We start from the raw sequence: 57274 nt of genomic DNA, 5'->3' as shown, positions 1-57274 counted from the left end.
ATTGCCCTCCTTCAAAAACTATGACTATTAGATAAATAGATTCGATAGATTATAACTATGCTAAATGGTTGTTTAGTCGTTTTATCCGAAAGTGTTTAAAGCGTGAGCAAACGCAAAGTGACGGAACAACGCCAGCAGATCATTCGCGACGCCACCTGGCAGCGCTATGCCGAATTCCAGAAGGGGCGAAATCCGCTATACCGGCGGCACGCCGCTCAAACTGACCGGGAATGCAGTGGGTGACGAGTTCTACGATTTCTATCCGTTCAATGACATCGAGACTATCTCCCCTCGCCCGCTGCTATTCATTGCCGGCGCCCAGGCACATTCACGCGAGTTCATTGAAGATACCTACACGCGCGCTGCCGGAGCCTAAAGAGTTGCTCATTATTCCAGATGCCGGACACGTGGATCTTTACGACCGGGTCAATCTCATTCCATTGGCCAAGTTGACCACGTTCTTCAAAAGCAACCTGAAGTACCCTGTTGGACGATTGATTGAGCCAAATCAGATGATTGAACAGTAAACAAAGTCAGCTTGTTGTTTCAAGTCTCCTGCTTTGGAGTCAGGCAATGTCGGCTATTTCATTTTGCTGTTCAGAACCCCAAAAGCCATCTTCGATGAGTCTAACTGGCGATAAAACTGTACGAAGAGCACTTTCCGGACCTTGAACATGACAATCACGGCTATGGTCAATGTGTTGAGCAGATCAAGGGGTTTGCGATGGCCGACTCAAGCAAGAAAATGAGCCTCATGGGGCTCACTACACTGGTGACGGTGAACATGATGGGGTCCGGCATCATCATGTTGCCGACGAGCATGGCCCAACTCGGGGCCGTTTCGTTGCTGTCATGGGTCGTCACTGCCGTCGGTTCCATGGCCATCGCGTACTGCTTTTCCCAGTGCGGCATCTACTGTCTGCGCTCAGGCGGGTTGTCTGCCTACACTGAAGAGGCGCACGCCAAATCAGGCTTCTTTCTCTGTTCGTATCTGTATTTTCTCTCGCTGGGCATCGCCAACGTGGCCGTCGCCATCTCCGCGGTGGGCTACATGACATCGTTCGTGCCTTGGCTGGGCAGTGGCGCCATTCCTCTGTTCATCGGTACGGTTGGCCTGCTCTGGTTGACCACCGCGGCCAATTTCGGTGGCCCCGGTGTCACCGGCAAGATCGGCGCGATTACTGTGTGGGGTGTGATCATCCCGGTGGCTGGCTTGAGCATCATCGGTTGGTTCTGGTTCAAGCCCGATGTGCTGATTGCCGCCTGGAATCCGAACGATCTGCCGATCTCCGACGCGATCGGTAAGGCGATTCCGCTGACCTTGTGGGCGTTCCTCGGCATGGAGTCGGCGGCGCAGGCCTCTGATGCGGTGGAAGATCCCAAGCGCACCGTACCGTTGGCCTGTCTGTTCGGCACGCTGGGTGCGGCAGTGGTCTATGTGCTGTCGACCACGGTCATCCAGGGCATCATACCCAATGCCGAACTGGCCAACTCTTCGGCCCCCTTCGCACTCGTTTATGCACATATGTTCAATCCCACGGTCGGCAACGTCGTCATGGCGCTGGCAGTGATGGCCTGTGTCGGTTCGCTGCTGGGCTGGCAGTTCACCCTGGCGCAAACGGCCAAAATGACCGCTGACCAAGGGATGTTTCCGAAATTGTTCAGCAAGGTCAGCGCACAGGATGCGCCCATTGTCGGCATGCTCGTCTGCGGCGTCTTGCAGACCTTGATGGCGCTGTCGACCATCTCGCCCAATGCCAGCGCCCAGTTCGGAAAGCTCGTCAGCCTGGCAGCGGTGACCAACCTGATCCCCTACGTGACAGCCGCCACCGGCCTGCTGGTCATGATGTACAAAGCTAAAGTCAGTACAAGGATCTACACCCGCAACACGACATTATTGCTGATTGCCGTGGCCTATTCCTTGTACGCCCTTTATGCCTGCGGCAAGGATGCCGTATTCGGTGGCCTCATTGTCCTTACATTCGGTTACCTGCTTTATGGCTTCCTTTCCAAGCGTTTCGTCGAGACATCTCCAGCTGCTCAGACCACAGTCGGCAATCCTTCACTGGATCTTGAAAAGAGCACAGACATCCGTATGCGGGACGCCAGAATATGAACGTGAAACAGACCAAAGCTACCCATTTGCTGGTCGTCTGCCTGCTCACAATGGTGCCGGTACTGGCCGGTGCCAATACCCTTGAACGCGTGCGGGCGAGCAATACCTTCACCCTCGGCTATCTGCCGGACTTCGCACCTTTTAGCGTCCAGGCAGGCGACAAAGCCAGCGGTTATGCGATCGAGCTTTGTCTGAAGGTCGCCGACAAAGTCAAGACCGAGCTGGGTTTGCCCGCGTTACAGGTACGTTACCGCCCCGTCTCCATCAACGACGAGATGAGTGCCGTCAGCTCGGGCGAAATCGACATCCTCTGCACACCGACGCCTCCCACATTGGAGCGTCGCAAGCGTGTGAATTTTTCGGTACCGATCTATACGGCCGGCCTTTCGGCGGTGGTGCGCCAGGAAGCACCAGAAGCGTTGCTCAATGTACTTAACGGCAAAGTAGCCCATACCGGACCGACTTGGCGTGCGACCATCAACCGTGGGCTGTCCAACCAAACCTATGCCGCCACAGCTGGCGGCGTCACCGAGGCATGGATCCGTCAGAAAATGCGATTACTCGGCGTGGTGGCCACCCTAGTCACAGTCGAGAACACTGAAGCAGGCCTCAAACTGGTCGCCGAAGGCAAAGCCGATGCCTTCTTCGCCGAGCGCATGATGCTGAAAAATCTCCTCGCCAATAACCATTCCGCAGGAAATCTGGTCCTTCTGGATCGAGTTTTTGAGTACTCGCCGACTGCAATGGCGGTGGATCGAAACGATGAAGATTTTCGTTTGCTGGTTGACACCGCGCTGAGTGAAATGTATCGATCGGGCGAGATCGAGCAGGCATACGGCACCTACCTGGAAGGCATTACCGACACGGACAAAAAGCTGTTCAAGGTCTATGCGATACCGTAGAGACGACAAAAAAGCCCGGCCTGCCGACGGTAGCCTCTCGAAAGATCGCTATCGCCGGCAGGCCGGGCTCCTAAAGCAGAATACTGCTTAGATGTTCCGCATCAACAGCACTTCGGTCCCGCCTTGCTGCCGTAACGAGCCTCCTGACGTTCCCGAAAGAACACCTCGTAGCTCATCAGCGGTTTGTCCGGATGTTTGGTTTGCATGTGCTCAACGTAAGTGTCGTAGTCAGGCATGCCAACCATCAAGCGCGCGGCCTGACCGAGGTATTTACCAAGGCGACTCAGGTCATTGAACATGGGCACCCTCCTCCATCAAGCATCTGGCAGCGCCTGGAATGGTGCTTCTTTATCCGTACGCTCTTTGGTGCCCCAGGCGGCTATACCGACCTTGAGCGCAAAGAACAGGATGCTGAACACCACCAGCAAAAACAGCACGGTCAGCGTTGCATTGGTGTAAGCGTTGTAGATCACGTGCTGCATCTGCTCGATGCTCTTGGCCGGGGCCAGGACCTGACCGTTGGCCAGCGCATCGCTGTATTTCTTCGCCAGCGCCAGGAAGCCGATGGCCGGGTTGGCATCGAACAGCTTGATGAAACCGGCGGTGGTGGTGCAGATCAGCAGCCACACCGCTGGCAGCATGGTCACCCACACGTAGCGTTGGCGTTTCATTTTGATCAGCACCACGGTCGCGAGCATCAGCGCGATACCCGCCAGCATCTGGTTGGAGATGCCGAACAGCGGCCACAAGGTGTTGATCCCGCCCAGCGGGTCGATCACGCCTTGGTACAGCAGGTAACCCCACATCGCCACACAACCGGCGGTGGCGATCAGGTTGGCGGTCCAGGACTCGGTGCGCTTGAGCGCCGGAACGAACGAGCCGAGCAAATCCTGCAGCATGAAACGCCCGGCACGGGTACCGGCATCCACCGCAGTCAGGATGAACAGCGCTTCGAACAGGATCGCGAAGTGGTACCAGAATGCCATGGTGTTTTCACCCGGCAGAAGTTGGTGCAGGATTTGTGCGATACCGACCGCCAGGGTCGGCGCACCGCCGGCACGGGCCAGGATGGTGGTTTCACCGATGTCCTTGGCCACTGTTTGCAGAGCCTCCGGGGTAATCGCGAAGCCCCAACTGCTGACCGTCTGAGCCACCGAAACAGCATCGGAGCCTACAAGGGCCGCCGGGCTGTTCATCGCAAAGTACACGCCTGGCTCGATCACCGACGCAGCCACCATGGCCATGATGGCGACGAAGGATTCCATCAGCATGCCGCCATAACCGATGTAACGGGCATGGCCTTCACTGGCGAGCAGCTTCGGCGTGGTGCCGGAAGCAATCAGTGCGTGGAAGCCGGACACCGCGCCACAGGCAATGGTGATGAACAGGAATGGGAACAGACCGCCTTTCCATACCGGTCCGGTGCCGTCGATGAACTGGGTCAATGCCGGCATCTTCAGCTCGGGCATGGTAATCAGAATGCCGATCGCCAGCGCAACGATGGTGCCGATCTTCAGAAACGTTGACAGGTAATCGCGAGGAGCGAGGATCAGCCACACCGGCAACACTGCGGCGACGAAACCGTAACCGATCAGCATCCAGGTGATCTGGATTCCGGTGAAGGTAAAGGCTTTGGCCCAGACCGGATCAGCGGCAATCTGCCCGCCCAGCCAGATCGAACCCAGCAGCAATGCCACGCCGATTACCGAGATTTCACCAATGCGACCCGGGCGGATGTAGCGCATGTAGATGCCCATGAACATCGCGATCGGGATGGTCGCCATCACCGTGAAAATCCCCCACGGGCTTTCGGCCAGGGCTTTGACCACGATCAGCGCCAGCACCGCGAGGATGATGATCATGATCAGGAAGCAGCCAAACAGCGCGATGGTCCCGGGGATGCGGCCCATTTCTTCACGGACCATGTCGCCCAGGGAACGGCCGTTGCGGCGGGTGGACAGGAACAGGACCATGAAGTCCTGAACCGCACCGGCCAGCACCACCCCGGCAATCAGCCACAGCGTACCGGGCAGGTAGCCCATCTGCGCCGCCAGGACCGGGCCGACCAGCGGCCCCGCGCCAGCGATGGCTGCGAAGTGGTGACCGAACAGCACGTGTTTGTTGGTCGGTACGTAGTCCAGACCATCGTTATTGAGTACGGCGGGAGTGGCTCGATTGGGATCGAGTTGCATCACCTTGGTGGCGATGAACAGGCTGTAATAGCGGTAGGCAACGAGATAGATAGCGACTGCTGCGACTACGATCCAGAGGGCGTTGATGGCTTCGCCGCGGCGCAGGGCCACGACACTCAGCGCAAACGCTCCCAGGACAGCCACGGCAAACCAGGCGAGGTGTTTAGCCAGACGGGGCATAGCGTGTCTCCTGCCGACAGCCAGTGGCTGCGGCGGTAATTTTTATAATTGTGTCCGCTGTGCGGAGCGGGCCCAATATCCGCCCATGCTGTCGACAAATAAATCCGCGTTACTACGTACGTGGCGTCTACGTAGTTCTACGTAGACGCCACTGATCTGTCTGTTGAAATGCAACACCTGTGGGAGCGGGCTTGCCCCAATGTCAGTCAGTTAAGCGCAATTCCTGTAGGAGCGAGCTTGCTCGCGAAGACGGAAGTACAGTCAACATTGATGTCGCCTGATAAACCGCTTTCGCGAGCAAGCTCGCTCCTACAGGGTTCCGTGCCTTAACTGACTGGAATTGGAGCTTGCCCGCGATAGCGGTTTATCAGTCAACGATGATTGAATGTACTGGCCTCTTCGCGGGCAAGCCCGCTCCCACAGGTTTTGCATTTCATCACAACCGCAGGCGCGTATCTTTGGCATATGATGCCGGGCCTTCGCCTTCCCTCGGTCTGGCCAGGAGTAGAGATGCAGCTCAAACACAAAATCGTCGCGCTCGGGATTCTGCCGCTGGTGTTGGCGATCGCGGTCATCTGCGCGCTGGTGATTTCCCTGAACCGTCAACTGGGGGATCAGCAGGCGCAATTGATCGAAGACAGCATTCTGGCGAGCAAACGTGCAGAGTTGAAAAATTACGTCGAAATGGCGCAAAGCCTGATCGCGCCGTTGTACGACAACGGCCGGGGTGACGAGCGCGCACAGCAACAAGTGCTGGAAGAACTGCGCAAGCTCAGCTTCGGCATCAATGGCTATTTCTTCGTTTACGACCGCGAGGGTCGCAGTCTGATGCACGCGCGCCAGTCAGAGCTGGTGGGCCAGTACCTATGGGACATGACAGACCCTCACGGTTTGCCAGTGATCCAGGCGTTACTCAAAAGTGCCCAGTCCGGCGAAGGCTTTCAACGTTACGCCTGGAACAAACCTTCTTCCGGCCAGGTGACCGACAAGCTTGCCTACGTGGTGATGCTGGACCGTTGGGGCTGGATGCTCGGCACTGGCATCTACCTTGAAGACGTTGAACGCGCCACCCAGCAAGCGCGTGCCGAGGTAGCTCAGGGCATCCGCAAAACCATGCTGGCGATTGCCGTGGTGGCCCTCGTGGCGGTGTTATTTGTGTTCGCCAGTGGCATGACGCTGAACGTCAGCGAACATCGCCTGGCCGACAAAAAACTCCAGCGCCTGACCCAGCGTATCGTCAGCCTGCAGGAGGAAGAACGATCCCGGGTTTCCCGAGAGCTGCACGACGGAATCAGCCAGCTACTGGTGTCTATCAAGTTTCAGTTCGAACTGGCCAGCCATGTGCTGGAGAATGGGCAAGACAAGGGATTGGGCATTTTAAGAGACGCCACGCAGCGCCTCGGGGATGCCATTGGCGAAGTTCGCAGCCTCTCCCACGACCTGCGTTCGTCGCTGCTCGACACCCTTGGCCTGCCAGCGGCAATCGGTCAACTCGCCGCAGAATTCGAGCAACGCAGCGGTCTTGTCGTGACTTTCAACGATAACGAATTCGACTGCCATCTGGTCGATGGCGCCGCCGTCTCGTTGTTTCGCATCGTGCAAGAAGGCCTGACCAATGTCGAACGCCACGCACAAGCAAAACACGTCATCATTACCCTGCACGGTTCTGAAAAGTCCGTACGGTTGACGGTGGTCGATGACGGTATCGGTTTCAACGTCGCCCAGGTCGAACGTCGTCACGCTGGCATTGGCCTGCGCAATATCCGTGAGCGTGTCGAGCATTTTGGCGGTCGATTCGACCTGACATCGATGCCGGGAAGAAGTGAGCTCGACGTGCTGTTGCCAATGAAGTTACCCAGTACAGAACGCTGACTCACCCCATAACAATTAGAGTGAATGCCTGCGATGAACCTGCCCTACCCGATCCGCGTCGCCCTGGTCGACGATCACTCCCTGGTCCGTGACGGGATCAAATCGTTGCTGGCGGTCATGGCGCCGCTGGAAGTGGTGGGAGAAGCCGAGAATGGCGCCGATGCCATTGAAATGGTCGGCCGCTGCCAGCCGGATTTGTTGCTGGTCGACATCAGCCTTAAGGACATCAACGGCCTCGAGCTGACCCGGTTGTTACGCAGTCAGTACCCCTCGCTCAAAGTGCTGGTGCTGAGCATGTACGACAACTATGAATACGTGAGTGAGTCCGTGCGCTCGGGTGCCAGCGGCTATGTGCTGAAGAACGCCCCTTCACGGGAAATCATTGCGGCGATCGAAGCCATTGTCAGTGGTGGAACGTTCTACAGTGCCGAAATCGCTCAACGGCTCATCGCCGATAAAAGTACCGACAATGAGCTTACGCCGCGTGAAAGTCAGGTGCTGTACAAGATGGCCCAAGGTCTGAACAACAAGGAAATGGCTCGCGAACTGGATATCAGTGTCCGGACGGTAGAAACCCATCGCCTGAGCATCCGTCGCAAGCTCAACATCGACAAACCCGCCGCCCTTGTAAAGTATGCGATCGATCACGGGATCATTTCGCGTTAAAAGCGATTTACACCGTACTCGTATTAACGACGCGTGCCGTGCGAATAAACAAGGCGCGTACCTTGTCCCAGAAATTCCCGCCCAACACGAAAAAGCTGCCGATCAACATGGCATCGCCCAGCGCCTGGAGTTGCCAGAGGTTCGGTCTCAGCCCCGGCCAAAGAGTGTCTACGTAAGGTTCGAGAAATGCCGAGATCAGCGGCAGGCAAAACATCACGAGGCCAATTCTATGCCGAGCCGGGCCTACTTCCACGTCTGCCGCCGGTGCCAGCGTGGAAACGTAACCAAACACGCTGCGCTTGAGTTGCTGAAAGCCGGATTTGCCCATGACGGCAATGACGAGGATCAACAGAATCTTGTTACTGATAAACAAAACGCCTGTCAGTGCCGCGATCTTTGAGCCTGGCACATCCGCTGCGGCAGCGAGCGGTACCATCAGCCAGGATCCCAGCATCAAGCAGATAATCGCGATACCCACTTTGAAACGCCATCCGGCGGAGCTGGGTGCAGTATTGTCCTGGGGGTTACTCATGATGTTCTTAACCTTCTCTTTTAACAGCAATTAATAACACGTCAGAAGCGTAGCATCTGGTCGATCCCAGATCATTTTTTCCTTACCGTTTATTTGTCCGACTGTACTAACCTAAGCGAAACCAAATCCTGTAGGAGCGAGGCTTGCCCGCGAAGAATGCACCGCAGCTTTTCAGGTATTACGCGTCATCGTTCTTCGCGGGCAAGCCTCGCTTTGCCCAGGCATTCAATATTAGGGACGCTCGGATGACGTTTTCACAAGATCTACTATCAGTGCACCGATGCTGACGCGCTCGGGTCGGTTGCTTCTGCTGGTCGCCCTTGGCCTTGGCGGCTGTGTCCGTCTGGGGCCGGATTTTCAGTCCCCCGGCGAGGCCTGGACAAAACACTGGAGCAGCCCCGCGCTTGAACAGGCCAGCCAACGAAGCTTGAATCCCGACATTCGCCAGTGGTGGCAAGTGTTCGCCGACCCGGTCCTCGACGCGTTGATCGCCGAATCGGATGCGCACAATTCAGACCTGAAAATTGCCGGCCTTCGCCTCATGGAAGCCCGTGCCCGATTGGGTATTGCGCAAAGCGGACGCTATCCGCAGCTGCAACAGGCCAGCGCCGACAGCCTGTACTTCAACCGTAAGCAGTCCGGTGGCAACAATCCGCAAGACAGCCACTTCTGGCAACACAGCGCAGGCTTTGACGTCGGTTGGGAGCTGGATTTCTGGGGGCGTTTCAGTCGGGCTATCGAATCGTCCGACGCCAGTTACTTCGCGGCACAAGCCAATTATGAAGACGTGCTGGTGCTGCTGCGTGCTCAGGTCGCCGACACCTACTTCTCGCTGCGCACCACCGAAGCGCGTTTGCGCGTCGCCCGCGAAAACGCCGAGCAGCAGAAGCGCAACTTTGAGATCACCGAAAAACTGTTCAACAGTGGCCAGACCGCCGAACTCGACTTGCAACAAGCCAAGACCCAATACCTGGGCACCTTGAGCAGCATTCCGGACCTTGAGGCGCAAGTGCTGCGCACCCGAAACGCGTTGGCCGTGCTGACCGGCCAACCGCCCAGCGCTCTGCCCCAATTGCTCGAAAATCAGGGACTGATCCCGCTGGTGGACCGAGCCGTGCTGCAAGACGTACCGGCCAATCTGTTGTTGCGTCGCCCGGACGTGCGCGCCGCCGAGCTCAATGTCGCCGCCCAGTCGGCACTGATCGGTGTGGCGGAAACCGACTTCTATCCGTCGCTGACCTTGCTGGGCAGCATCGTCTGGACCACCGACACGTTGAGCGGCACCTCCAACAGCCTGGACCTGATCGGTGGCCCCAGTCTGCGCTGGAACCTGTTTGACCATGGCCAGATCAGCAACAACGTGCGTGTGCAGGATGCGCGGTTGCAGCAGTTGATAGAGGTTTATCGCGACAAAGTCCGCCAGGCTGCACGGGAGGCCGATGATGCCGCCAGCAGTCTGATCAAATCACTGGAGCGCGAACGCATCCTGGGTGAAGCACAGGTCGCGGCCAAACGTTCGTTGAGCCTGGCCAGCACCCAATACCGGGAAGGTTACTCGGACTTCCAGCGCGTGCTGGATGCTCAACGCGCATTGCTCGAGCAGCAGGACAATTACCTGCTCAGCCGCAGCAATGCCGTGAGCAACCTGATCGCCCTGTACAAAGCCCTTGGCGGCGGGTGGTATAGCGCCCAGCCGACAGTCGATCAAAATACTCGCCAGCAAATGGAACAACGTACCGACTGGGGCAACCTGCTGACTGAACCGCCCCCTTCGCAAGCCTCCTATCCCATGCCAGAAGGTCAAAGCCGATGACTGAACCCTCGCCGCCAGTCACTGAAGCGCCCTCCCCCACGGCGCCCGAACCTGCTGCCGATCCCGCGAAAAAAGGCATCAAATGGGTGATGCTGCTGATCGTCCTGAGCCTGGCCTGGTACTTGTTGGCTGACCGTTTCACGCCTTATACGCAACAGGCTCGGGTGGGCGCCTTTGTCATTCCGGTGGCCGCCGAAGTGGCCGGCCGCGTGACCCGTGTGAACGTGCGCAACAATCAGGACGTCAAGGCAGGCGAAGTCCTTTTCGAGGTGGACCCGCAGCCGTACCAGATTGCCGTCGACCGCGCGCGCGCGGACCTCGAATCGACACGCCGCCAGATCGGTGCCAGCACTGCCGGTATTGCTTCGGCTCAAGCCAATTTGCGCGCCGCCCAGGCCAATGAACTCAAGGCGCGGCAGGACAATCAGCGTCTTGAAGGCTTGTACCGCGAAGACCCCGGCACCATTTCCGTGCGTCTGCTCGAAGTCTCTCGAGCCAGCCGTGAACAGGCCGTCAGTCAGGTCGCCGCGGCCCGTGCCGAAGTCCAGCGGGCACGGGAGCAGGAAGGGGGTAGCGAGGATGACAACGCGCTGTTGCGTAGCGCCGCCACGGCGTTGTCAAAAGCCGAACTGGATTTGTCCAACACGCAGATACGCGCACGGTCGGCGGGGCTGATCACCGATCTGCGCACCGATGTCGGACAGTTCGCCACTGCCGGCAGTCCGGTCATGACTCTTATTGCCATCCATGATGTGTGGATCAGCGCGGACATGACCGAAAACAACCTCGGCCTGGTCGAGGTCGACACCCCTGTTTCGATCGTTCTGGATGCATTGCCGGGGAAGGTTTTCGAAGGCCGTGTGCGCAGTGTCGGTTACGGTGTCAGCGTCGGTCAGAGCACTGCGCCCGGCAGCCTCCCCAGTGTGCAGAACAGCCGCGATTGGCTGCGCCCGGCCCAGCGTTTTCCGGTGATTATCGAGTTTTCCGAGGATTCAAGGAAAACGCTGTTCGCGAGTCGCGCCATCCGTGCCGGTGGGCAGGCTGAAGTCATGGCGTTCCCTACCGAAGACAATCCGCTGAACCTGCTTGGGCGTTTATTTGTGGGACTCATGAGCTGGCTGAGCTATGCCTACTAAAGAAGTGCCTACAAAAGGCGTGCCTATTAAGGGCGTGCCGGCTAAGCGCTCGCCCCGGGTTCAGCGCGCGCTGCGTCTGGCCACAGGCACGGCGCTGTGCCTGGCCATCAGCTTCGGCCTGGGGTTGCCGATCCCGTTTCTCGCGCCGGTGCTCGCCGTGTTGCTGTTGGCCACGCTCAATCGGCCTCTGCCCTTCAGGGCCGGACTGATACTTGCTTTGGTCGCCATGCTGACCACCGGCATCGGCTTGTTGCTGATCCCTGTCCTGCGTTACTACCCCTTCAGTGGCGTGCTGCTGATCGGTGTCAGTCTGTTCCTGGCCTTTGGTTTTGGGCTGCGTGGCGGTAACACCTTGATCATGACCTTTCTGATCATTGGCCTGACCATGATTTCCTCGGCCGGCGTCGCCGAGTTCGATCTGGCATTGATGGTCATCGGTGCCTTGGTCAAGGGTTTGATCCTTGTCGTCATCGTCTTGGCGTTTAGTCACTGGCTGTTTCCCGATCCGCCCAATGCACCCTCGCCACCCGCGGCCGCCGCTCTACCGGCGCCGGAGGTGAGCCGGGTCGCGCTACGTGCCACCCTGATCGTGCTACCCGCGTTTCTGCTGGCGTTGATTGACCCGACCTATCTGCCGATCATTTTGAAAGCGGTCAGTCTTGGCCAGCAGAGTTCGACGACAACGGCGCGCAACGCTGCTCATGAACTGCTCGGTTCGACCTTCATGGGCGGGCTGTTGGCCGTTGCGTTCTGGTGCGCGCTCAGCCTGTTTGTGCACCTGTGGATGTTCTTTTTGTGGATGCTCCTGTTCGGCTTGCTGTTGGCACGCAAGCTCTATGCGCTGAGCCCGACCCGACAAACCCCGGGGTTCTGGCTCAACACGCTGATCACGCTGATTATTCTGCTGGGCCAGTCGGTTCAGGACAGCGTCGCCGGGAAGGACGTCTATACCGCTTTCGCCGTGCGCATGGGATTGTTTATCGCCCTCACGCTCTATGCCTGCCTGATGGTTTATCTACTCGATCAACGGCAACGTCGTCCAGGTGTCAGTCAAGCCGATCACTGACACTCACTGTGTTTTCGGGCGAGCGTTTGACTGGGAAGTTCCTGGAACAAGGCTCGATAGCTGCTGGAAAATCGCCCCAAATGCCAGAATGACCAATCCATCGCCACTTGCGCGACCGTTGTTTCTCCGGCCGTTCGCCTGAGCAATTCACGACGCGCGCTGTTGAGCCGACGCAAGCGCAACCAATGCGTGGGGGTCATTGCGGTATACGCCTTGAACGCATGCTGTAACTGACGCAGCGAAACCCCGGCCACTTGGGACAGCTCCAGCAAATTGAGGGTTTCTTCCGGTGTGTCGGCAGCCCATTCGGCGACGCGCTTCATGATCGTTCGCTCGTCCGCCCGGCGCTGCAAGCCTGCGCGATCAAGGCACACGCAGGCGTTATCGAGGATGTACAAACAGTCCTCTAATAACTGCTGGGTCAACGCCTCTTTGCTCGGCGGATCCAGCGTCTGCGCCAGCCGCGTCAACGTCCCGCTCAACCAGCGGCTGAACAGCGCGTTCTGCCCTGAGTTGAGCGGCGACATGAACAAGCCTTCGAGCCGCGCCACGTCCAGGCGATGCCGTTGAACGAATTGCGGACCGAACACCACGGCGATTTCCTGGTAGTTCTCCGGGGTGATCCAGATGTTGCGGCTCTCACCGTTCAGCACGTACAGCGAGTTGTCGTTGCGATCGAAACAGAACGCTAGCGCGCCCTCGGGGGCACTGAAATTCTGCTCGACGCGGGTGTTCATCTGCTCCTCGTAAATCTCTACGCCTTGCAGGTCCAGATAGCGCACCCGCCCGGCGAAATGTCCCGGGGACATCTGCTGATAGTGCTGCACCCAACCCGGTGTGGCGCGGATTTGCTCGGCCACGTCGGCGGTGTTGAAGGCTTGAACCTGTAACGGATTGCACGCTGTCATGGGGCGCCTTACGCACTCTTTTGGTGCGCTTTGTGCTGTTTAAAGTGGATAGATGGAACGGCAAGGCTCACCCAAGATAGTCGTCAACGCGCCACAGGGGAAGTGTCCGGAGGATGAAGCCGCCCTCCCCGGCGTTAATCAAACCAACAACGAGGTCTTTATGAATGTCCCTTTCGATCAGCTGTTAACGTGGCTGAAAGATCACAAGATTACCGAGGTCGAGTGTGTGGTCAGCGACTTGACCGGTATCGCTCGCGGCAAGATTGCACCCACCAACAAGTTCCTGCATGAGCGAGGCATGCGCCTGCCGGAAAGTGTGCTGTTGCAAACGGTAACCGGGGACTTTGTCGACGACGACATCTACTACGACCTGCTCGATCCAGCCGACATCGACATGGTCTGCAAGCCCGTTTCCGACGCGGTTTACGTCATTCCATGGGCCATCGAGCCGACCGCCATCGTGATCCACGACACGTTCGACAAGTTCGGCAATCCGATCGAACTGTCGCCACGCAACGTGCTGAAGAAAGTGCTGCAGCTCTACACCGACAAAGGCTGGCAGCCGATTGTCGCGCCGGAAATGGAGTTTTACCTGACCCAGCGTTGCGAAGACCCGGACCTGCCGCTCAAGGCACCATTGGGGCGTTCGGGCCGTGCGGAAAGCGGTCGTCAGTCGTTTTCCATCGACGCCGCCAACGAGTTCGATCCTCTGTTCGAAGACGTTTACGACTGGTGCGAACTCCAGGGCCTGGACCTCGACACGCTGATCCACGAAGACGGCCCGGCACAGATGGAAATCAACTTCCGTCACGGCGATGCGCTCGATCTGGCGGACCAGATCACTGTGTTCAAACGCACCCTGCGCGAAGCGGCACTCAAGCACAACGTCACCGCGACCTTCATGGCCAAACCCATCGGTGACGAACCAGGCAGTGCCATGCATATCCATCAAAGCGTGGTGGACATCGCCACCGGCCAGCCGATTTTTGCCGATGCCGACGGGCAGATGAGCGAACTGTTCCTGCACCACATCGGCGGCCTGCAAAAGTACATTCCCAAAGTGCTGCCGATGTTCGCGCCCAACGTCAATTCGTTCCGCCGCTTCCTGCCCGACACTTCGGCCCCGGTCAACGTCGAATGGGGCGAAGAAAACCGCACCGTCGGCCTGCGCGTGCCGACCTCCAGCCCGGACGCCATGCGCGTGGAAAACCGCTTGCCGGGCGCCGATGCCAACCCTTATCTGGCGATCGCCGCGAGCCTGTTGTGCGGTTATCTGGGCATGGTCGAAAAGGTCGAGCCGAGCGCCGCCGTGCAGGGGCGTGCCTACGAGCGACGCAATCTGCGCTTGCCGATCACCATCGAGGACGCACTGACGCGCATGGAAGAGTGCGAAACCATCGAGCGCTATCTGGGCAGCAAATTCGTGCGGGGTTACGTCGCAGTCAAACGCGCCGAACACGAAAACTTCAAGCGCGTGATCAGCTCCTGGGAGCGGGAGTTCCTGTTGCTTAGTGTCTAGCACTTGATCGTTCCCATGCTCTGCGTGGGAACGCAGCCCGGGACGCTCTGCGTCCCAGAAGCGGACGCGGAGCGTCCGTTGAGGCATTCCCACGCAGAGCGTGGGAACGATCAACATCAAAACAATTAAAAGAGGTGTCGATATGTGTCTATTGAAATCCGTGGTTCCGGTCGCCCTGGCGTTGCTGTTCAGCGCCACTGCACAAGCTCAGCCAAGTGTGAACGTCTACAACTGGACCGATTACATCGGCGAGACCACCCTCGCCGACTTCCAGGCGAAAACCGGGATCAAGGTGATCTACGACGTGTTCGATTCCAACGAAACCCTGGAGGGCAAACTGCTCGCCGGCCGCACGGGTTATGACGTTGTGGTGCCCTCCAACCATTTCCTCGCACGTCAGGTGAAGGCCGGCGCGTTCCTGAAACTGGATCGCTCGCAGTTGCCCAACTGGAAAAGCCTCGACCCGAAACTGCTGGCCTTGCTGGAAAAAAACGATCCAGGTAATGAACATTCGGTGCCATACCTGTGGGGCACCAACGGTATTGGCTACAACGTCGACAAGGTCAAGCAGGTGCTGGGCATCGATCGCATCGATTCCTGGGCGGTGTTTTTCGAACCCGAAAATTTGAAGAAGCTCAGTCAGTGCGGCGTATCGATGATGGATTCGGCGGATGAAGTGTTCCCGGCGGTCCTGAATTACATGGGCATGGACCCGCTCAGCGAAAATCCCGAGGACTTTAAAAAGGCCGAAGCCAAACTGATGACCCTCCGGCCTTACATTACCTATTTCCATTCGTCCAAGTACGTGTCGGACCTGGCCAATGGCGACATTTGCGTTGCGTTCGGCTATTCGGGCGATGTGTTCCAGGCCGCGAACCGGGCCAAGGAAGCGAAGAATGGCGTGAACATCGCTTACTCGATTCCCAAGGAAGGCAGCAATCTCTGGTTCGACCTGCTGGCGATTCCTGCCGACGCCAACAACCCGAAAGAGGCAAATGCCTTCATCAATTACCTGCTGGACCCGCAAGTGATCGCCAAGGTCAGCGCCTCGGTCGGTTACGCCAATCCGAACCCGGCGGCCAAGCCATACATGGACCCGGAGCTGGTCAATAATCCAGAGGTCTATCCTCCTCAGGAAGTCCTCGACAAACTCTACATTTCAACTACCCCGCCTCAGGCGATCATGCGGCTGATGACCCGGTCCTGGAGCAAAGTGAAGTCCAACCAATGAACCAGTATGACAACGAACACGCTCATTCCTATTACGCCGCATCGGCCAAGGGCATGACACCCTACCCCACGCTGGACGCCGATCTTGAGGCCGATGTCTGCGTGGTGGGCGGCGGCTTTACCGGGGTCAACACCGCGATCGAACTGGCGCAGCGCGGGCTTTCAGTGATTCTGCTGGAAGGCCGGCGAATCGGCTGGGGCGCCAGCGGGCGCAATGGCGGGCAGTTGATTCGCGGCATTGGTCATGATGTTGAAGGTTTTGCCCGTTATGTCGGTCAGGAAGGCGTGCGCTATTTGGAGCGTGCAGGTATCGAATCGGTGGAGCTGGTGGGCAATCGTATCCGTGAGCATGGAATCGATTGCGACCTGCGCTGGGGCTTCTGCGAACTGGCCAACACCCCGGCGCAATTTGCCGCGTTCAAATTTGAACTGCAAAGCCTCGCCGCGTTGGGTTACGCCCATGAAACACGACTTGTCGGCCCCGGACAGATCCGCGCGCAGGTGGTGGCCTCCGATGCCTATGCCGGTGGCCTGATCGACATGGGCTCGGGTCACTTGCATCCGCTCAATCTGGTGCTCGGCGAAGCGCGCGTGGCCGAATCCCTTGGGGTGCGAATATTCGAACAAAGCCCGGCGCTGGAGTTGATTCACGGCAGCACGGTGCAGGTTCGCTGCGCCGGCGGCACGGTGCGCGCCGGCAGTCTGGTGCTGGGGTGTAATGCGCATCTGGAAGAACTCGAACCACGCCTGAGCGGCAAGGTGCTACCGGCGGGCAGTTACATCATCGCCACTGAACCTTTGGCACCTGAGGTTGCCGCACAATTGATCCCGCAGAACCTGGCGCTGTGCGACCAGAAAGTCGGCCTCGATTACTATCGGCTCTCGGCGGATCGACGCTTGCTGTTCGGCGGTGCCTGCCATTATTCCGGGCGCGATCCGTCGGACATCGAAGCCTACATGCGGCCAAAAATGCTCAACGTCTTCCCGCAGTTGGCGCAGGTACGCATCGACTATCAATGGGGCGGCATGATCGGCATCACGGCCAACCGTTTTCCCCAGGCCGGGCGTTTGAGCCAGTACCCGAACGTGTTCTACGCCCAGGGTTATTCCGGTCATGGCCTGAATGTCACCCACTGGTGCGCACGGTTACTCGCCGAAGCGATTCATGCCGGGCACAGCAAGGGGCTGGACGTTTTCAGCGCCGTGCCACACATGACCTTTCCGGGTGGAAAAGTTCTGCGCTCACCGCTATTGGCCCTCGGTATGTTCTGGTATCGTCTGCGGGAATTGCTCGGCTGAAGGAAGGGCTGTGGCAACAATGGGCGGCGTGCCGGTAACTGATGGGTTGAATGTCATGCCGTCTTCGCGAGCAAGCCCGCTCCCACATTTGACCGAGTTCTCTCAGAGGAATGCGGTCAAATGTGGGAGCGGGCTTGCTCGCGAAGAACGATGACGCGGTCGATCAGACTTATGCCCCCATCCCGTTGATCTGTCTTTTAATTTGCTCATTCGCAAGTCACCTCTATATTGAGGGTGTGCTCTGATTTTCCTGTCTCCTGGCGAGTGCGGCCGATGGCTACGACTGACCAACTGATCATTTGCGAGCACTGCGACTGCGTGTATGAAAAAGTCACGCTCGCCAAACATCAAAAAGCCCTGTGCACCTGCTGCGGCGGCGTGCTCCAGCGCTATAGCGGACTGTCGGTGGAGCAGCGTCTGGCGTTGGCTTTCACGGCAATGATGCTGTGGATTTTCGCCAACTTCTATCCCGTCATGAGCATCAGCATGAAGGGCCTGAAAAACAGTGCGACGCTGTGGGATTCGGTGTTGGCATTGAGCCAGGGGCCGATCACCTTTATCGCGTTGGTGGCGGCGATCTCCATCATCCTCGCCCCGCTTTTTCAGCTTGTGTTGCTGATCTGGGTCTTGAGCTTCGCCCTCGGACATCGACGCTCGCCCGGTTTCAAACTGTGCATGCGCTGGCTGGAAGCCCTCAGGCCCTGGAGCATGCTTGAAGTCTGTCTGCTGGGCGCAATGGTCGCGGTGTTCAAACTTGCAGGGTTACTGGATGTCATCCCCGGCATCGGCCTGTTTGCCTTGGCCGTTCTCAGCCTGCTGTTGATTCGCATCGCCGGACGCGATGTGCGCGAACTGTGGAACATTTTATGAGCACGCCACCGCTCGCCAGCGAACTCAACCTGTGCCTGTGCCACAGCTGCGGCCTGGCCTGCGACCTAACCGACAACCCTCATGAATGTGAACGCTGTGGCGCGCCACTGCATGCCCGTAAAGCCGATTCATTGACCCGCACATGGGCCTATCTGCTGGCCGCATTGGTGTTTTACATCCCGGCCAATCTGTTGCCGGTCATGAACACCAGCCTGTTCGGCAGTGGCTCCGACAGCACCATCATGGGCGGTGTGCTGGAATTCTGGGAACATGGTGCGTGGGACATTGCCTTGATCATTTTCATCGCCAGTATTGCGGTGCCGGGCATCAAGTTCGTTGCCCTCTCTTTGCTGCTGATCACGGTGCAACGCGGCAGCCTTTGGGCGCGCAAGGAGCGTTCGAAGCTTTACCGATTCGTCGAGCTGATCGGCTACTGGTCGATGCTCGATGTCATTGTTGTCGCGCTGGTCGCCGCACTGGTCAAATTCCAGGCTCTGGGCGATATTCAACCGCGCCTGGGCATTCTGTTTTTTGGTCTGGTGGTGGTATTCACCATGCTGTCGGCAATGAGTTTCGATCCGCGATTGATTTGGGATAAAGAGCCGGATAAGGCGCGGGAAAAACCACAACGAGGAGCTCACGGATGAAGTCGCAAGCCACTGATGGGCCGCAAGCCCCTGGCCAGGCCAGTATCAAGACCCGTCGCTTCAGCGTTTCGCTGGTGTGGATCGTGCCGATCGTTGCGGTTCTGGTGGGGATCTCCCTGGTGATACACAGCGTGATGCAGGAAGGTCCGACCATCACGGTCACCTTCAAGACCGGCAGCGGCCTCACGGCCAACAAGACCGAGGTCAAGTATCGCAACGTGGTCATCGGCCATGTCTCGGAAGTAAAGCTGAGCAACGACCAGAAAAGCGTCAACGCCACGATCAAACTCGACAAACAGGCTGAGAGCTTTACCCGCGAAGATTCGCAATTCTGGGTCGTGCGCCCGCGCATTGGTGCTGGCGGCGTCTCGGGCATCGATACGCTGCTGTCGGGTGACTACATTGGCGCCGACATCGGTCAGGCCAATGCCCGTTCCAAACACTTCATCGGTCTGGAAAACCCGCCGCCCATTACCTATGGCGAGCCGGGTAAGCGCTTCATGCTGCACACTCAGGACCTCGGCTCGCTGGATATTGGCTCCCCCCTCTACTACCGCAAGATTCCGGTCGGGCAAGTGGTGGCGTATGCACTGGATGCCGATGGCAAAGGGGTGAACATTGAAGTCTTCGTGCATTCGCCCAATGACGTCTTTGTCACGGAGAACACCCGGTTCTGGAATGCCAGTGGTATCGATGTGAGCGTGGGTGCCAACGGTTTTGCGGTGAGTACCGAGTCCTTGTCGTCCTTGTTGGTGGGCGGCATCGCGTTTCGCGCACCGGAATACAGCCCCAACGATCAGCCAGCCAGCGAGAATAAAGCCTTCGACCTGTTCGTCGATCAGCAAACGGCCCTCGCTCCCCCCCACGGTAAAGGGCAGTACTTGAGCCTGCGCTTCGATCAGGCCTTGCGCGGGCTCAAGATCGATGCGCCGGTGGAGTTCCTCGGCGTGGAATTCGGCAAAGTCGTATCGATCAATCTGGATTTCGACGCGAAAAAACGCAGTTTTCCACTCAATGTCGGCATCATGATCTACCCGCAACGCCTCGGCCAGGCTCATTTAAAAATGCTCGAGGCCTTGAAACATAATCCTGAAGACGAAGCCGCAAGCATAAAGCTGATGGGCAGCTTCATCGAAAACGGCCTGCGGGCTCAGGCCCGCAGCGGCAATCTGCTGACCGGTCAGCTTTACATCGCGCTGGACTTCTACCCCAAAGCGGAGAAAGTCGTGTTCGATCCGACCGCCCGCCCCGTCAGTGTGCCCACCATACCTGGCAGCCTCGAGCAGTTGCAGGAAAAACTCGAAGGCATGGTCAACAAGATCAATCAGCTGCCCATTGAACGCATTGCCGGCAACCTCGACAGCAACCTCGTCGAGTTGCGCAAGGGCCTCGTACAGTTCAACGCCAGGACCCTGCCCGGCGTGCAAACCACCCTGGCGGAGGTCAGCAAGACTTTGCAATCGGCCAGCTCGACCCTCGCTGACGATTCGCCGCAACGGGAACAGCTGAACGACACCCTGACCGAACTCGGACGCATGTCGCGCTCGTTGCGGGAGCTCTCGGATTATCTGGGCCGGAACCCGGAATCGCTGATTCGCGGCCGTCCCGACAATGCCGCGCCGATAGACTTGCAGCCGCCACCGCGCAACTGATCACAGGAGCAACACCCATGGCTTTTTCGCTAAAGATCACGCTGGTAACCGCATTATTGTTGCTCACCGCGTGCAGCAGCGACCCTATTCGGTTCCACACCCTGACCCCGGCCCAACCGGGCGTCGCCAGCAGCAGCGGCGCGGAAATTCAGATCGAAGCGATCACCGTGCCGCCCCAGGTCGACCGCCCGCAGATCGTCATTCGCCAGGGCAACGCCGGCCTCGCAATCCTCGAAACCGAATGGTGGGGCGCGAGTCTGGTGGACGAACTACGCAGCGCCCTGGTCGATCAACTGGTCAACAATAACCTGCAACGCAAAGTGTCGTTGCGTCTGGACATTCAGCGCTTTGATTCGATTCCCGGCCAATATGCGTTGATCGATGTCAGATGGCGCCTGCGCAGTCTCGGCAATGGCGATGCAGCAATGGTCACTTGTCGCAGCACGTTGCAGACCGTTTCCGGCGCGAGCATTGATGACTTGGTGATCGCTCATCAAAACAATCTGAAACGCCTGGCGGCCGCCATCAGCCAAGCTGCAACCGGAGCGTCACGGGGCTGTCCGGCAGCAACATAGCGACAGCGGCATCGGCATCCTCAAAGGTCGAAACGATCAACCGCCCGCCGACGTTCGTTATCGTCGCGCACATCGTAATTGGCGGTGGTCTGGATGTTGCTGTGGTGGGCCAGTTTCTGCGCGATCGACAGGTCATGCTCTTCAATCACTCGGGTGATGAACGAGCGCCGGAAATCGTGCGGCATGATTTTTACCCCCACCTGTGCGCCGCGTTGCCGGGCAATGTAGTAGATCGCATGCTTGGTGATGCGCTCGCGGGTGATATGGCTGCCACGGCGGATGCGGTTGAACAGGAATGGGTCGTCTGTTTCACCCTCCTTTAATTGCGAACGCCGCAACTCCAGCCACGCGTCCAGTTTGGCGAAAGCCCAGGCTGGCGCGTACTTGATCAGCTGTTTGTTGCCCTTGGCGGTGACGCACAGGCTGCGCTCGGTGAAATCCACCTGGGCCAGGTCCAGGTTCACCGATTCCGATTTGCGCATCCCCGAACCGTACAGAATCCCGATGATGGCCGCGTCCCGCAGCCCTTGTGGCCGTGGATCGGCCGCGCATACCTCCATCAGATCGCGGATCAAAGTGCGCTTGAGGTTGCGTCCCTGGGACAGCCGCGTGCCGGCAATGCCTTTGACCGAGCGCATTTTCAGCAAGTGCTCCTGGCTGATCAGGCTCATGCGCCACGCTTCGTTCATCACTCCGCGCACCGCATTAACGTAGAGCGACGAGGTGTTCGGCGCGTAGCCGTCTTCGCGCAAGGTCGCCACCAGCGCAACGACATCCTCGGGCTGCAGTTGATGCCAGGGAATCTCTTCGATGTTCATGTCTTCGAAGTCCAAACGGTCGGCGGCGTCCTGCAACACATAACGCATGGTCAACTGGCTGGACGGCGCCAGACGCGCCAGATACAGGGTCAACGGGTTGGCTTTTGAAACGAGGGATTCAGTAGCAGGTAAGTCAATCAATGAAACGGGCCTTGAAATGAATAAATACGCAGGCTCCCGTCATCCTTTGAGCCCGCCGGGCCGTAACGCTGCCGACCATGGACTGGAAAGTCAATGGTGGCTTCTTGGGTTGTCGGCGAAACCAGGCATCACCAGTACCGAACGTCTGCTTGACTGGAAACAACACGATAGACGAATTGAAACATGGCCTGGCCTATCCTGACTCAGCAACCGCGGCTGCTCGAAGTCCACCAGCGACTGCCCAAGGATGGCAAACGTTATGAACAAGGCAATCCGATGATGCTGATTTTGCCTCAGGAGGCATCATGAGCCTGCTGCTCGTATTGGCTGCCTGCCTGCTGACCTGCCTGGGCCAGATCGCCCAGAAATACGCCGTGGAAAGTTGGCGCGGCAAGGCGTCGACCTGGGGCGAAAAACTGCGCTCGCCGTGGCTGTGGTTGGCACTCGCCGCTCTGGGATTGGGCTTGCTGGTCTGGCTGCTGGTGTTGCAGCGCCTCGAAGTCGGCGTCGCCTATCCCATGCTCAGCCTGAATTTCGTATTGATCACACTGGTCGCCCGCTTCGTCTTTCACGAAACCATCGACCGCCGGCACTGGCTGGGCGTGGCGCTGGTGATCGCCGGTGTGGCGTTGCTGGGGCAACACGCATGAGCCTGCATCGCGGACTCGCCTTCGCCCTGATCAGCGTATTGCTGGGCAGCGCCGCCCAGTTGGGCATGCGCTGGAGCATGACCCGCTTGCCGCATCCCGAACAATTGATATCCGCCTTGAGTAACGGCAGCGTCGATGTGTCCGCCATGGCCGTCGTGCTGGCCGCCATTCTCGCCTATGCCGTGTCGATGCTCACCTGGCTCGCCGCCCTGCGGGATCTGCCGCTGGGTCGGGCCTATTCGCTGCTGAGCATCAGCTATGCGCTGGTGTACGTGCTGGCCGCCAGCCTGCCGCTGTTCAACGAAACCTTCAGCCTTTCGAAAACCCTGGGGGTGGCGCTGGTCATCCTCGGAGTCATCACGATCAATTCTCGACCTGCTCACGCGCCCCCTCTCAGGAGAGCTCCATGAAAATCAGTGTATTTGGCAGCGGTTATGTTGGCCTGGTGCAAGCTGCCGTCCTGGCTGAAGTCGGCCACGACGTGGTGTGCATGGACATTGACGAGAACAAAGTCGCGTTGCTGCAACAGGGCCACGTCAGCATCTTCGAACCGGGGCTGGCCAGCCTGGTGCGCGAAAGCCTGGAAGCCAGACGGCTGCAGTTCACCACAGACGAAAAATTCGCGGTGCAACATGGCCAGGTGTTGTTCATCGCCGTCGGCACGCCTTCGCGGGATGATGGTTCGGCGGACCTGAAATACGTGCTGTCGGTGGGTGAAGCAGTGGCGCGTCACCGGGAACAACCGGTGATTCTGGTGGAGAAATCCACGGTGCCGGTGGGCACGGGCGATACCTTGCGCGCGCATATCGAAAAGTGCCTGCTCAAGGTCGGTCGGCTGTTGCAGTTCGATATTGTCTCCAACCCCGAGTTTCTCAAGGAAGGTTCGGCCGTGGCCGATTGTCGGCGCCCGGACCGCATCGTCATTGGCTGTGAACGCGATGACGTGCGTGACGTGATGCGCGACCTTTACTCTCCGTTCAACCGCAACCATGACCGAATCATGTTCATGGACCTGCGCAGCGCCGAGCTGACCAAATATGCCGCCAATTGCATGCTGGCGACCAAGATCAGTTTCATCAACCAGATCGCCGAGCTGGCCGAACATTTGGGCGCCGATATCGAATCGGTGCGGCTGGGCATTGGTGCCGATTCGCGCATCGGTTACCACTTCATCTATCCCGGCTGCGGTTACGGTGGCTCGTGCTTCCCCAAGGACATGCGCGCGCTGATTCACAGTGCCGAACAGGCCCATTGCTCCAGCGACCTGCTGCAAGCGGTGGAAGCCATCAACCAGCGGCAGAAACACAAACTGTTCCAACGCATCAACGCCTTCTACCAAGGCGATTTGCGCGGCAGGACCTTCGCCGTGTGGGGCCTGGCCTTCAAGCCTAACACCGACGACATGCGCGATGCGCCGAGCCGGGTGCTGCTGGAATCGCTATGGGCTGCCGGGGCCCATGTGCGAGCGTTCGACCCGGAAGCGATGCAGGAAACCCAACACCTTTACCCCGACGAATCGAAACTGATGCTCATGGGCACGCCGGAATCGGTGCTCGCGGGGGCCGACGCGCTGATCATCTGCACCGAATGGCAGCAGTTCAAGGCGCCGGACTTCAACCTGATCCAGCAACGTTTGAAGGCACCGGTGATCTTCGACGGGCGCAACTTGTACGACGCCGAGCGCCTGGCCCGCAACGGCTTCCTGTACTTCCCGATGGGCCGCGGTGAATCGCGCAACCTGCCGATTCCCCATCAGCAATGGCCAGCGGCCTCGGTCGTGGCGTGAACAAATCGTGTTGGTCATCGGCGGGTGACTGCAAAAATAATGCATTGAAGCTGCATTAATATGAATTTGTCAGCATAACGATTGATCGGCACACTGTGCGCCGTTCCTCCCCCAATAGTTGGAACTACTTCAAGGGCTTTCTGGGTATTCCAGCTAAGCCTTTTTTTTGCCTCGATTTTATATGGACCGTTTGCCTCATGCTTGCTCGCTGGTTACCTGCCGCTATCAATACCCGCCCTTCAGAATGGAGCCGCGCCGCGATCGGCATGGCCCTGGGGACGATGTTTAGCGTCTGGCTCTGCAGTCAGGTATTCGGCATGGAAGTGGCGCAGCACCTGATCGGCCCGCTGGGGGCATCCGCGGTATTGCTGTTTGCTGTGTCCTCAGGCGCCCTCGCCCAGCCGTGGTCGATTCTTGGCGGTTATTTGAGTGCCGGGGTGGTCTCGTTGCTGGTCGCTCACGTACTCGGACGCACCCTCGGCAGCGCCTGCCTCGCGGCGGGCATGGCGCTGATTCTGATGTGCTGGCTGCGTTGCCTGCACCCGCCGGCCGGGGCGTTGGCGTTGCTGTTGGTGTTGGCAGACCCGGCGACCATTGCCCTGGACTGGAAAGCCCTCGGCCCGGTGATGCTCAGTGGCTCGACAATGCTGCTCAGCGCACTGGCGTACAACAATTTGACGCGCATTCGTTACCCCAAACGTCCCGCTGAACCGGCACCGATGATGCCCCTCCCCGACAGCCAGGCGATCACTGCCGCGGATCTTAAACTGGCCCTCGCCGACATGGAGGCCTTCTACGACGTCACCCCCGAAGACCTTGAGCAACTGATCCATGCCAGTGAGTTGCATGCCAAGCGGCGTAGCATCGGGGATGTATTTTCCAGTAAGGGTTGAAGATCAAAAGAAAGATCCTTTGATCTTGCCATAAGGTAAAAATGCAAACAGCACCTGCACGTATCCCGGTTGTACATCACAATTTTGCACTGATACGATCCAGCATCGCTCGCGCGCGAGCTTCTCTATAAAGAACAATAAAAGCAGGGAGTTAGTGATGACTGCTCAGGTTTCATCCCCGGCAACACAGCCCATGGATGCCACGCAAAACGAAGTGTTGGCCGAGGTTCGCAATCACATCGGTCACCTGACCCTCAATCGTCCCGCCGGCCTCAACGCCATTACCCTGGAAATGGTCCGCAGCCTGCAACAGCAGCTCGATGCCTGGGCACAGAATCCGCAGGTTCATGCGGTAGTCTTGCGCGGTGCCGGTGAGAAAGCGTTCTGTGCCGGCGGCGATATCCGTTCGCTGTACGACAGTTTCAAAAGTGGCGACACCCTGCACGAAGACTTCTTCGTCGAGGAGTACGCCCTTGACCTCGCCCTCCATCACTATCGCAAACCGGTCCTGGCCTTGATGGACGGCTTTGTCCTGGGCGGTGGCATGGGGCTGGTGCAAGGCGCCGATTTGCGCGTGGTCACCGAGCGCAGCCGTCTGGCGATGCCGGAAGTGGCCATCGGTTATTTCCCGGACGTTGGCGGCAGCTATTTCCTGCCGCGCATTCCCGGTGAACTGGGTATTTATCTCGGCGTCACTGGCGTGCAGATTCGCGCCGCCGATGCGCTCTATTGCGGCCTTGCTGACTGGTACCTGGAAAGCGAAAAGCTGGGCACGCTGGACGAGCAACTCGATCATCTCGAATGGCACGACACGCCGCTCAAGGATCTGCAAGGCCTGCTGGCGAAACTCGCCGTTCAGCAACTGCCCGATGCGCCACTGATCGCATTGCGCCCGGCCATCGATCACTTCTTCGCGCTGCCCGACGTGCCGGGTATGGTGGAGCAAATGCGCGAAGTGACGGTTGCCGATAGTCACGAATGGGCGAAAACCACGGCGGATCTGCTGGAAAGCCGTTCACCGCTGGCCATGGGCGTGACCCTGGAAATGCTGCGACGCGGTCGGCACCTGAGCCTGGAACAGTGCTTCGCCCTCGAACTGCATCTGGATCGCCAGTGGTTCGAACGCGGCGACCTGATCGAAGGCGTGCGCGCCTTGCTGATCGACAAAGACAAGAACCCGCGCTGGAACCCGCCGACCTTGCAAGCGCTGGACGCCGAGCACGTGGCGAGTTTTTTCACCGGGTTCGACCCAAGCTGGAGCTGAGCCATGCACGATATCGAATTGAGCGAAGAGCAAGTGATGATCCGCGATATGGCCCGGGATTTTGCCCGTGGCGAAATCGCGCCCCACGCACAAGCCTGGGAAAAGGCCGGCTGGATCGATGACGGTCTGGTGGCGAAGATGGGTGAACTGGGTCTGCTGGGCATGGTGGTGCCCGAGGAATGGGGCGGCACTTATGTCGACTACGTTGCCTACGCCTTGGCGGTGGAAGAGATTTCCGCCGGTGACGGCGCCACCGGTGCGCTGATGAGCATCCACAATTCCGTGGGCTGCGGGCCGGTGCTCAACTACGGCACCGAAGAACAGAAACAGCAATGGTTGCCGGACCTCGCCAGCGGCCAGGCCATCGGCTGCTTTTGCCTCACCGAACCCCAGGCCGGTTCCGAGGCCCACAACTTGCGCACCCGCGCCGAACTGCGCGATGGCCAATGGGTGATCAACGGCGCCAAACAATTCGTCAGCAACGGCAGGCGAGCGAAACTGGCGATCGTCTTCGCCGTGACCGATCCGGAGTTGGGCAAGCGCGGCATCTCGGCGTTCCTGGTGCCGACCGAAACCGCGGGTTTCATCGTCGACCGCAGTGAACACAAGATGGGGATTCGTGCTTCCGATACCTGCGCCGTCACCCTGAACAATTGCACGATTCCCGAGGCCAATCTGCTGGGTGAACGCGGCAAAGGCCTGGCCATCGCCCTCTCCAACCTCGAAGGCGGCCGCATCGGCATCGCCGCGCAAGCCTTGGGCATCGCCCGGGCAGCATTTGAAGCGGCGCTGGCTTACGCGCGGGATCGGGTGCAGTTCGACAAGCCGATCATCGAGCACCAGAGCATCGCCAATATGCTGGCCGACATGCACACCCGGCTGAACGCCGCGCGTTTGCTGATCCTGCACGCCGCGCGGTTGCGCAGTGCCGGCAAGCCGTGTCTGTCGGAGGCTTCACAGGCCAAGCTGTTTGCCTCGGAAATGGCCGAGAAGGTCTGCTCGTCGGCGATACAGATTCATGGCGGGTATGGGTATCTGGAAGACTACCCGGTGGAGCGTTACTACCGGGATGCGCGGATCACGCAGATTTATGAAGGGTCGAGCGAGATACAGCGGATGGTGATTGCCCGGGAGCTCAAGCACTACTTGGTCTAGAGAGTCGCCGCAGACACGATCGTTCCCACGCTCTGCGTGGGAATGCAGCCCGGGACGCTCCGCGTCCCATCAAAAGCCGAACGCGGAGCGTCCGTTGAGGCATTCCCACGCAGAGCGTGGGAACGATCAGAGTGGGTTACTTGCCGACGAACTCCGCCTCACGCTTGGCAATAAACGCCGCCATCCCTTCCTTTTGATCCTGCGTGGCAAACGCCGCATGGAACACCCGGCGCTCGAATCGAACGCCTTCCGACAGGCTGACTTCAAAGGCGCGGTTGACACTTTCCTTGACCATCATCGCAATCGGCAGCGACTTCTTGGCAATCAGCGCTGCGACTTTCAGCGCTTCTTCCAATAGCTCATCCGCCGGCACGATGCGCGCCACAATGCCGCAACGCTCCGCTTCCACCGCATCGATCAAACGCCCACTCAGGCACATTTCCATGGCCTTGGCCTTGCCCACCGCGCGGGTCAGGCGCTGGGTGCCGCCCATGCCCGGCAATACGCCAAGATTGATTTCCGGTTGACCGAATTTGGCATTGTCGCCCGCCAGAATAAAGTCGCACATCAACGCCAGTTCACAACCACCGCCCAAGGCAAAACCGTTGACCGCGGCAATGATCGGCTTGCGGCGGTTGGCCACGCGATCGCTGTCACTGAACAAGTCATCGAGGTAGATCTGCGGGTAGGTCAGTTCGGCCATTTCCTTGATGTCGGCACCGGCGGCGAAGGCTTTTTTCGAGCCGGTCAGCACGATGCAACCGATGTTCGAATCGGCTTCCAGGCCATCGAGGGCATGATTCAGTTCACTGACAATTTGCGCATTCAACGCATTCAGCGCCTGCGGACGGTTGAGGGTAATCAGGCCAACGCGACCGTGGGTTTCCAGCAAAATCGTTTCGTAGTTCATAGGTGGATTCCTTCTCAAAGATTGCGCGAAATGACCATGCGCTGAATGTCGCTGGTGCCTTCATAGATCTGGCAAACCCGCACGTCGCGGTAGATCCGCTCCAGCGGGAAGTCGTTCAGGTAACCGTAACCGCCCAGGGTTTGCAACGCCGAGGAGCAGACCTTCTCGGCCATTTCCGAAGCGAATAGCTTGGCCATGGACGCTTCCACCAGCGCCGGTTTGCCGCTGTCACGCAACGCCGCCGCGTAATGCACCATCTGCCGGGCCACGGCGATCTGGGTTGCCATGTCCGCTAGCCGAAAGGCTACCGCCTGATGTTCGATGATCGGTTTGCCGAAGCTCTCGCGTTCACGAGCATAGTCGCGGGCCGCTTCAAACGCGGCGCGGGCCATGCCCACCGATTGCGAGGCGATGCCGACACGGCCGCCTTCAAGGTTGGCCAGGGCGATCTTGTAGCCTTCGCCCTCCTCACCCAGTCGGTTGGCCACCGGGACTTTCACATCCTCGAAGAGGATCTGGCAGGTATCGGAGGCGTGCTGGCCAAGCTTGTCTTCGACTCGCGCGACTTTATAGCCCGGCGAATCGGTGGGCACGATCAGCGCAGTGATCCCACGCTTACCCGCATTTGGGTCTGTCATCGCGAACACGATCACAATTCCGGCGTTCTGCCCGGAGGTGATGAACTGCTTGCAGCCGTTGAGCACGTAGTGATCGCCGTCCAGCCGAGCACGGGTTTTCAGGCTGCTGGCATCGGAGCCGGCTTGCGGTTCGGTCAGGGCAAACGCACCGAGCATCGCACCGCTGGCGAGTGACTTGAGGAAGCGCTCTTTCTGATCGTCATTGCCGAACTTGAGGATCGGCACACAACCCACCGAGTTGTGCACGCTCATGATGGTCGAGCAGGCACCGTCGCCGGCAGCAATTTCTTCCAGGGCCATGGCATAGGCCAGGTAACCGGTGTCGCAACCGCCCCACTGCTCCGGCACCAGCATGCCGAAGAAGCCCAAGTCGGCCATCTCGCTGATGGCTTCCTTGGGGAAGCGATGTTCGCGGTCCCATTCGGCGGCGAACGGTTTCAGCCGTTCCTGGGCAAACTGCCGGGCCGCATCGCTGATCTGAAGTTGTTCGTCATTGGGAATCATGCCAAGTCCTTAAAATTCAAGTTGAAACACAAGACCTGTGGGAGCGGGCTTGCTCGCGAAGAGGCCGTGTCAGTCGACATCAATGTTGAATGACATACCGCCTTCGCGAGCAAGCCCGCTCCCACAGGGATTGGCGTCAGCCCTTAGTACAGGCATTCCACAGCCATGGCCGTGGCTTCGCCGCCGCCGATGCAGATCGCTGCAACGCCGCGCTTCAGGCCTTTCTGGCGCAAGGCCGAGAGCAAGGTCACGAGGATCCGCGCGCCAGATGCACCAATTGGGTGGCCCAAAGCGCAGGCCCCCCCGTGGACGTTGATCTTCTCGTGAGGGATTTCCAGTTTGGTCATGGTCACCAGGCTGACCACGGCAAAAGCTTCGTTGACTTCGAATAACTCGACTTCGTCCAGCGACCAGCCGGTTTTCTTCATCAGCTTCTTGATCGCGCCCACCGGTGCCACCGGAAACAGCCCCGGGGTGTCGGCAAAGGCAGCGTGACCATGAATCACTGCCAGCGGCTTCAGGCCTTGTTTCTCGGCTTCGGAACGGCGCATCAGCACCAGTGCCGCCGCGCCATCGGAGATCGAACTGGAGTTCGCCGCAGTCACAGTGCCACCATCGCGGAACGCCGGTTTCAGCGAGACGATCTTGTCCAGTTTGGCTTTCGGCGGTTGTTCATCGTGGCTGATCAGCACCTGCTCTTTGCCGACCATCACCTGCACAGGCACGATCTCGGCGTTGAAACTGCCGTCCTTGATCGCCTGTTGCGCGCGGGTGGTGGAAGCAATCGCAAACGCGTCCTGATCTTCGCGACTGAAGCCGTTGGTTTCAGCGCAATCCTCAGCGAAAGTGCCCATCAGGCGACCCTTGTCGTAAGCGTCTTCCAGGCCGTCGAGGAACATGTGATCGAGCACCCGGCCATGGCCCATGCGGTAACCGCTGCGAGCGCGGTCCAGCAGGAATGGCGCATTGGACATGCTTTCCATGCCGCCGGCGACGATCACGTCGGCACTGCCGGCGATCAGCATGTCGTGAGCCAGAATCGTGGCTTCCATGCCCGAGCCGCACATCTTGTTCAGCGTCGTGCAACGGGTCGATTTATCCAGCCCGGCGCCCAGTGCGGCTTGCCGCGCCGGGGCCTGGCCGAGACCGGCGGAGAGTACGCAGCCGAACAGCACTTCTTCCACGGATTCAGGGGCGACACCGGCGCGTTCGACGGCAGCACAAATCGCTGCGGCGCCCAATTGCGGCGCGGTCAGGCTTTTCAGTTCACCCTGGAAACCGCCCATCGGGGTACGGACGGCGCTGACGATAACGATTGGATCGTTGGTGATAGTCATGACAAATCCTCCTTATTTGGCGGCCATGCGCAAGGCACCGTCGAGACGGATCACCTCGCCGTTGAGCATGCTGTTTTCCATGATATGCCTGACCAGCGCGGCGTACTCGCTCGGCTTGCCCAGGCGCGGTGGAAACGGTACGCCAGCGGCCAAGGACTCGCGCACTTCAGGGGTCATGCCGGCCATCATCGGCGTTTCGAAAATGCCCGGGGCGATGGTCATCACGCGGATGCCGAAGCGCGCCAGTTCACGGGCGGCGGGCAAGGTCAGGCTGGCAATCGCGCCTTTTGAAGCCGCATACGCAGCCTGGCCGATCTGGCCGTCGAAGGCTGCGGCCGACGCGGTGTTGATGATCACGCCACGCTCACCGTCTTCGTCGGCTTCGGTTTCGGCAATCGCCGCCGCCGCCAGGCGCAACATGTTGAAACTGCCGATCAGGTTGACGTTGATCACCTGGCTAAAACTGTCCAGCGCATGGGGGCCGTTCTTGCCGAGGATTTTCTCGCCACGCACGATGCCGGCGCAGTTCACCAGCCCATGCAGCGCGCCGAATGCTTTGACCGCTGCTTGCACAGCAGTCTCGGCAGCCGCTTCGTTGCTGATATCGGCCACCACGCTTTGCGCGCCGAGACGTGCAGCCTGCGCCGCGACGGCTTCGGCGTTCATGTCCACCAGCATCACTTTGGCGCCAGCCGCCACCAGCATTTCAGCGGTGGCGGCACCGAGGCCGGACGCGCCGCCGGTGACGAGAAAAACCTTGTTTTCGATCTGCATCATTGTTTCCTTGGATTCAAGCTGAAACGTTCTTCGCGGCGGCCTCTTGAGCCTTGGCGATTTCCTGGTTGCGCAAGATAAAGCGCTGCAATTTGCCGCTTGGGGTTTTCGGCAATTCGCTGACAAATTCGATTTCACGGGGGTACGCGTGCGCCGCCAGACGCTTGCGCACGTGTTGGCGCAGCTCTTCTGCCAACTCTGGCGCGGCGCGGTATTGCGGGCTGAGTACGACGAAGGCTTTCACCAGCTCGGTGCGTTCCGGGTCGGGTTTGCCGATTACCGCCGCTTCGACCACTGCCGGGTGTTCGATCAGCGCGCTTTCCACGTCGAACGGGCCAACGCGATAACCGGACGTGGTGATCACGTCGTCGCTGCGGCCGACGAAGCTGATGCTGCCGTCCGGGTTCCACTCGACGGTGTCGCCGCTCAGGTAATAGTTGCCGACGAAGGCCTTGGTCGGTGCGCCTTCGTAGCCGCCGAACCAGCACATCGGCGACTGGGTACGGTCGATAGCCAGAATGCCCGGCTGGCCGACGCCCAGTTCTTTGTATTCGTCATCGAGTACCACGATGCGGTGGCCCGGCGAGGCGAAACCCGCAGCGCCGACGTGTACCGGATGATCGAGGCCGTGGTGATTGCACAGAACCATGCCCAGTTCGGTCTGGCCGTAATGGTCGTGGATCACCACGTCGAGATTATCGGCGAACCAGCGAATCACTTCCGGGTTCAGTGGCTCACCGGCGCTGCTGACGATGCGCAACTTGCCCTTGATCGAACGGGCAAACTCGTCGCCACCGGCAATCAGCAAGCGATACGCTGTGGGTGAACCGGTGAGGTTGGTGATCCCGTATTTGTTGATCACCCGGCAGGTGCTTTCGAGGGTGAACGGGCCATCGTAAAAGGTGATCGGATGCCCCATCGCCATCGGCCCGGTGACGCCGAAATAGATGCCATAGGCCCAGCCCGGATCGGCGACGTTCCAGAACGCGTCTTCAGGACGCAAATCCACCGCGTCACGGGTGTAATTCTGGAACGCGACGATCGCCTTGAGCGGCACTGACAGCGCTTTCGACGGGCCGGTGGTGCCCGAGGTGAACATCAACAGGAACGGGTCTTCGCCGCTCAGCAATACCGGTTCGCACTTGGGGGAATAATTGGCCACTTCGGCCCAGAAACTGAAGTCGCCACGCACGATGCCTTGGCCCTTGGCGCCGCCAACGGTGACGATGGTCGGGCAGTCGGCCACTTCAGCGAGTTTCGGGCGATTGACCGCGTCGGTGACCACCACTTTGGCACCGGAGCTGTTGAGGCGATGTTCGATGGCTTTCGGGCCGAAGGCGGTAAACAGCGGCTGATAGACCGCGCCGATGCGCCAGGTGGCGAACACGGTGATCAATAATTCGATGTTGCGTGGCAAGAGGCCGGCGACTTTATCGCCCTTCTTCACGCCCTGGGCCAGCAGGAAATTGGCAAACCGCGCGGCTTTGTCCTGCAAGTCGCTGAAGGTGTAGGTCGCGCTGGCGCCGTCGCGGCCTTCCCAGAACAGCGCGATGCGCCCCGGCAAGGCATGCCGGTCGCAACACTCGACGCAGGCGTTCAGCGCGCTCAACGACCCTGTGAGCGCGGCATCGACGGTGTGCTGATAATTGAACTGTGACGTGGCAGACAAGTAATCGCGCATTGCCAGAATCCCTCTGTATTTTTATTAGGTTGGGGGGAACCGTAACTAACAGGGAAATACTCGCTCTGCGCGGGGAGCGGGACAATGGTCAAAGCTATCAAGTTGCGTGACTGGTTTGGCCAAGGTTCAAGGGATGTGGCGCCTGGGCGGACGCCTTCGCGGGCAAGCCTCGCTCCTACAGGTCCGGATCATCATCGCCCTTGTAGGAGCGAGGCTTGCCCGCGAAAGCGCCAGACCAATCAACACACAATCCGGATCAACTCGCCTCGTTAAGAATCAAACTCCGATAATGCCCCGGATTAGACCCCGACCACTTGCGAAACGCCTTGTAGAACGAACTCGCATCGGAAAACCCCAAACGTGTAGCGATTTCAGCAAAGCTGATGGCCGGTTCGGCCAGCCAGACGATGGCCAATTCCTTGCGCACACTGTCCTTGAGCCCCTGATACGTCTGGCCCTCTTCAGCCAGGCGTCGACGCAGGGTCGAGGCTGACATGCACAGCCGCTGCGCCAACGCCTCGGTTTCCGGCCAATGTTCAGCGGGCAGTTGCCGTAAGTCATGCTTGATCCGGCTGGCCAGGCTCTCCGGATCGCGGTATTTCACCAAAATGTTCGCTGGCGCATGGGCGAGGAATCGCTTGAGTTCTTCAGGGCTGCGCTTGATCGGCAAATCCAGGCAATCGGCCGAGAAAATCATTCGCGTGCGCGGCCGGTCGAACCGCAGGTTCTCGGAGAACATCACCCGATAGTCATCGCAAAAATCCGGCTGCGCGCAACGCAACTCAATGGCCAGGATCGGAATCCGCCGCCCCGCCAGCCAGCAGGCCACGCCGTGCACGATCATCCAGTAAGTGAAGTAGGTGAAGGCGCGACGCGGGTCATCATCGTTCTCCAGCAAGACGATTTCCGCCAGGCTTTGCTGGCGAACCAGTTGCGCAGGCATGCGTTCGAGCATCAACGACAGAAAGCTCAGGCCTGAGATCAGCCCGGCGGCCAGGCTCGGCTGAGCCATCGAACAGCGACAGAGAAACGCCAGGCTGCCGGACTTGAGCTTGCGCGGGTCCATGCCAAAAAACTCATCGTCGCCGCGCCGGGCCAGCAAGCGCCACAGCCTTGCATAAGCAGTGGCCGGAACACGGGCGTCGGTGGTCTCCAGCAACGCCGGATCGATACCGACCTTGTGCAACACCTCTTCGGTGGCAGCGCCAGGGGCGCAACTTTGCAACAGCGCTTCACGCACCAGTTGAATGGCGATGGTGTCTTTTTCCGACATTGACCGGGCGAGCCTTGTTGTTTGAGTGGTGGGCATATTAGCGCAGCGGCGAGCGGGCTTGCCCGCGAAAGCAGTGGATCAGCCGACAGATGTATCGAATGTGACGCCGTCATCGCGGGAAAGCCCGCTCCCAAAGGGGATGGACGCGTTGGCCGACGGTTTGAACAAAGACGTGAAAGACCTGCAAACCCGCGTCGTCGGCCTGACCTTCCCGCCCGAGAAAGTCGTCGGCGGTGCTGCCGCGTTGCTTGAAGAAGTGGCGGCCACCAAGATCTCCGGCGAGGAAGATCGCTACAGCCATACCGACCGCTATGACTTCCAGGGCAACATCGTTGAACTAATAGTTGACGCACTGAAGTGACGCCCTCGCGGAGATTGCCCGCGAAGGCGTTTTTTCATGGGGTAGGCTTTTGCTGCTGACCGCTTGTTAGCCGGCCGCTAGCGAATGCCGGTCAGCGCTGCGGTCTGAAATCATCAAGCGCAGGCCCAAAAGGAATGCCGTTCATATCAAGTTGATACCATTTTCCGCTGACGTCAACGGCGGTTACGGTGGAGTTCCGACTCATTCCCCTGATGAGTTTTTCGGTATTCATCCGCTTGGAAAATTTTGCAGCAGCAGCGCCGCTGGCTGGCCCTCCCAGGAAACACCGAAGCTGATCTACACCCGTTTGCAGACGAGCGATGCCATTGTCAGTCAATTTGAATATGCCACTCGCCAAGGAGTTACCGACGCGTCTTACCCCTCTCACCCCCCCACCAGCAGATCGCCGAACCCGCTTAGTGGATTGATCGCGGACACGACAGTAGAAACAGTGGTTTGCAATGCATCAAAGGCTTTGAGTCTGACGGGCACAGCAGATTTCAATAACCCAACAACTTTACCGGCTCCACGAACCAAACCATTCAGGCCAGCCACCACATCTGTATAACATCCAAATGCGCCATTGATGAGCCCCATGCGAGTTCCCGAAATCAAGTCTTGTATACAACCGACAAAGGGAATGAGTTTCAGCAGATAGTCACCTATGCTGTCCAGCGTCGCCTGTTTTTCCTCCCGACTGGTTGACCCTTTTGCCTGCTTTAACAGAGACTCTCTTTGCCCCAGTAAAAAATTGTCAACGATCACACTGTTGACGATTCGAGAAATTTTGTCCGAAAAATAGATATTGGGTACGTAGCTCGTTTGATTATCACTTGCCTGTAAAGGCGTGCCGGGAAAGTCACTGCCAAGCTTTTCGATTATCAATTTGGAGGAACTCACATTCGCCCTGAGTTGGGAGCCGGTTGAGTAGGCCTGGAAATCAAATGGCAGATCCGTTCCACGTTGCACGGGGGCATTGACCGCCGGGCCACTACTGACTTTGGCCTTTTCGGTTTTCATTTTTCCATTGAGCGGTAGTACATCCGGCAGGTCGGTGCGTTTGATGATTTTCATCTGTCCTGGAAAAAGCTCAAAATAACTGACGGACGTCTGGTACTCACAACGTATCAATGTACCGTGTTTCCCACGGTAAGCGGCTTGCATCTCCGGCGTTTCATTTTCCTTCAAACGTCCTGTTTCTTCACGGAGAGTAAACAACTCTACCTTTCCCAGCTCCAGGCGTTGGCGGTCCTCCAACGGCAAAGTGGATATCAGCAGTTTGGATGGAGCGATAAATGCTTCCTTGAACTCTTCGAAATAGGCGTCCACGGAGGCTGTTACAATCGGAGTCAGATCGGGTAATTTCCGGATTGCGCGGTCTAACTCTGGATGTTTCCAACCCTTGCGGGAATCGAACCAATCACCTTCCTTTAAATCGCCTGCCATGTATATCTCGATCAGGCCATGATCTCTCCCTGTTGATGCTTTCAAATTCCAATCTTCAGAAAGACTGGTTGACCAGAGTTTCTTGGCCTCTATCTCACCAACACTAAGCCCCGGAAAAACTTTGCGAAGTTCAATAATAGCCAACTCTCTTCGTGTTCGCAGCGGCTGAGTACAGGCTTTGAATGCCCGGCTGAGCTCGGCTCTTTGTTGGGCATATCTATTCGCCGAGTTCGTATAATCCTCAAGCGAATAGTTCGACTCCGTGGATTGGCGAATCACTCCGTTCATTACTCCCCATCCAACCAAGATATCAACGCCGAGGACTTGAAATAAAAGTCGAGTCTCTGTCGTTACTGGCTCCAGCATAGAAAGTTCATTGAGTTGTCCCGGGGTCATAGATCTCGAACAACCGGGGCTCTTCATTTCAGCGACAGCAGCCCCCAAACGCTGACTCATCCAGTTGGAACTACCCATTAAAATGTTTTCGCCTTTATTATGCACAAGAAATTCAGGTGCTATATCGGCGAGGAATATATGAGCGACCAAAGGTGCCGACAGCGCACTGACTCCCTTATTAATCAGGTGTCGCTCAATGTCTTCACGTACGGCGCCCATACCACGCCCCAGATTGCTCGGCTGGTAGATCTCATAACCAGCTATTGTACCGGACTTGCCTGAAGCGACAGGATCTACACCGAGTTTGATTGCCGCAAGTAACAATTGTTGATAATGTTGTTTCGTGGGTGTTTGCCCTTCCGAGGATCCATACCAATTAAGTTTCGTGAGCAATTGACTTCCCCATGTGTCGGATTGCGCCGCGCCCAATAATGCGCCCAACAGCACATCGGCGTTGTCGCGCCGCCCTTCGACCGACATCTCCTTTAGCAGTCCGCCTACCACCTGATCAATAATTGACCCGCCCTCGCTTAAAAACTCTTTGGATGCTTCAATGATTTTGGTTTTATCGTTCTGAGAAAGTGTTACCGTTGCCGGACTGCCCCTCAATAAGTCGGCGGCATAATTGCCCAAGGCTGGTGACGGAGGGAAAGGTGTTTTCAGCCATTGAATGATGTTGCGTACGTCTTCTGCATTTTTCGGCAAATCAAAACCCTTGAAGCGCAGGACTTGTTGCAGGTTGTAGGATTCACTGTTGTACAGAACATGTCCGATCTCCTTCACCATTGGTATCAACTTGTTGAGCTTTTCTTTCAAAATGGGCTGATCGCTGACAAAGTCAGTCAGGTCACGCCATGTCCATCCGTTCATATAAGTAAAGCATTGGAGTTTGTTTTCAAAAATTCTGTAGCGGTTCTCAAAGCAATTAAAGTTATTAGCTTTACCAAGCTCGATCATCGCCGGCAATTCGAGCAATTCTTTGAGATGGCGACGTGCTTCCTGACTTTTTCGCGCCAGCGGCGAGGTGCCGGCAATGTCAGCATACTGATCAGACAATGTAACGGACGCATTATTGGCCATGCCACTTACGCTTTGTTCCAGATCAAGAGCCAGGCGCTCACGTTCTTCGGCCTCCCCGATAGCCTGCTTCACCGTTTCAAGGTTCTCCTGCAATCGGGCCCTGTTGAACTCCGGCCAGCCCTGCGATTTCAGTTGAGCGGCACATCTTTCTGCTCCCTCTTCAGAGAGTGGCGGCGTGACACCGTAAAACTGGAGCAACACGTCACGCGCAAGTTCATTCGAGGCTTCATTCATATAACCCAAACCGACATCGCCGGGATCGAGTACGTTTCTGGCGTCGAGCAGTTGAGCGGAGACCTGCCACCACCCGGAGTCATCCCATAGGGTAAATTTTTCCTGGGTGCTCTCGCCGCCATGGGTGACCTCGTGGGTAACAAAGTCCGAATGAATACGCAGTGTTGTGAGGTTCATGCCTTTAATTTCGAACCACGCAAGCAACTTGGAATCGTCCAGTGCCTGTTTGTAAAGTTCGAGCGGTTCATGGATCGATGTTCCTGCAGGAATCGCCAGCGGACCGTTCTGGTTGGAATCGAGCATTTCAATGACATTCGATTGCAAGTCGCTATCAGCTTTCAATGGGGTATCCAAGTCGATCAAGGCGTCCAGCACATACTCGGCGGCACGTGGTTTGCGTTCCGATCGTTCGTTCGTTGTGGCTTCATCATGAACATAAATGTCTAGACTGTGCTCAACTGTTTCCTCAATCAGCTGTTTATAGCTCATGCCCAGATGTGCAGATACAGGCTGCTGTAACAAGTAATCTACATCCGTCACCAAATGTGGATCCTGATGAGGATTTTCATAGGTGGAGTTTGCGATCCGCTCCCTGACGGCTCGGGAAACTTCCGGCAATGTGCCCAGAAGTAATTCCACGTCCTCGGTGATGTGTTTTCGCAGCTGCGGATTCGTCTCCTCGGCAAAGTGCGCATCGATCGGGAGTGTCTGAACATTGTCGGGAAACCAGCGGTTGTAGAACTCGTTGACCACGGCATACAGGGCAGCCATCGCAATGGTAGCCGTCGCATGCGGGTGTTGCTGAACGGTCGACATGCCCATCGACGCCAGGTAACCGGCTGCGACCTGTAGCCAAGTCCCCAACTGATTTCCCATCGCCCGCCACGTATCGTCCTCATCCGATTCGTTCGTCACCGTTATTACCGTATCGGCATAAGGACTATCGACGTTGCCAAATGATGAAGCCGGAGTTTGGCGAAGTGGAGTTCGTACGCTGACTGACTCGGCGAAGTTTCTGATATCCGCTAGCAACCTCATGGGATCAGGGGCATCTATGGCGCCCTCCACGGGACGATAACCAGTGATTGCCTGCGTCATAAACGTGTCGAGCTCGGCAACCTGCTCGGCCATGCGGACGACCGCAGAAGCCCTCTCGGAATAAACCGGCTCGTGGACCGGCCTGTCACGGGTTGGCGCTGTTAGCGGTTCAACCTGGCGACCGGCGTTCGATGGCTGTTCAAGCGTTACGTTCGTCTGCGCTCGAGACACGATAGTCTGCTGCGAATCGGCTTTTTGTTCTTTGACGGGATGGGTGGGCTTTGCATAGGCAATCAGGGATTTACCCAGTGAAGGTATCCCGCAGGTATCTAACGCATTCACTATAAACACCAGCCTCGCGGCAATGTTTTTTGGCCAACGCGGACCGCTGATAACGACCTCTTCATGGAAATCGGATTTGCGTTCGATTTCAGCGAGCAATGACAGCAAGCCGGGAGTATTTTCCCATTCGGCCCATGGATATTGTTCGGGCGCGGCAGGGAATAATTGCAGGTCGTTCTTTTCGCTGGACTGGCTGGCCGACTGAGCTGCTTTAGAGGTAATACTCTTTCGCAACGTCTCGATATCTCTGCGTAATGCTGTTGGTAGAAGGTTTTCACCGGAGACGTTGCACAGTTTGAGAAACTGGCCCAATGCGTGTTCTGCTTGCCCCGGAGACGGCCGGATAACAAGCATTTCTTCCAGCTTGTGCAATGTCTGATCAAGCTCGAACCCGGATGCATCAATATGGATGTGGCTTTGCATGAGAGCCTTTTTAAGGCCAGCCCATTCAGCGTTCGCCAACAATTCGCCCGTCGCGATTTTTTTCTGCTCTTCATCAAACGATCACTTCAATCGGGACTGAATATACTCCAGAACGTTATGGCCAGAGGGGGCCTCGGGAAATTTGAATGTTCCACCGAACGCAACGGGCCAGTCCTGCGGTGGGAGATGAGAAACCACATCCACGATGTTGCGCAGTTGATCTGCGCTCAGATCATCAGTCAGCGGTATCGATCGCATCATCGCTTCGCCGATTAGTGAACTCAGCGCTTTGCCTGTTGTACTTTCTTGCAGGAAACCGGTCTGGACAATCTTGCGCATTTGCTGCGCGGTTAACTGCTGGGTACTTAGATGATCCACCACCTCTTTCCAGCTTGCATCGAGGGTTTGTTGATTACTTATAACGTCCGAGTCGAAGCTGTCGCGCTCGACATACGTCGGCCCTGCCCTATTGTCCTTAACGCTGGACACCCCGGATGGCGGGTGCTGAAAGTGCTGACTATTGTTTTGAGCGTGCGAGACCTTCTGCGCCAAAAGATCAGGTGCAGGCTCGAAAGACGCCGAGGTGGTCGGTGCTGCTGTCCAGGTACGGTTTGTAGTGGGAAATGGGACGGTCATGCGAAGTCCTTTTGGCAAAAGACCCGCAGCTTAAGAAGCGCACGTAAAAGAAACTTGCAAAAAAAGCTCCCCCCGGAGGCAGGGGGCAAGCCTTATAAAATGCGATAGAGCAACCGTTCTATCCGCACCCTGCTCACGCGCTTGAGAAACCTGGCCACCCCCGCCGGGTAATCCGGCAGCGTTTCCAGATCCTGATACCGCTTAATGCGGCTGGTATGCCGGAAAATCTCTGCCAGCTCATTGTCACGCGGCTCCAGCAACTCACCTTTCGGATCATCGATCAGCAACGCATTTTCCAGGTCCAGACGAAACGCTCGAGGATTGAGGTTGTTGCCGGTCAGCAAGGTGTAGCGCTGATCGATCCACATGCCTTTGAGGTGATAGGTGTTGTCGCCATCCTTCCACAGATGCAGGTTCAATTTGCCACTGTCGATGTTGCGCTGATGGCGCTTGGCGAAGCGGCGCAAGCTGATTTCGTAAAGGTAGGGCAACGCCGCGATCACCTTGAACGGTTCGGTGGGCGGAATGTAGAAGTCGTTGGCGGTTTTGTCGCCGATGATGATGTCGATCTTCACGCCGCGGGCCAGGGCACGGTTGATTTCCCGGGTCACGGCCAATGGCAGGTTGAAGTACGGCGTGCAGATGGTCAGCTGATGCTGGGCACTGGCGATCAGCTCGCAGATCACCCGACTCAGCGGGTTGTTCTTGCCCACACCGAGCAGTGGGCTGACGGATAAACCGCCCTTCTCCGTGCTGCCCGCCGTGGTGTCGTACGCCGCGTGCTTGAGGCGGCTGCGCAAATCGCCGATGTCGTTACGCAGGCTGCGGGTGGTCGGCAGGTTTGGCAGGTCGAGGCGATGCACCGCTTTTGAGGCGATCAGACCGTGCTGGATCAGATGCTGCATCGAGTCGGCCAGCGCATGATTCTGCAGCAGGTGATAACGGTCGAAGCGGTACTTGTCGAATTTGTGCAGGTAAACGTTGTTCAGGCTCGCGCCGCTATAGAGCACGCAATCGTCGATCACGAAGCCCTTCAAATGCAGCACGCCGAACAGCTCGCGGGTCTGCACCGGCACGCCGTACACCGGCACTTCGCTTTCATGGGTGCGGGTCGTCTCCTGATACCAGGCCGCGTTGCCCGGCTGCTTGCCGGCACCGATCAAACCGCGCTGGGCGCGCAGCCAGTCCACGACCACCACCACGTCCAGTTCCGGGCGCGCCAGTTTGGCCGCGTGCAGGGCATCAAGAATTTCCTGGCCGGCCTCGTCCTGTTGCAGATACAGCGCAACGATATAGATGCGCTGGGTGGCGCTGGCGATTTTTTCCAGCAGGCAACGACGGAACTCGGCGGCGCCAGAGAGGATGGTGACGGCATCGGCGGTCAGCGGAAAACTGCGCAGTTTAGGCAGCAGAGAGCGTTTGAAAAGCGACGGCATAGGGCTCGCAAAGGGTCGAATCCGAAGAGCCTGAGAGCTTACACCATGGATGGGTTTGGGTCTTGTTACTGTCTGTAATGGCCTCTTCGCGGGCAAGCCTCGCTCCTACGGTTGATTGCATTCCCCTGTAGGAGCGAGGCTTGCCCGCGAAGGCAATCTCACAGCCACCACAAATAACTCCTTGACCAAGGAGAACGATCATTCTACTGTTCACCACATGAACGAAATCACTAGCAACGACACACGCGATATCATTCTGGATGTCACCGAAAAGTTGATCTACAAAAGTGGCATCGCTGCCACCGGCATGGACCTTCTGGTGAAAACCGCCGGCGTTTCCAGAAAAAGTATTTACCGCTACTTCGCCAATAAGGAAGCGCTCACCGTCGCGGCCCTGCAACGCCGAGATGAGCGTTGGATGCATTGGTACCGGACGGAGGTCGGCAAGGCTGAAACCCCGACCGAGCGGCTGCTCAACTTGTTTACCGTGCTCAAGACCTGGTTCGCCTCGGAAGGTTTCCGCGGTTGCGCATTCATCAATACCAGCGGCGAAACCGGCGACGCGCAAGACCCGGTTCGCCTGATCGCCAAAGACCACAAACAGAAGCTGCTCGACTACGTGCGCGAGCTCTGTACCGAACATGGCGCACAAGACCCGGAGACGCTGGCCCGACAGCTGCTGATCCTGATCGACGGTGCCATTACCGTAGCGCTTGTGATGGGTGATCACAGTGCCTCCGATAATGCGCAATGCATGGCGCGAAAGTTATTGGACCTGTAACACTTTTGATAATCCCGACAATTTGCTTGAACGTTAATTTGATAGGGAGACTTTATATGTCTACTGCCGAAGTTCGTCCGCCATTACCGCCGTTTACCCGTGAATCGGCCATCGAAAAAGTTCGCCTGGCCGAAGACGGCTGGAACTCCCGCGACCCGGAACGGGTGTCCCTGGCTTACACCCTGGATACCCAGTGGCGTAACCGTGCCGAGTTCGCTCACAACCGCGAAGAAGCGAAAAATTTTCTGATCCGTAAATGGGCCAAGGAACTGGACTACCGGTTAATCAAGGAGCTGTGGGCTCATGGCGACAACCGCATCGCCGTACGGTATGCCTATGAATGGCATGACGACTCGGGTAACTGGTTCCGCTCCTACGGCAACGAGAACTGGGAGTTCGATGAAAATGGCTTGATGTTCAATCGATACGCTTGCATCAACGACATGCCGATCAAGGAAAACGACCGCAAGTTCCATTGGCCGCTGGGCCGCAGACCGGATGATCACCCAAGCCTGTCCGACCTGGGACTGTAACGTCACCTCACACCCGATGATCGTTCCCACGCTCTGCGTGGGAATGCATCCCGTGACGCTCCGCGTCACATCCGAAGCGGACGCGGAGCGTCCATGGCGGCATTCCCACGCAGAGCGTGGGAACGATCGGCTGTAACAGGATAACTTTATAGGTAACATACCGGCCTTCCCCGCAGCCCCTCTTCTGCGCCCTGCCGAATTAAGCCCATTCCATGCCTTTCGAACTCAGCGTTGACCTCACCACCTTGGCCGTTCTGGCCCTCGTCGCATTCATTGCCGGTTTCATCGACGCCATCGCTGGCGGTGGTGGTCTGCTGACCACTCCGGCGCTGCTGACCGCTGGCCTGCCGCCGCATCTGGTGCTGGGCACCAACAAACTCAGTTCGACCTTCGGCTCGGCCACTGCCAGTTTCACTTTCTACCGACGCAAGTTGTTCCATCCTCGGCAATGGACGCACGCCATCGTCGGCACGTTGGTCGGCGCACTCACTGGCGCGGTGGTCGCGCATTACTTGCCAGCGGAATGGCTGAACAAAATGCTGCCGGTGATCGTTTTCGCCTGCGGCCTGTACCTGTTATTCGGCGGCACACCGAAGGCGCCGCTGGACAGCGACGCACCGATCAAGAAAAAGTGGCAATCGACCCAAGGCTTCAGCCTCGGCTTCTACGATGGCGTGGCCGGCCCGGGAACGGGAGCGTTCTGGACCGTCAGCAGCCTGCTGCTCTACCCCATCGACCTGGTCAAGGCCAGCGGCGTGGCGCGCAGCATGAACTTTGTCAGCAACATCGCGGCGCTGTCGGTGTTCATATTTTCCGGGCAAGTGGACTGGATCATCGGCCTGAGCATGGGCCTGTCGGTGATGGTCGGCGCCTTCTTCGGTGCGCGCACCGCCATCAGTGGCGGTGCGAAATTCATTCGCCCGGTATTCATCACCGTGGTGCTCGGCTTGACCGTCCGGTTAGCCTGGCAGCACTGGTTCAGCGTGGCCTAAGCGCCGCGCCACATAGACGTCGATCAGGTAACGGGCAATCGAGCGTGACGCCGGCAACGGCGGCAGCTCGTGCACGTTGAACCACTGGGCGTCTTCGATCTCGTCTTCCTGACAGACGATCTCGCCCCCGTCATACTCGGCATGAAAACCGAGCATCATCGAATGCGGGAACGGCCAGCATTGACTGCCCATGTACTGGATATTCTTGACCTCGATCCGCACCTCTTCGCGGACTTCGCGAATCAGGCAGTCTTCGGCCGATTCACCCGGCTCGGCAAACCCTGCCAACGTGCTGTAAACCCCCGTGACAAATCGCGGCGAACGGGCCAGCAGAATCTCGTCGCCACGGGTCACCAGCACGATCATGCTCGGTGAAATGCGCGGATAGTGGCGTAGATCACAGGGTTCGCAATACATAGCCCGCTCCCGCGACACCTGGCTCATCACCTGCCCGCAATTGCCGCAAAAACGGTGCTCACGGGCCCAGGTACCGATTTGTGCGGCGTAGCCGAGCACCTTGTAGACGGTGTGATCGCCGTCAAGCATGAACGCTCGCAGGCCTTTCCAGTTGCAGCCCGGCACTTCGCTGTGACTGCGCAGCTCCAGCAAGTAGACCGGTTCGCCATCCAGGTGACCGATGCCGTGCTCGGCGAGAATCGACAGGTCCTGACGCTTGAGCCATTCGCGTGGAAACAGCGCGCCATTGTCATCGAACAAAAAACCTTCGGGGCTGCGCGCCACGGCCCAGCCGCCGGGTTGATCGGTGTCCAGTACTGCAGTGGTCCAGCGTGAAATCATGGTTAATCAGTCCAGAAATTCGGGTTTCTGTTTGCTCATATGGGCGGCCATGGCCACGCGCAGATCGGTGGATTGGAGCATGGCGGCGTTCCAGGTGGCGACGTATTCGAGGCCGTCGTCGATGCGATGGTCGCGCATGTAGCTGATCATCTCTTTGGTCCCGGTGACGGCAATCGGCGACTTGCCGGCGATCTCGCGGGCAATGCCCATCACGCCTTCAAGCAGGCTGGCGGTGTCGCTGTAAACGCGATTGACCAGGCCGATGCTGCGCGCTTCATCGGCGCCGAAGGTGCGACCAGTGTAAGCCAGTTCACGCAGCATGCCGTCACCGATTATCCGTGGCAAGCGTTGCAAAGTGCCCACATCGGCGGCCATGCCGATGTCGATTTCCTTGATGGAAAATTGCGCGTCCTCGGCGGCGTAACGCATGTCGCAGGCCGAAATCAGGTCGATGGCGCCGCCCAGGCAATAACCCTGAATGGCCGCGAGCACCGGTTTGCGGCAATTGTCGACGGCATTGAATGACGCTTGCAGGTTCAGGATTTTCCGGCGCAACAAGCGCGCATTGCGGCCGACATCCTTGCCCAGCTCATTGGCCACACCGGCCAGCATCATCAGGTCGATGCCGGAAGAAAAATGCTTGCCGGCGCCGCTGAGGACCACTACGCGCACTTCGTCGGTGTCATCGATCCACTGGAAAATCTCGATGATCTCGCTCCAGAACGCGGTGTTCATCGAGTTGATTTTTTCCGGACGGTTGATCTGCACATGGGCGATGTTATCGGCCAGTTCGACGCTGAAGGCGGTGTATTGAGACATGGCAGTGATCCTTTACCGGGCAGAATATGAGGCCCGAACTATAACAAGGCATTAGTGTCGGCAGTAAGGCAGCGGCTGTTATTTATCAGACAGGCCTGCAACCCCGAATTTCACCAAATCCTGCGCTCTCGGAAACTCTACTCCCGGCCCCGTCAGCACGGTGTACCGGACTTTGTCGCCGACGAGAAAATAATCATCACCCTCCGCCGTCAAATTGAGCCCGATGCGGATCGCCAGCCGCGAACAGCCATTGTCGGGAATCACCAGGGCAAACTTAGTCGACGTTGCATCGACCCAGATTTTCCGAATGGCGTTGATCGTGCCTTTGCCTGTTCTTTTTTTTATTGGCGCTTCCATCTCTATCCTCCAGTCATCGGTGTGTGGTGCGACAACTTGACTGCGCTGGGACAATGAAACGCCAAAATGGCAACAGTGACTACTATCAGGTTTGACAGTTTTGCGCGATGTCAGACCGGCGTCGGCAACCACAACCGAAACCGCGCCCCGCCCAACGGTGATGGTTGCGCAGTGAGTATGCCGCCCTGCGCTTCCAGCGCCCGGCGGCTGATCGCCAGGCCCAACCCAAACCCACCCGTGGCGCGATCGCGGCTACGATCCAGCCGATAAAACGGTTCGAATATCCGCTCCCGCTCTTCCTGCGGAATGCCGATGCCATCGTCATCCACCCAGATCTCACAACCCTTCGGGCACACCTGTACGCCAATCTGAATCCGTTTTTCGCAATACCGCATAGCGTTACGCAACAGGTTCTGGATCGCCCGGGCGGTCAGTCGCGGATCCAGCGAGAAGCGTTCGAGCTGGCCGTGGAGCAGCACGTCGATGACGATTTCCGGGGATTCCAGTTCTTCGTCGACGCTGCCCAGAATGCTGTCGATGAATTCATCCAGCGACACGTCGACCTGCTCCGGCAACTGCCCCGGGTTTTGCAGGCGGCTGTAAGACAGCAGTTCCAGCACCAATTCATCCAGCTCGCGAATGTGTGCGACCAAGCCTTGCAGACGTTGGCGACTGGTGGCCGGCAAGTCGTCGGACAGCGCCAGGGCCAGGCCAAAATCCAGCCGCGTCAGTGGCGTGCGCAGTTCGTGGGACACGGCGTTGAGCAGATCCCTTTGCTGGTTGAGCAGGTTTTCGATATCACCGGCCATGGTATCGAAGACGTTGGCCAGGCTGCCAATGTTGGAGCTGGGAGAAATCTGCGTGCGCTCGCTCAAGTGGCCCTTGCCGAAGCGTTCGGCGGTGCCTTTGAGGCGTTCCAGATCGCGCCAGTGGGGGCGCAACCACAGCAATAGACAGGCGAGCATGGTCGCGCCAATCAACACGTTGATGCTCCAGTACAACCAACTGACGTCCGTCGGGTCCGGCGGCACGACCATCTCCACCACCATTTGCTCGTTCAGCGGCGCCACCGCCAGGGTACGCCAGCCCCAGTCACCGATACGCACAACGTTCTCACCGCGCTGCAAGCGTTCACGTTCATCCCGGGTAAATTCCGGGTCGTCGTTGCGGGTCAGCACGATGTGCAGCGGCTGGAATTCCTTGTCCATCTCGGCCGCCAATGCCGGCCACTGCTCCGAGGGCACGGCGCTAAACTGTTTGGCGATCAGCGTTTGCAAACCTCGGGAGTAATCGAGGTTGTAGGTCACAAAGCGCTCATGGAAGACCTTGATCACCAGATCCGGCACCAGATAAATCGCCGCGCTGAACGAGACGATGGTCACCAGATAGAGACGAAACAGAATTCTGAACATGGATTCAGCATTCCCACTCAGAGCGGCTGAACAGGTAACCCTTGCCCCACACGGTTTTGATCTTGCGCGCTTCACCGGCATGGTCGTCGAACTTGCGCCGCAGCTTGGAAATGGCCACGTCCACCGAGCGGTCGGTGCCGTTGAATTCAATCCCGCGCAGGCGTTGCAGAATCTGGTCGCGGCTCAGCACTTCGCCGGCATGCCGGGCCAGCACGACCAACAGGTTGTATTCGCCGCTGGACAATTCCACCGGTTGCTCGCGCCAGCTAACGGTGCGTTCGGACAGGTCGATGCACAGGTTGCCCATGATGATGCGGTCGTTGGCCGTCTGCGGCTCACTGAGGCTGCTGCGCCGCAACAAAGTCCGCACCCGCGCCAGCAACACCCGTGGTTCGCAGGGTTTGGTGACGTAATCGTCAGCGCCCATTTCCAGGCCCAGCACTTGATCGTGGCTGTCGTCGCGGGCGGTGAGCATCAGGATCGGCAGCGCCGCCGAATCGGCGCGCAGCAGGCGGCAGACTTGCATGCCGTCAAGACCGGGCAGCATCAGGTCGAGGATCACCAGGTCCGGCGGGCTTTGCCGCGCCCGTTCGCGCACATGGTCGCCACGGCTGATCACGTTGACGCTATAGCCGTTGCGTTCCAGGTAGCTGGCGATCAGTTCGGCGAGGGCGGTGTCGTCTTCGACTAGGAGGATGTTGGGCATGGGGTGTTTCCAGAAAGTGCTGTGGCGATTGTTCCGTTAGCGCAACCCCTGTAGGAGCGAGCTTGCTCGCGAAGACGCCAGTACAGTCAACATTGATGTCGCCTGACATACCGCTTTCGCGAGCAAGCTCGCTCCTACAAGGTTCCGAGGCTTGCCCGCGAAGGCGGCCTAACTGTCGCAATAAATTTCAAGCTGCGAAGGATATACGCCCTCACCCGCCCACGAGCAAAACCCTTACACAATTTCACACAGCGCCTACAAAGCTTCACCCCTACCCTCGTCGGCTCCCCGTAGGATGCGGGAGGTCATTATTGGGGGATTTACATGTCAAAGAATCTGCTTGCCACGCTCAGTCTGATCGCACTGGCGTTGACGCTGAGCGCTTGCGACCAGTCTTCGACTGCCGAAGATCAGGCGCCGCTGGCTACCGTGCGGATCGAAACCATCGAAGCCCGGCCCCTGTCGATCAGCAGCGAATTGAGCGGGCGGATCGCCGCGCCGCGCATCGCCGAAGTACGTGCCCGAGTTGCCGGCGTGGTGTTGCAGCGGGCCTTCCGTGAAGGCAGCGACGTAAAAAAAGGCGACGTTCTCTTCCGCATCGACCCGGCCCCGTTCAAGGCTGACCTCGACAGCGCCGAAGCGGCGCTGCGCAAGGCCGAAGCCAATGCCTTCCAGGCGAAACTGCAGGAACAACGCTACGCCCAGTTGATCGATGACAAGGCCATCAGCGCTCAGGATTACGACAACGCCCGGGCCAATTCCCGGCAGACCGCTGCCGATGTCGCGGCCAACAAAGCCGCCGTGGACCGGGCGAAACTGAACCTGGGTTACGCCACCGTCACCGCGCCGATTTCCGGGCGCATCGGCCGAGCGCTGGTGACCGAAGGCGCGCTGGTCGGGCAGAACGAAACCACCCCTTTGGCATTGATTCAGCAGTTGAACCCGATCCACGCGGACCTGACGCAATCGACCCGTGAACTCAATGACCTGCGCCGCGCGTTCCGTTCCGGCCAGTTGAAGGAAGTAGGCCAAGGTCAGGCCAAAGCCACATTGATTCAGGACGACGGCAGTCTCTACCCGCTGCCGGGCAAGCTGCTGTTCACCGACATCACCGTCGACCCCGGCACCGGCCAGATCATCCTGCGCAGCGAGTTTCCCAACCCGGACCTCGACTTGCTGGCGGGCAGCTTCGTTCGCGTGCGTCTGGAGCAAGCGTTCAATCAGCAAGGTATCAGCGTGCCGCAACGGGCCATCCAGCGTGACAGCGCCGGCATTGCCCAAGTGCTATTGCTCGACGCCGAGCAGCGAGTCGGCCAACAACCGGTCGAACTGGGCGCGGTGCAGAACGATCGCTGGATCGTCACCCACGGCCTCAAGCCCGGCGACCGCATCGTCACTGAAGGCCTGCAACATGCGCGCCCCGGTGAAACAGTCCAGATAGACGACACCCCTCTTCCACTTGCCCAGGTTTCTGGTCAGTAAGCAGGACGCTTTTTTATGCCGCAGTTCTTTATCGACCGCCCGGTATTCGCCTGGGTGGTCGCCCTGTTCATCCTGCTGGCCGGTGCGCTGTCCATTACGCAGTTGCCGGTGGCGCAGTACCCGAACGTTGCACCGCCGAAAGTAGAAATCTACGCCACTTACCCCGGCGCCTCGGCGCAGACCGTGGACGAAAGCGTGGTCAGCCTGATCGAGGAAGAGCTCAACGGCGCCGACCACCTGTTGTATTTCGAATCCCAGAGCAGCCTCGGCAGCGCCACCATCACCGCGACGTTCCAGCCCGGCACTGACCCGGAAATGGCACAGGTCGATGTACAAAACCGCCTCAAAGTGGTTGAGTCGCGCTTGCCGCAAGCGGTGACCCAGCAGGGCTTGCAGGTTGAGAAAGTCTCCGCCGGTTTCTTGCTGCTGATCACCCTCACCTCCAGGGATGGCAAGCTCGACGACGTGGCGCTCAGCGATTACCTGGCGCGCAACGTGATGAACGAAATCAAGCGTCTGGACGGCGTCGGCAAGGCCCAGCTGTACGGTGCCGAACGGGCGATGCGGATCTGGATCGATCCGCAGAAGCTGATTGGTTTCAACCTGACCCCGGCCGATGTCAACGCCGCCATCGTTGCGCAGAATGCTCAGGTTTCTGCGGGCAGCATCGGTGACTTGCCGGCCCGCACCACTCAGGAAATCACCGCGACCATTCTGGTCAAAGGCCAGCTGTCGACGCCTGAAGAATTCGCCGACATCGTGCTCAAGGCCAACCCTGATGGCTCCACGGTACGCATCGGCGATGTGGCGCGGGTCGAAATCGGCAGTCAGGAATACCAGTTCTCCACGCGACTGAACGGCAAACCGTCGACCGCCGTCAGCGTGCAACTGTCGCCGGGCGCCAATGCCCTTAGCACCGCGACCCTCGTGCGGGCAAAAATGGATGAACTGGCGCGCTACTTCCCGGCCGGTGTGGAATACAAGATTCCATACGACACCTCGCCCTTCGTCAAAGTCTCGATCACCAAAGTGGTCTACACCCTCGTCGAAGCGATGGTGCTGGTGTTTGCGGTGATGTTCCTGTTCCTGCAAAACATCCGCTACACGCTGATTCCGACGCTGGTGGTGCCGGTGGCGCTGATGGGTACCTTCGCGACCATGCTGGCGCTGGGTTTGTGGCGTCAGGTTATCAGGCTCGACCCTCACCAGATCGTTGAAGTAGTCGATCACCTCGCCCGATGAGCTGCATCCGCGCCAGTTGGGCCAGAATTCATCGCCTAATTCTATTCCTGGATAGTTGATGTACGTTTCCAGACGGTCGTCGCCTAACACCACCAGATCAATGGTGTTGCTGGCTCCCAGGCTGGGAACATCCGGTTGGGGTAGTGCAATTGCCATGAGGTGGACTCCCTTTTTGAGTCTGAAACTCGTTTAACCGACAACTGAGCGCGCCGGGTTCGCTGCGCTTTCAAACACGTTGTCTTTCCTCGATGGCTAGTTTTTACGCCTTGATTAGCGCTTTGCCTACTATCAGAACTGATAGGTTACGTGGCATGGAACGGCTGTTATTGTTTTCACATAACACCCTGCATTGATCGCCGAACACAGCTGAACATCATGTGAAGTAGGTCTTTTTTATATGGGCTGCAGCCTTCTGCAGTTCAGTCTGTTATAGGCAGACCTGGTGGATACCTCCTGTGTCATATAGCGATTTCTGCTTTCATCGACAACGAGGTTTATTCCATGACAGCCACCAGTTCCGTGACCATGGCCGTCATGGGGGGACATCAACTTACCCTTGAAAGGAAAAGCGTTGGATGGACAGCCTATAAATTGCACGAAATAGATCCCATGCAAGGGCCGAAGTTGCACCTTGATTTGGAATTGCATGAAGTGCCGGGCATTATCGACGAGGATGGGCGGGTCAGACTTGATCTGAGCGTAAGCGATAATTTTGAATTGACATTCGGTACTTCAGATCATGAGAAAGCGGTAGGTGGTGACTTTTTCAAGCATTTATTCAATCAATTGCCGGATGAACAACGTATTTATACCCTGGGCGTCATTCAGCCTGGAAACAGCCCGTTGATGGCGCCGAAATCGTTTGAGTTGCGTACTCAGCCGAGCGGCCCTCTGGCCCCTAACGCGGAATCTGAAACATATGGCGAGGGTGCCATTCTTGCCTTCGTGCGGACCATGGTTCGCCTGGGCGGGGATTATCCGGGGGAAGGCTACAGGTATCTGATTCCTGATGATGTTGGCAAAGATTACTCGGCCACTGTGTTGTTTGATCGCAGGCGAGTGGCGGGGATGGTGTTGCTGGATGAAATGGAAAATTTGTTTGAAAGTGAGTTTGATTATGAGTTTGACGACGAGGGTGAGTTGGTAAGCGCTACTGCAAAGTCAGGGAAGTTGGTGATTCCTGAAATATCCGGCTCGGACAACTTGCTTGGGTCTAAAATAGAGTGGAAAACCGATCCAATGGTGATTCCATTAGTTGATCCTCATACACTGACTCTCGGTATTTCGAGGGACAAACTGACTATTGACTGGAACTCGGATGCCAAAACGCACCTGATAATGCGCACAGAGGGTCAAGAGCCTTTCGAGACGGATTTGGCGATTATTATGAATACGCATGCTGAATACGAATTCGTGGAAAGTGATGATGGGGAAGTAGTGCTAAAGAGAACCGTATTTAGCCTTAGTCCGAAGGTATCACCCGTAGAAACGGAAATGAAATCTGATTTTTGGATAGGAATTTTATTATTGTTTTTGGGCGTGGCATTGTATCCTGCGTATCTTATTTTTAGAGTTACGAAGAGCATAGAGTTGGCATTCAGAGAGCAATTCCAAGCCGAAACATCAATTAACGACTACTTGCAAGAAGTCATTAAACTAAACTTCGGTCAAGCCATTCAAGGCGAAGAAGTTTACGCCCCCCACGACATCGGCTTTTTCGGCCGTATCAATCCCACCCAAACGTCATTCGTGATCAGCCCACTGGAACCGCTGTTGCAAAAAGGCGGCACGCAACAGTTCACCACTGACCCGGTGAAACCCCTGTACGGCACCGTGGGAGAGCCGCCAATGGGTACAAATGAATTGTCTCCCCGACCGTCGAGCGGCGTGCCCAGTTTGATGCGCACACCAATGCCAGGAATATTGGTTTGCAAAATCTTCCCGGTGACATCTTCGCCATTGATCGGGTCCAGCGTGCCCGGAAATATCGGGGCCGTCGCACGGGCATCGAACATCAGATATTGAGAGCCATCATTGGTGCATTCCGCCGCCACACCTGGATTGCTGGAGGTGGACTGCGTCAGATCAACCGCGCCGATGACGGTGCCGGCGCGAGCGTCCCGCGGGACATATAACGTACCCAGGTTGCGTTGATAGTTCTTCATCGTGGGGCCGCCGGCGGGTGTAAGCCATCGCCAAGGCAAATCCCGGGCCACGTAAATCATTGGTTTGAACTTCGGGAGGATTGATCGAAACCGTATATAGGCCGGTGCGCGGATCAACGCCATTTTTCAGAGCACTCATGAAGTTAAATGCGTTGGAAGACAGCCCTCTCAATACGCAGGACAGTGGCTATGGCTATGGCTGGGACATACAGTTGTCGCAATACGCCTTGGGCAATCAGATTCTTTCATTGAGTACCGGAGAAACCTTCAAGGTCACCGGAAGCGACAGCGCCAGCGGGCAGTTGACGATGAAGGAGAAGAAGCTCGACAGCTTCCATTTCTATCAAGACAGCGACACCCGTTACCGAGTCATGCACAAGTCCGGCATGGTCGAAATTCTTGAAGTCCACGGCAGCGCCCAGAACAGAGTGGCCCTGCCCGTGGAGATTCATTCACCCACCGGGCACAAATTGACACTCGGCTACAAGCCATTCAGCGGATCGCATCAGATTCTGGATTGGGTCAAGGATGACTCGGGCGAGACCTTGCTCACGGTCAAGCGTGAAAGCACCTTTGTCGAAGTGCTGATGCAGCCTTTTGCCGGGCCGGAGGGTGACCCATAGGCTTTCAATGCACACATAGACGTAGTTGCCAATGTACTGGTAGAGATTGTCGAGGCCATTATCAGCCCAGGATAGGGTCAGGCCACCACCCAGGAAGTTCTTTTCGCTTTCTCCGGGGACTTCGCTTTTGTAGGTGTAACGCACATCGATCGACGGTTGCTCGAACCCCGGATGGCTGAGGTGGCGGGTGACCCGGGGCAGGGGCTTGCGAACGCTGCTGGCCGGGAACTGATGGCCCAGGTCCTGATAGAACATTTCCTCGCGCCCGCCGCTCGGGGTTTCCACCGCTGACATGCACAAGTGATCGTTGACGAGTCGGTAATCGAAGTGCCAGGCCGCCGGTTCGTCAGTCGGCAGGTCGATTCGGGTGACGTACTTGCTCGAGGACGCCAGGGTCATGACGAAACGTGCCAACGGGTCAACAACATAGCGTTCGCGACGCAAATCCGGCTCAACAGCCTGTCTAACCGGGTGACCCTGGTGAAAACCGGTCCGCTGGCACAAGGTGTCCATACGCTCAATGGCAGCGAATTGTTCAGCGGCCACTTTCCGGATTTGGGCAAGGTGTTCGGTTATGGATTGACCGGCACCATCATCACCGCCCAATGCAGCGTAGGCGCCAATCCGGTCAGCGCCGACCCGGTGTTGCTCGGCGAGTGGGACAAGGCTGACTTCACTCATCCGGGCTATGCCACGGCAGCGGTGCCTTTCAGTATTACGTTAAGTTCCTGCGAAACCGATTCTGGCGGCCGTCCCGTTGCGACGGCCCATATTCAGCTCGATGGGGTAAAGGGGTCCGTTCCCGTAGGGCCGATATCCAACGGCGTATTCAGCCTGACAACCGACTCCACGGCCCAAGGGGTCGGCATTCAGATACTCAAGGCCGATGGCGTCACGCCCGTGGAGTTGCGGACTCAAGTGCCCCTGGTCGCGATTTCGTCCGGCACCACCGTTCTGGATTTCAAAGCGCGTTTCTACCAGACCGAGCCTGCCAGTGCGGTTCGCGCTGGCCTGGCCAAAGGTGCATTGAACTTCACCGTGACCTATCAATAAGCCTCGCAATATCAACAAGCGGGTTAGCCATGAACTGGAAACCCGCTCCTGCGAACTGCTCAATCCACCAGGGTTGGTGTCAGTGTCGGAAATGGCTGCCAGGTCAACTTGCCATCGAAACTTACCCTGACCCGCACTTCAAACGCTGTAGCGATCTTCAAACGTTGCAGATCGGCCTTGGAAATTCGTCCCACGTCAATGACCGGTGCAACTTGCGGAACCGGGGACTCCGTGAGCACCGGAATGTCGAGCTGTGAGCCACTGCTGCTGACCCCTCTTACCGTAATGGTGAGGAACTGCTCCGTGCCCATGAAAGTCCAGCTCCCAAGCTTAAAATTGGCATAAGCTCATGTGTTTACCAGCTGTAACGGGCGCCTACGTTGACACCCCAAGGTTGTTCGATTTTGTCGCCATTGCTGTAATCAAGATCCACATGCATCGAAACCTTGTCGGTCACGGCCAACGCTACACCTGCACCGAGCTCGCCACGGGAACCGGACAGATCGGTTTTAAAACCGATGTTGTTGACATCAACGTCAGAATTGTTGGCAAATTCGTGCACATAAGCAGCGCGCAGGTAAGGTTGTACCGTTTTGCCTTCGGCCCACTTGAAGTTGCGCCCGACAGTGGCGCCCACTTTGCCGAGCAAGGAGTGGGCACGATCGCCATCGGCAGACAGACCGTTGTCCAGGTCATAACTGGCGCCGTCGATGATCAGGCCGGACAGTTGTGCGTACGGTTCGACAAAGTAATCATCAGGCAGCTTGATATGCCGGCCGAACTCCAGCGACGCGCCCGCGCCATTATTGTTGTAGTCGCCCTTGGCTTTTTTCCCGTCGCTGAGTTGCACATCGGATTCGTTCTGGAACCGGTTGTACTTCACGACGCCGTCGAAGTAGTAACCGCTCTGCGCATCCAGCCATGTGGTGTAAGCCCCCAGATAGTAACTGTCGACTTCACCGGTGGTGCCACGACTCATGTCCAGGTCCGATTTGCTGTAACCGGCCAGCACACCGACCAGCCATTGCCCGTCACCCATCGGCAGCGGTGCATCGGCGCCGAAAGACAGGCCTTGCTGGGTTTGCTTGTAGGCAACGCCGGCGCTTTCGCTCACATCGAATTTATTGCCATAGGCACGAATCCAGCCTCCGGCCTTACCCTGGTCCATGCGCACTTCACCCATGCGTGTGCGCAGGGTACTGAGTTCGCCGTACCAGACAGTCGGCGCGGCGTTGAACAGTGCCAGCACCGATTGGGTGCCCGGGCTGATGACCCGGCTGGCGGCGTCCAGGACCCAGTCATTATTACCCTGCTTGATCAGGTCGTAAGAAAAAGCTCCCAGATTCACGGCGCCGCCCTCAAGGGCGAAGGTCGCGTCGCCCGAACCGATATGGACTACGGGCGTCGCGCCTGCGCCCACCGGCTCTGTGCCTTGGCTGTCGAGCGCAATCGTATGGTTGCCGCTGGCATTTCCCGTCACCGTCAGGGTGTCGACCTGGCCGTTGGTAAAATCGTTGTGCATGTGAAACGTACCGCCCTCGCCCGAGAGCGTGTCCACGGACAATTTGAAGTACTGCCCCGGATTGCCAAACTGGACAGCACCTCCGTTCAACGTCAGGTCCTGCACTTGGCCATCACCTACCATCACCCAGCGGGCATCGTTGTTGACTGCCAGATTCTGAACGTTTTCCAGGCGCCCGGTCAGGGTTGAGGAATGGTCGAGCAGGACGTCGGCACTGGCGCCATTTGACACGATGACGTCACCTATAAGATGGCTGTTGTCGACGTTGAAGTTGGCCGAAGCACCGTTGATGACCTCCAGCAGCGTACCGTTGCCGCCCTTCAGCGTGGAGCCATTGTTGACCTGAATATTGACCCGCTCGGCGTTGGTCTGAGTCTGACCATTAACAATGATGGCCG

General features: G+C 58.0%; 47 protein-coding genes and 6 pseudogenes (1 of these 53 only partly in view). 31 read left to right on the top strand and 22 right to left on the bottom strand.

Annotated elements, in window-relative coordinates; genetic code table 11:
• Positions 1-108 precede the first annotated feature (108 nt).
• The 3 genes and pseudogenes from MEB48_RS01005 to MEB48_RS00995 form a co-directional block, all read left to right on the top strand.
• A pseudogene (locus tag MEB48_RS01005) lies at positions 109-527 on the top strand (alpha/beta hydrolase); the annotation flags it as partial.
• A gap of 197 nt (positions 528-724) precedes the next feature.
• The gene (gene potE, locus MEB48_RS01000) at positions 725-2116 is read left to right on the top strand and encodes a putrescine-ornithine antiporter (protein ID WP_237881026.1); all 1392 of its coding nucleotides are present in this window, start codon (positions 725-727) and stop codon (positions 2114-2116) included.
• A complete protein-coding gene (locus tag MEB48_RS00995; protein ID WP_237881024.1) occupies positions 2113-3018 on the top strand; it encodes an amino acid ABC transporter substrate-binding protein in 906 nt (301 codons plus the stop codon). Before potE ends, MEB48_RS00995 begins: the two co-directional genes overlap by 4 nt.
• A gap of 101 nt (positions 3019-3119) precedes the next feature.
• On the opposite strand, the gene MEB48_RS00990 is transcribed toward MEB48_RS00995, so the two are convergent.
• Positions 3120-3317 carry a YbdD/YjiX family protein gene (locus MEB48_RS00990; RefSeq protein WP_008069978.1) on the bottom strand — a complete coding sequence of 66 codons (198 nt, stop codon included), beginning with the start codon at positions 3315-3317 and terminating at the stop codon, positions 3120-3122.
• A 15-nt stretch (positions 3318-3332) separates the two neighbouring features.
• Complete coding sequence (locus MEB48_RS00985) at positions 3333-5390, bottom strand: carbon starvation CstA family protein (RefSeq protein WP_237881022.1); 2058 nt, start codon at positions 5388-5390, stop codon at positions 3333-3335.
• A 510-nt stretch (positions 5391-5900) separates the two neighbouring features.
• On the opposite strand from MEB48_RS00985, the gene MEB48_RS00980 reads away from it, so the two are divergent.
• Both MEB48_RS00980 and MEB48_RS00975 read left to right on the top strand, forming a co-directional pair.
• Positions 5901-7262: a cache domain-containing protein gene (locus MEB48_RS00980; protein ID WP_237881020.1), complete on the top strand. Its 1362-nt coding sequence runs from the start codon at positions 5901-5903 to the stop codon at positions 7260-7262.
• 33 nt (positions 7263-7295) lie between these two features.
• The gene (locus MEB48_RS00975) at positions 7296-7928 is read left to right on the top strand and encodes a response regulator (RefSeq protein WP_018925859.1); all 633 of its coding nucleotides are present in this window, start codon (positions 7296-7298) and stop codon (positions 7926-7928) included.
• Between the two features lie 7 nt (positions 7929-7935).
• Here the strand turns inward: MEB48_RS00975 and MEB48_RS00970 are convergent, their stop codons facing one another.
• Positions 7936-8460: a transporter suffix domain-containing protein gene (locus MEB48_RS00970; RefSeq protein ID WP_237881018.1), complete on the bottom strand. Its 525-nt coding sequence runs from the start codon at positions 8458-8460 to the stop codon at positions 7936-7938.
• Between the two features lie 280 nt (positions 8461-8740).
• Between MEB48_RS00970 and MEB48_RS00965 the strand changes: the two genes are divergently transcribed.
• Genes MEB48_RS00965 through MEB48_RS00955 form a run of 3 tightly spaced genes read left to right on the top strand, consistent with a single transcriptional unit; the run spans position 8741 to position 12475 of the window.
• Positions 8741-10273 (top strand): efflux transporter outer membrane subunit, encoded by a 1533-nt coding sequence (locus tag MEB48_RS00965; RefSeq protein WP_237881016.1) that lies wholly within the window; start codon positions 8741-8743, stop codon positions 10271-10273.
• Positions 10270-11409 (top strand): HlyD family secretion protein, encoded by a 1140-nt coding sequence (locus MEB48_RS00960; protein WP_237881014.1) that lies wholly within the window; start codon positions 10270-10272, stop codon positions 11407-11409. The genes MEB48_RS00965 and MEB48_RS00960 overlap by 4 nt, the downstream gene beginning before the upstream one ends.
• Positions 11399-12475, top strand: coding sequence for a DUF2955 domain-containing protein (locus tag MEB48_RS00955; protein ID WP_237881012.1), 1077 nt, complete (start codon positions 11399-11401; stop codon positions 12473-12475). The genes MEB48_RS00960 and MEB48_RS00955 overlap by 11 nt, the downstream gene beginning before the upstream one ends.
• On the opposite strand, the gene MEB48_RS00950 is transcribed toward MEB48_RS00955, so the two are convergent.
• Complete coding sequence (locus MEB48_RS00950) at positions 12469-13383, bottom strand: helix-turn-helix domain-containing protein (RefSeq protein ID WP_237881010.1); 915 nt, start codon at positions 13381-13383, stop codon at positions 12469-12471. The two genes, MEB48_RS00955 and MEB48_RS00950, sit on opposite strands and share 7 nt — an antisense overlap.
• Positions 13384-13543: 160 nt before the next feature.
• Between MEB48_RS00950 and MEB48_RS00945 the strand changes: the two genes are divergently transcribed.
• From MEB48_RS00945 to MEB48_RS00915, 7 genes and pseudogenes are all read left to right on the top strand, one after another.
• Complete coding sequence (locus MEB48_RS00945; RefSeq protein WP_237881007.1) at positions 13544-14902, top strand: glutamine synthetase family protein; 1359 nt, start codon at positions 13544-13546, stop codon at positions 14900-14902.
• A gap of 142 nt (positions 14903-15044) precedes the next feature.
• Positions 15045-16133: a polyamine ABC transporter substrate-binding protein gene (locus tag MEB48_RS00940; protein WP_237881006.1), complete on the top strand. Its 1089-nt coding sequence runs from the start codon at positions 15045-15047 to the stop codon at positions 16131-16133.
• A complete protein-coding gene (locus MEB48_RS00935) occupies positions 16130-17431 on the top strand; it encodes an NAD(P)/FAD-dependent oxidoreductase (protein ID WP_237881003.1) in 1302 nt (433 codons plus the stop codon). The genes MEB48_RS00940 and MEB48_RS00935 overlap by 4 nt, the downstream gene beginning before the upstream one ends.
• A 273-nt stretch (positions 17432-17704) precedes the next feature.
• On the top strand, positions 17705-18301 hold the full coding sequence (locus tag MEB48_RS00930) for a paraquat-inducible protein A (protein ID WP_237881001.1): 597 nt from the start codon (positions 17705-17707) through the stop codon (positions 18299-18301).
• Positions 18298-18964 (top strand): annotated as a pseudogene (locus tag MEB48_RS00925) (paraquat-inducible protein A). The gene MEB48_RS00930 and the pseudogene MEB48_RS00925 overlap by 4 nt, the downstream one beginning before the upstream one ends.
• The gene (locus MEB48_RS00920) at positions 18945-20600 is read left to right on the top strand and encodes a PqiB family protein (RefSeq protein ID WP_237880997.1); all 1656 of its coding nucleotides are present in this window, start codon (positions 18945-18947) and stop codon (positions 20598-20600) included. The pseudogene MEB48_RS00925 and the gene MEB48_RS00920 overlap by 20 nt, the downstream one beginning before the upstream one ends.
• A 17-nt stretch (positions 20601-20617) precedes the next feature.
• Positions 20618-21175 (top strand): PqiC family protein, encoded by a 558-nt coding sequence (locus MEB48_RS00915; protein ID WP_237880995.1) that lies wholly within the window; start codon positions 20618-20620, stop codon positions 21173-21175.
• A gap of 20 nt (positions 21176-21195) precedes the next feature.
• Here MEB48_RS00915 and MEB48_RS00910 read toward each other — a convergent pair whose 3' ends face one another.
• On the bottom strand, positions 21196-22134 hold the full coding sequence (locus tag MEB48_RS00910; RefSeq protein ID WP_030131372.1) for a site-specific integrase: 939 nt from the start codon (positions 22132-22134) through the stop codon (positions 21196-21198).
• Positions 22135-22271: 137 nt separating this feature from the next.
• On the opposite strand from MEB48_RS00910, the pseudogene MEB48_RS29050 reads away from it, so the two are divergent.
• The 7 genes and pseudogenes from MEB48_RS29050 to MEB48_RS00880 form a co-directional block, all read left to right on the top strand.
• Positions 22272-22443: pseudogene (locus tag MEB48_RS29050) on the top strand (lipid IV(A) 4-amino-4-deoxy-L-arabinosyltransferase); the annotation flags it as partial.
• A complete protein-coding gene (arnE, locus tag MEB48_RS00905) occupies positions 22440-22784 on the top strand; it encodes a 4-amino-4-deoxy-L-arabinose-phosphoundecaprenol flippase subunit ArnE (RefSeq protein ID WP_095054006.1) in 345 nt (114 codons plus the stop codon). The pseudogene MEB48_RS29050 and the gene arnE, both read left to right, overlap by 4 nt.
• A complete protein-coding gene (gene arnF, locus MEB48_RS00900; protein WP_237880993.1) occupies positions 22781-23194 on the top strand; it encodes a 4-amino-4-deoxy-L-arabinose-phosphoundecaprenol flippase subunit ArnF in 414 nt (137 codons plus the stop codon). The genes arnE and arnF overlap by 4 nt, the downstream gene beginning before the upstream one ends.
• Positions 23191-24570, top strand: coding sequence for a UDP-glucose dehydrogenase family protein (locus MEB48_RS00895; RefSeq protein ID WP_237880991.1), 1380 nt, complete (start codon positions 23191-23193; stop codon positions 24568-24570). The genes arnF and MEB48_RS00895 overlap by 4 nt, the downstream gene beginning before the upstream one ends.
• A gap of 197 nt (positions 24571-24767) precedes the next feature.
• Complete coding sequence (locus MEB48_RS00890) at positions 24768-25463, top strand: HPP family protein (protein WP_237880989.1); 696 nt, start codon at positions 24768-24770, stop codon at positions 25461-25463.
• Between the two features lie 157 nt (positions 25464-25620).
• On the top strand, positions 25621-26727 hold the full coding sequence (locus MEB48_RS00885; RefSeq protein ID WP_237880987.1) for an enoyl-CoA hydratase/isomerase family protein: 1107 nt from the start codon (positions 25621-25623) through the stop codon (positions 26725-26727).
• A gap of 3 nt (positions 26728-26730) precedes the next feature.
• Positions 26731-27882: an acyl-CoA dehydrogenase family protein gene (locus MEB48_RS00880; protein WP_237880985.1), complete on the top strand. Its 1152-nt coding sequence runs from the start codon at positions 26731-26733 to the stop codon at positions 27880-27882.
• Positions 27883-28018: 136 nt separating this feature from the next.
• Here the strand turns inward: MEB48_RS00880 and MEB48_RS00875 are convergent, their stop codons facing one another.
• From MEB48_RS00875 to MEB48_RS00845, 6 genes are all read right to left on the bottom strand, one after another.
• Positions 28019-28792, bottom strand: a complete 774-nt coding sequence (locus MEB48_RS00875) for an enoyl-CoA hydratase (protein WP_192342987.1) — start codon at positions 28790-28792, stop codon at positions 28019-28021.
• 14 nt (positions 28793-28806) lie between these two features.
• The gene (locus MEB48_RS00870; RefSeq protein ID WP_237880983.1) at positions 28807-29934 is read right to left on the bottom strand and encodes an acyl-CoA dehydrogenase; all 1128 of its coding nucleotides are present in this window, start codon (positions 29932-29934) and stop codon (positions 28807-28809) included.
• 143 nt (positions 29935-30077) lie between these two features.
• A complete protein-coding gene (locus tag MEB48_RS00860; RefSeq protein WP_237880981.1) occupies positions 30078-31271 on the bottom strand; it encodes an acetyl-CoA C-acyltransferase in 1194 nt (397 codons plus the stop codon).
• A 12-nt stretch (positions 31272-31283) separates the two neighbouring features.
• Positions 31284-32045: an SDR family NAD(P)-dependent oxidoreductase gene (locus MEB48_RS00855; protein ID WP_237880978.1), complete on the bottom strand. Its 762-nt coding sequence runs from the start codon at positions 32043-32045 to the stop codon at positions 31284-31286.
• Between the two features lie 16 nt (positions 32046-32061).
• Complete coding sequence (locus MEB48_RS00850) at positions 32062-33726, bottom strand: AMP-binding protein (RefSeq protein ID WP_237880977.1); 1665 nt, start codon at positions 33724-33726, stop codon at positions 32062-32064.
• Positions 33727-33982: 256 nt separating this feature from the next.
• Positions 33983-34999, bottom strand: a complete 1017-nt coding sequence (locus MEB48_RS00845) for an AraC family transcriptional regulator (protein WP_237880974.1) — start codon at positions 34997-34999, stop codon at positions 33983-33985.
• 133 nt (positions 35000-35132) lie between these two features.
• On the opposite strand from MEB48_RS00845, the pseudogene MEB48_RS00840 reads away from it, so the two are divergent.
• A pseudogene (locus MEB48_RS00840) lies at positions 35133-35357 on the top strand (imelysin family protein); the annotation flags it as partial.
• A 94-nt stretch (positions 35358-35451) separates the two neighbouring features.
• On the opposite strand, the gene MEB48_RS00835 reads toward MEB48_RS00840, so the two are convergent.
• From MEB48_RS00835 to pssA, 4 genes are all read right to left on the bottom strand, one after another.
• On the bottom strand, positions 35452-35697 hold the full coding sequence (locus tag MEB48_RS00835; protein WP_237880972.1) for a hypothetical protein: 246 nt from the start codon (positions 35695-35697) through the stop codon (positions 35452-35454).
• Between the two features lie 47 nt (positions 35698-35744).
• On the bottom strand, positions 35745-40319 hold the full coding sequence (locus MEB48_RS00830; RefSeq protein ID WP_237880970.1) for a hypothetical protein: 4575 nt from the start codon (positions 40317-40319) through the stop codon (positions 35745-35747).
• Positions 40320-40400: 81 nt separating this feature from the next.
• Positions 40401-40955: a hypothetical protein gene (locus tag MEB48_RS00825; protein WP_237880968.1), complete on the bottom strand. Its 555-nt coding sequence runs from the start codon at positions 40953-40955 to the stop codon at positions 40401-40403.
• Between the two features lie 92 nt (positions 40956-41047).
• Positions 41048-42391: a CDP-diacylglycerol--serine O-phosphatidyltransferase gene (gene pssA, locus MEB48_RS00820; protein ID WP_237880966.1), complete on the bottom strand. Its 1344-nt coding sequence runs from the start codon at positions 42389-42391 to the stop codon at positions 41048-41050.
• 217 nt (positions 42392-42608) lie between these two features.
• Between pssA and MEB48_RS00815 the strand changes: the two genes are divergently transcribed.
• The 3 genes from MEB48_RS00815 to MEB48_RS00805 all read left to right on the top strand — a co-directional run bounded on the left by MEB48_RS00815 (position 42609) and on the right by MEB48_RS00805 (position 44697).
• Positions 42609-43172 (top strand): TetR/AcrR family transcriptional regulator, encoded by a 564-nt coding sequence (locus tag MEB48_RS00815; protein WP_237880964.1) that lies wholly within the window; start codon positions 42609-42611, stop codon positions 43170-43172.
• Between the two features lie 56 nt (positions 43173-43228).
• Positions 43229-43705 carry a nuclear transport factor 2 family protein gene (locus tag MEB48_RS00810; RefSeq protein ID WP_237880962.1) on the top strand — a complete coding sequence of 159 codons (477 nt, stop codon included), beginning with the start codon at positions 43229-43231 and terminating at the stop codon, positions 43703-43705.
• 212 nt (positions 43706-43917) lie between these two features.
• A complete protein-coding gene (locus MEB48_RS00805) occupies positions 43918-44697 on the top strand; it encodes a TSUP family transporter (protein WP_007900140.1) in 780 nt (259 codons plus the stop codon).
• Here the strand turns inward: MEB48_RS00805 and nudC are convergent.
• The 5 genes from nudC to MEB48_RS00780 all read right to left on the bottom strand — a co-directional run bounded on the left by nudC (position 44665) and on the right by MEB48_RS00780 (position 48789).
• On the bottom strand, positions 44665-45495 hold the full coding sequence (gene nudC, locus MEB48_RS00800) for an NAD(+) diphosphatase (protein ID WP_237880960.1): 831 nt from the start codon (positions 45493-45495) through the stop codon (positions 44665-44667). The genes MEB48_RS00805 and nudC overlap by 33 nt on opposite strands.
• 6 nt (positions 45496-45501) lie before the next feature.
• Positions 45502-46314 carry a crotonase/enoyl-CoA hydratase family protein gene (locus MEB48_RS00795; RefSeq protein WP_237880958.1) on the bottom strand — a complete coding sequence of 271 codons (813 nt, stop codon included), beginning with the start codon at positions 46312-46314 and terminating at the stop codon, positions 45502-45504.
• Positions 46315-46392: 78 nt separating this feature from the next.
• Positions 46393-46671, bottom strand: coding sequence for a hypothetical protein (locus tag MEB48_RS00790; RefSeq protein ID WP_237880956.1), 279 nt, complete (start codon positions 46669-46671; stop codon positions 46393-46395).
• 110 nt (positions 46672-46781) lie between these two features.
• Complete coding sequence (locus MEB48_RS00785; protein WP_237880954.1) at positions 46782-48083, bottom strand: ATP-binding protein; 1302 nt, start codon at positions 48081-48083, stop codon at positions 46782-46784.
• Between the two features lie 4 nt (positions 48084-48087).
• Complete coding sequence (locus MEB48_RS00780; RefSeq protein WP_237880953.1) at positions 48088-48789, bottom strand: response regulator transcription factor; 702 nt, start codon at positions 48787-48789, stop codon at positions 48088-48090.
• A 324-nt stretch (positions 48790-49113) separates the two neighbouring features.
• Here MEB48_RS00780 and MEB48_RS00775 point away from each other — a divergent pair, with 324 nt between their 5' ends.
• The 5 genes and pseudogenes from MEB48_RS00775 to MEB48_RS00755 form a co-directional block, all read left to right on the top strand.
• The gene (locus MEB48_RS00775) at positions 49114-50271 is read left to right on the top strand and encodes an efflux RND transporter periplasmic adaptor subunit (protein WP_237880951.1); all 1158 of its coding nucleotides are present in this window, start codon (positions 49114-49116) and stop codon (positions 50269-50271) included.
• Between the two features lie 15 nt (positions 50272-50286).
• Positions 50287-51468, top strand: a pseudogene (locus MEB48_RS00770) (efflux RND transporter permease subunit); the annotation flags it as partial.
• A 546-nt stretch (positions 51469-52014) separates the two neighbouring features.
• Positions 52015-53538, top strand: coding sequence for a hypothetical protein (locus MEB48_RS00765; RefSeq protein ID WP_237880949.1), 1524 nt, complete (start codon positions 52015-52017; stop codon positions 53536-53538).
• Between the two features lie 277 nt (positions 53539-53815).
• Positions 53816-54301 (top strand): hypothetical protein, encoded by a 486-nt coding sequence (locus MEB48_RS00760; protein ID WP_237880947.1) that lies wholly within the window; start codon positions 53816-53818, stop codon positions 54299-54301.
• Positions 54302-54757: 456 nt separating this feature from the next.
• A pseudogene (locus tag MEB48_RS00755) lies at positions 54758-55354 on the top strand (fimbrial protein); the annotation flags it as partial.
• Between the two features lie 59 nt (positions 55355-55413).
• Here MEB48_RS00755 and MEB48_RS00750 read toward each other — a convergent pair.
• The gene (locus tag MEB48_RS00750; protein WP_237880945.1) at positions 55414-55665 is read right to left on the bottom strand and encodes a hypothetical protein; all 252 of its coding nucleotides are present in this window, start codon (positions 55663-55665) and stop codon (positions 55414-55416) included.
• A 44-nt stretch (positions 55666-55709) separates the two neighbouring features.
• Positions 55710-57274: the 3' portion of an autotransporter outer membrane beta-barrel domain-containing protein gene (locus MEB48_RS00745; protein ID WP_237880943.1), read on the bottom strand. 652 nt of this gene lie beyond the right edge of the window; the window shows 1565 of its 2217 coding nt (coding positions 653-2217); its start codon lies off the right edge, out of view; the stop codon is at positions 55710-55712.

It is taken from the genome of Pseudomonas sp. PGPR40 (assembly GCF_022014505.1).
Lineage (GTDB): Bacteria > Pseudomonadota > Gammaproteobacteria > Pseudomonadales > Pseudomonadaceae > Aquipseudomonas.
This window is presented reverse-complemented; position numbering and strand designations above follow the sequence as displayed.

What these genes read in the sequence shown, in the direction of transcription:
- potE (WP_237881026.1), top strand. Translation starts at nt 725, where the DNA reads ATGGCCGACTCAAGCAAGAAAATGAGCCTCATGGGGCTCACTACACTG.
- MEB48_RS00995 (WP_237881024.1), top strand. Translation starts at nt 2,113, where the DNA reads ATGAACGTGAAACAGACCAAAGCTACCCATTTGCTGGTCGTCTGCCTG.
- MEB48_RS00990 (WP_008069978.1), bottom strand. Translation starts at nt 3,317, where the DNA reads ATGTTCAATGACCTGAGTCGCCTTGGTAAATACCTCGGTCAGGCCGCG.
- MEB48_RS00985 (WP_237881022.1), bottom strand. Translation starts at nt 5,390, where the DNA reads ATGCCCCGTCTGGCTAAACACCTCGCCTGGTTTGCCGTGGCTGTCCTG.
- MEB48_RS00980 (WP_237881020.1), top strand. Translation starts at nt 5,901, where the DNA reads ATGCAGCTCAAACACAAAATCGTCGCGCTCGGGATTCTGCCGCTGGTG.
- MEB48_RS00975 (WP_018925859.1), top strand. Translation starts at nt 7,296, where the DNA reads ATGAACCTGCCCTACCCGATCCGCGTCGCCCTGGTCGACGATCACTCC.
- MEB48_RS00970 (WP_237881018.1), bottom strand. Translation starts at nt 8,460, where the DNA reads ATGAGTAACCCCCAGGACAATACTGCACCCAGCTCCGCCGGATGGCGT.
- MEB48_RS00965 (WP_237881016.1), top strand. Translation starts at nt 8,741, where the DNA reads ATGCTGACGCGCTCGGGTCGGTTGCTTCTGCTGGTCGCCCTTGGCCTT.
- MEB48_RS00960 (WP_237881014.1), top strand. Translation starts at nt 10,270, where the DNA reads ATGACTGAACCCTCGCCGCCAGTCACTGAAGCGCCCTCCCCCACGGCG.
- MEB48_RS00955 (WP_237881012.1), top strand. Translation starts at nt 11,399, where the DNA reads ATGCCTACTAAAGAAGTGCCTACAAAAGGCGTGCCTATTAAGGGCGTG.
- MEB48_RS00950 (WP_237881010.1), bottom strand. Translation starts at nt 13,383, where the DNA reads ATGACAGCGTGCAATCCGTTACAGGTTCAAGCCTTCAACACCGCCGAC.
- MEB48_RS00945 (WP_237881007.1), top strand. Translation starts at nt 13,544, where the DNA reads ATGAATGTCCCTTTCGATCAGCTGTTAACGTGGCTGAAAGATCACAAG.
- MEB48_RS00940 (WP_237881006.1), top strand. Translation starts at nt 15,045, where the DNA reads ATGTGTCTATTGAAATCCGTGGTTCCGGTCGCCCTGGCGTTGCTGTTC.
- MEB48_RS00935 (WP_237881003.1), top strand. Translation starts at nt 16,130, where the DNA reads ATGAACCAGTATGACAACGAACACGCTCATTCCTATTACGCCGCATCG.
- MEB48_RS00930 (WP_237881001.1), top strand. Translation starts at nt 17,705, where the DNA reads ATGGCTACGACTGACCAACTGATCATTTGCGAGCACTGCGACTGCGTG.
- MEB48_RS00920 (WP_237880997.1), top strand. Translation starts at nt 18,945, where the DNA reads ATGAAGTCGCAAGCCACTGATGGGCCGCAAGCCCCTGGCCAGGCCAGT.
- MEB48_RS00915 (WP_237880995.1), top strand. Translation starts at nt 20,618, where the DNA reads ATGGCTTTTTCGCTAAAGATCACGCTGGTAACCGCATTATTGTTGCTC.
- arnE (WP_095054006.1), top strand. Translation starts at nt 22,440, where the DNA reads ATGAGCCTGCTGCTCGTATTGGCTGCCTGCCTGCTGACCTGCCTGGGC.
- arnF (WP_237880993.1), top strand. Translation starts at nt 22,781, where the DNA reads ATGAGCCTGCATCGCGGACTCGCCTTCGCCCTGATCAGCGTATTGCTG.
- MEB48_RS00895 (WP_237880991.1), top strand. Translation starts at nt 23,191, where the DNA reads ATGAAAATCAGTGTATTTGGCAGCGGTTATGTTGGCCTGGTGCAAGCT.
- MEB48_RS00890 (WP_237880989.1), top strand. Translation starts at nt 24,768, where the DNA reads ATGCTTGCTCGCTGGTTACCTGCCGCTATCAATACCCGCCCTTCAGAA.
- MEB48_RS00885 (WP_237880987.1), top strand. Translation starts at nt 25,621, where the DNA reads ATGACTGCTCAGGTTTCATCCCCGGCAACACAGCCCATGGATGCCACG.
- MEB48_RS00880 (WP_237880985.1), top strand. Translation starts at nt 26,731, where the DNA reads ATGCACGATATCGAATTGAGCGAAGAGCAAGTGATGATCCGCGATATG.
- MEB48_RS00875 (WP_192342987.1), bottom strand. Translation starts at nt 28,792, where the DNA reads ATGAACTACGAAACGATTTTGCTGGAAACCCACGGTCGCGTTGGCCTG.
- MEB48_RS00870 (WP_237880983.1), bottom strand. Translation starts at nt 29,934, where the DNA reads ATGATTCCCAATGACGAACAACTTCAGATCAGCGATGCGGCCCGGCAG.
- MEB48_RS00860 (WP_237880981.1), bottom strand. Translation starts at nt 31,271, where the DNA reads ATGACTATCACCAACGATCCAATCGTTATCGTCAGCGCCGTCCGTACC.
- MEB48_RS00855 (WP_237880978.1), bottom strand. Translation starts at nt 32,045, where the DNA reads ATGCAGATCGAAAACAAGGTTTTTCTCGTCACCGGCGGCGCGTCCGGC.
- MEB48_RS00850 (WP_237880977.1), bottom strand. Translation starts at nt 33,726, where the DNA reads ATGCGCGATTACTTGTCTGCCACGTCACAGTTCAATTATCAGCACACC.
- MEB48_RS00845 (WP_237880974.1), bottom strand. Translation starts at nt 34,999, where the DNA reads ATGTCGGAAAAAGACACCATCGCCATTCAACTGGTGCGTGAAGCGCTG.
- MEB48_RS00830 (WP_237880970.1), bottom strand. Translation starts at nt 40,319, where the DNA reads ATGCAAAGCCACATCCATATTGATGCATCCGGGTTCGAGCTTGATCAG.
- MEB48_RS00825 (WP_237880968.1), bottom strand. Translation starts at nt 40,955, where the DNA reads ATGACCGTCCCATTTCCCACTACAAACCGTACCTGGACAGCAGCACCG.
- pssA (WP_237880966.1), bottom strand. Translation starts at nt 42,391, where the DNA reads ATGCCGTCGCTTTTCAAACGCTCTCTGCTGCCTAAACTGCGCAGTTTT.
- MEB48_RS00815 (WP_237880964.1), top strand. Translation starts at nt 42,609, where the DNA reads ATGAACGAAATCACTAGCAACGACACACGCGATATCATTCTGGATGTC.
- MEB48_RS00810 (WP_237880962.1), top strand. Translation starts at nt 43,229, where the DNA reads ATGTCTACTGCCGAAGTTCGTCCGCCATTACCGCCGTTTACCCGTGAA.
- MEB48_RS00805 (WP_007900140.1), top strand. Translation starts at nt 43,918, where the DNA reads ATGCCTTTCGAACTCAGCGTTGACCTCACCACCTTGGCCGTTCTGGCC.
- nudC (WP_237880960.1), bottom strand. Translation starts at nt 45,495, where the DNA reads ATGATTTCACGCTGGACCACTGCAGTACTGGACACCGATCAACCCGGC.
- MEB48_RS00795 (WP_237880958.1), bottom strand. Translation starts at nt 46,314, where the DNA reads ATGTCTCAATACACCGCCTTCAGCGTCGAACTGGCCGATAACATCGCC.
- MEB48_RS00790 (WP_237880956.1), bottom strand. Translation starts at nt 46,671, where the DNA reads ATGGAAGCGCCAATAAAAAAAAGAACAGGCAAAGGCACGATCAACGCC.
- MEB48_RS00785 (WP_237880954.1), bottom strand. Translation starts at nt 48,083, where the DNA reads ATGTTCAGAATTCTGTTTCGTCTCTATCTGGTGACCATCGTCTCGTTC.
- MEB48_RS00780 (WP_237880953.1), bottom strand. Translation starts at nt 48,789, where the DNA reads ATGCCCAACATCCTCCTAGTCGAAGACGACACCGCCCTCGCCGAACTG.
- MEB48_RS00775 (WP_237880951.1), top strand. Translation starts at nt 49,114, where the DNA reads ATGTCAAAGAATCTGCTTGCCACGCTCAGTCTGATCGCACTGGCGTTG.
- MEB48_RS00765 (WP_237880949.1), top strand. Translation starts at nt 52,015, where the DNA reads ATGACAGCCACCAGTTCCGTGACCATGGCCGTCATGGGGGGACATCAA.
- MEB48_RS00760 (WP_237880947.1), top strand. Translation starts at nt 53,816, where the DNA reads ATGAAGTTAAATGCGTTGGAAGACAGCCCTCTCAATACGCAGGACAGT.
- MEB48_RS00750 (WP_237880945.1), bottom strand. Translation starts at nt 55,665, where the DNA reads ATGGGCACGGAGCAGTTCCTCACCATTACGGTAAGAGGGGTCAGCAGC.